General features: G+C 71.9%; 52 protein-coding genes (2 of these 52 running past the window's edge). 10 read left to right on the forward strand and 42 right to left on the reverse strand.

Going from position 1 to position 57,671, the window contains the following annotated elements; genetic code table 11:
* Positions 1 to 500 carry the 3' portion of a thioredoxin domain-containing protein gene (locus CG740_RS09455; protein WP_100574557.1) on the forward strand. Its footprint begins 310 nt before the window's first position, so 500 of the gene's 810 nt are visible here — the last part of the coding sequence; its start codon lies off the left edge, out of view; it ends in the stop codon at positions 498 to 500.
* 74 nt (positions 501 to 574) lie between these two features.
* Here CG740_RS09455 and CG740_RS09460 read toward each other — a convergent pair whose 3' ends face one another.
* The 17 genes from CG740_RS09460 to CG740_RS09530 form a co-directional block, all read right to left on the reverse strand.
* On the reverse strand, positions 575 to 1,738 hold the full coding sequence (locus CG740_RS09460; RefSeq protein WP_100574558.1) for a sensor histidine kinase: 1,164 nt from the start codon (positions 1,736 to 1,738) through the stop codon (positions 575 to 577).
* On the reverse strand, positions 1,735 to 2,421 hold the full coding sequence (locus CG740_RS09465; protein WP_267895396.1) for a response regulator: 687 nt from the start codon (positions 2,419 to 2,421) through the stop codon (positions 1,735 to 1,737). The genes CG740_RS09460 and CG740_RS09465 overlap by 4 nt, the downstream gene beginning before the upstream one ends.
* A gap of 91 nt (positions 2,422 to 2,512) precedes the next feature.
* Positions 2,513 to 3,484 carry a dTDP-glucose 4,6-dehydratase gene (gene rfbB / locus CG740_RS09470; protein WP_100574560.1) on the reverse strand — a complete coding sequence of 324 codons (972 nt, stop codon included), beginning with the start codon at positions 3,482 to 3,484 and terminating at the stop codon, positions 2,513 to 2,515.
* Positions 3,485 to 3,524: 40 nt separating this feature from the next.
* Positions 3,525 to 4,592 carry a glucose-1-phosphate thymidylyltransferase gene (locus CG740_RS09475; protein ID WP_100574561.1) on the reverse strand — a complete coding sequence of 356 codons (1,068 nt, stop codon included), beginning with the start codon at positions 4,590 to 4,592 and terminating at the stop codon, positions 3,525 to 3,527.
* The gene (locus CG740_RS09480) at positions 4,589 to 5,680 is read right to left on the reverse strand and encodes a glycosyltransferase (RefSeq protein WP_100574562.1); all 1,092 of its coding nucleotides are present in this window, start codon (positions 5,678 to 5,680) and stop codon (positions 4,589 to 4,591) included. Before CG740_RS09480 ends, CG740_RS09475 begins: the two co-directional genes overlap by 4 nt.
* Positions 5,664 to 8,240 (reverse strand): class III lanthionine synthetase LanKC, encoded by a 2,577-nt coding sequence (gene lanKC, locus CG740_RS09485; protein ID WP_100574563.1) that lies wholly within the window; start codon positions 8,238 to 8,240, stop codon positions 5,664 to 5,666. The genes CG740_RS09480 and lanKC overlap by 17 nt, the downstream gene beginning before the upstream one ends.
* A gap of 47 nt (positions 8,241 to 8,287) precedes the next feature.
* Positions 8,288 to 9,928 (reverse strand): daptide biosynthesis intramembrane metalloprotease, encoded by a 1,641-nt coding sequence (mpaP, locus tag CG740_RS09490; protein WP_100574564.1) that lies wholly within the window; start codon positions 9,926 to 9,928, stop codon positions 8,288 to 8,290.
* Between the two features lie 9 nt (positions 9,929 to 9,937).
* Positions 9,938 to 10,684, reverse strand: a complete 747-nt coding sequence (locus CG740_RS09495; protein ID WP_100574565.1) for an ABC transporter permease — start codon at positions 10,682 to 10,684, stop codon at positions 9,938 to 9,940.
* On the reverse strand, positions 10,677 to 11,411 hold the full coding sequence (locus CG740_RS09500) for an ABC transporter ATP-binding protein (protein ID WP_100574566.1): 735 nt from the start codon (positions 11,409 to 11,411) through the stop codon (positions 10,677 to 10,679). Before CG740_RS09500 ends, CG740_RS09495 begins: the two co-directional genes overlap by 8 nt.
* Positions 11,408 to 11,602: a hypothetical protein gene (locus CG740_RS09505; RefSeq protein WP_100574567.1), complete on the reverse strand. Its 195-nt coding sequence runs from the start codon at positions 11,600 to 11,602 to the stop codon at positions 11,408 to 11,410. The genes CG740_RS09500 and CG740_RS09505 overlap by 4 nt, the downstream gene beginning before the upstream one ends.
* Positions 11,603 to 11,745: 143 nt before the next feature.
* Complete coding sequence (locus CG740_RS40285; RefSeq protein WP_199846385.1) at positions 11,746 to 11,922, reverse strand: daptide-type RiPP; 177 nt, start codon at positions 11,920 to 11,922, stop codon at positions 11,746 to 11,748.
* A 64-nt stretch (positions 11,923 to 11,986) separates the two neighbouring features.
* Entirely contained in the window at positions 11,987 to 12,160 is a 174-nt protein-coding gene (locus CG740_RS40290; protein WP_199846386.1) for a daptide-type RiPP, read from the reverse strand.
* 33 nt (positions 12,161 to 12,193) lie between these two features.
* Positions 12,194 to 13,438, reverse strand: a complete 1,245-nt coding sequence (mpaC, locus tag CG740_RS09510) for a daptide-type RiPP biosynthesis dehydogenase (RefSeq protein ID WP_100574568.1) — start codon at positions 13,436 to 13,438, stop codon at positions 12,194 to 12,196.
* Positions 13,435 to 14,718, reverse strand: a complete 1,284-nt coding sequence (gene mpaD, locus CG740_RS09515) for a daptide-type RiPP biosynthesis aminotransferase (protein ID WP_100574569.1) — start codon at positions 14,716 to 14,718, stop codon at positions 13,435 to 13,437. The genes mpaC and mpaD overlap by 4 nt, the downstream gene beginning before the upstream one ends.
* Positions 14,715 to 15,536, reverse strand: a complete 822-nt coding sequence (gene mpaM, locus CG740_RS09520; RefSeq protein ID WP_100574570.1) for a daptide-type RiPP biosynthesis methyltransferase — start codon at positions 15,534 to 15,536, stop codon at positions 14,715 to 14,717. The genes mpaD and mpaM overlap by 4 nt, the downstream gene beginning before the upstream one ends.
* Positions 15,533 to 16,615 (reverse strand): daptide biosynthesis RiPP recognition protein, encoded by a 1,083-nt coding sequence (gene mpaB, locus CG740_RS09525; protein ID WP_199846387.1) that lies wholly within the window; start codon positions 16,613 to 16,615, stop codon positions 15,533 to 15,535. The genes mpaM and mpaB overlap by 4 nt, the downstream gene beginning before the upstream one ends.
* Positions 16,616 to 16,775: 160 nt before the next feature.
* A complete protein-coding gene (locus tag CG740_RS09530; RefSeq protein WP_100574571.1) occupies positions 16,776 to 17,735 on the reverse strand; it encodes an LLM class flavin-dependent oxidoreductase in 960 nt (319 codons plus the stop codon).
* Between the two features lie 281 nt (positions 17,736 to 18,016).
* Between CG740_RS09530 and CG740_RS09535 the strand changes: the two genes are divergently transcribed.
* Positions 18,017 to 18,700 carry a LuxR C-terminal-related transcriptional regulator gene (locus tag CG740_RS09535; protein ID WP_267895397.1) on the forward strand — a complete coding sequence of 228 codons (684 nt, stop codon included), beginning with the start codon at positions 18,017 to 18,019 and terminating at the stop codon, positions 18,698 to 18,700.
* A 31-nt stretch (positions 18,701 to 18,731) separates the two neighbouring features.
* On the opposite strand, the gene CG740_RS09540 is transcribed toward CG740_RS09535, so the two are convergent.
* Positions 18,732 to 19,307: a dienelactone hydrolase family protein gene (locus CG740_RS09540; RefSeq protein ID WP_100574573.1), complete on the reverse strand. Its 576-nt coding sequence runs from the start codon at positions 19,305 to 19,307 to the stop codon at positions 18,732 to 18,734.
* A gap of 30 nt (positions 19,308 to 19,337) precedes the next feature.
* On the opposite strand from CG740_RS09540, the gene CG740_RS09545 reads away from it, so the two are divergent.
* A complete protein-coding gene (locus tag CG740_RS09545; RefSeq protein ID WP_100574574.1) occupies positions 19,338 to 20,435 on the forward strand; it encodes a mechanosensitive ion channel family protein in 1,098 nt (365 codons plus the stop codon).
* Positions 20,436 to 20,474: 39 nt separating this feature from the next.
* Here the strand turns inward: CG740_RS09545 and CG740_RS09550 are convergent, their stop codons facing one another.
* From CG740_RS09550 to CG740_RS09570, 5 genes are all read right to left on the reverse strand, one after another.
* Positions 20,475 to 22,061: a Na+/H+ antiporter gene (locus tag CG740_RS09550; RefSeq protein ID WP_100574575.1), complete on the reverse strand. Its 1,587-nt coding sequence runs from the start codon at positions 22,059 to 22,061 to the stop codon at positions 20,475 to 20,477.
* Positions 22,062 to 22,162: 101 nt separating this feature from the next.
* Positions 22,163 to 22,660: a GNAT family N-acetyltransferase gene (locus CG740_RS09555; protein ID WP_100574576.1), complete on the reverse strand. Its 498-nt coding sequence runs from the start codon at positions 22,658 to 22,660 to the stop codon at positions 22,163 to 22,165.
* Positions 22,657 to 23,598, reverse strand: a complete 942-nt coding sequence (locus CG740_RS09560) for an RluA family pseudouridine synthase (RefSeq protein ID WP_100574577.1) — start codon at positions 23,596 to 23,598, stop codon at positions 22,657 to 22,659. Before CG740_RS09560 ends, CG740_RS09555 begins: the two co-directional genes overlap by 4 nt.
* A gap of 101 nt (positions 23,599 to 23,699) precedes the next feature.
* Entirely contained in the window at positions 23,700 to 24,266 is a 567-nt protein-coding gene (gene lspA / locus CG740_RS09565; RefSeq protein ID WP_100574578.1) for a signal peptidase II, read from the reverse strand.
* Between the two features lie 62 nt (positions 24,267 to 24,328).
* Positions 24,329 to 25,342, reverse strand: a complete 1,014-nt coding sequence (locus tag CG740_RS09570; RefSeq protein ID WP_100574579.1) for a TraR/DksA family transcriptional regulator — start codon at positions 25,340 to 25,342, stop codon at positions 24,329 to 24,331.
* A 566-nt stretch (positions 25,343 to 25,908) separates the two neighbouring features.
* Between CG740_RS09570 and ileS the strand changes: the two genes are divergently transcribed.
* Positions 25,909 to 29,082, forward strand: a complete 3,174-nt coding sequence (ileS, locus tag CG740_RS09575) for an isoleucine--tRNA ligase (RefSeq protein ID WP_100574580.1) — start codon at positions 25,909 to 25,911, stop codon at positions 29,080 to 29,082.
* 416 nt (positions 29,083 to 29,498) lie between these two features.
* Here the strand turns inward: ileS and CG740_RS09580 are convergent, their stop codons facing one another.
* The 16 genes from CG740_RS09580 to rsmH form a co-directional block, all read right to left on the reverse strand.
* Entirely contained in the window at positions 29,499 to 30,674 is a 1,176-nt protein-coding gene (locus tag CG740_RS09580) for a DivIVA domain-containing protein (RefSeq protein ID WP_100574581.1), read from the reverse strand.
* Between the two features lie 49 nt (positions 30,675 to 30,723).
* Complete coding sequence (locus tag CG740_RS09585) at positions 30,724 to 31,008, reverse strand: YggT family protein (RefSeq protein ID WP_053727781.1); 285 nt, start codon at positions 31,006 to 31,008, stop codon at positions 30,724 to 30,726.
* A 72-nt stretch (positions 31,009 to 31,080) separates the two neighbouring features.
* Complete coding sequence (locus tag CG740_RS09590; RefSeq protein ID WP_100574582.1) at positions 31,081 to 31,698, reverse strand: cell division protein SepF; 618 nt, start codon at positions 31,696 to 31,698, stop codon at positions 31,081 to 31,083.
* Between the two features lie 140 nt (positions 31,699 to 31,838).
* The gene (locus CG740_RS09595) at positions 31,839 to 32,558 is read right to left on the reverse strand and encodes a YggS family pyridoxal phosphate-dependent enzyme (RefSeq protein ID WP_100574583.1); all 720 of its coding nucleotides are present in this window, start codon (positions 32,556 to 32,558) and stop codon (positions 31,839 to 31,841) included.
* Between the two features lie 6 nt (positions 32,559 to 32,564).
* Positions 32,565 to 33,272, reverse strand: a complete 708-nt coding sequence (gene pgeF, locus CG740_RS09600; RefSeq protein ID WP_100574584.1) for a peptidoglycan editing factor PgeF — start codon at positions 33,270 to 33,272, stop codon at positions 32,565 to 32,567.
* Positions 33,273 to 33,321: 49 nt separating this feature from the next.
* Positions 33,322 to 34,533, reverse strand: coding sequence for a cell division protein FtsZ (ftsZ, locus tag CG740_RS09605; protein WP_100574585.1), 1,212 nt, complete (start codon positions 34,531 to 34,533; stop codon positions 33,322 to 33,324).
* A 277-nt stretch (positions 34,534 to 34,810) separates the two neighbouring features.
* The gene (locus CG740_RS09610; protein WP_100574586.1) at positions 34,811 to 35,617 is read right to left on the reverse strand and encodes a cell division protein FtsQ/DivIB; all 807 of its coding nucleotides are present in this window, start codon (positions 35,615 to 35,617) and stop codon (positions 34,811 to 34,813) included.
* A gap of 23 nt (positions 35,618 to 35,640) precedes the next feature.
* Positions 35,641 to 36,726 (reverse strand): undecaprenyldiphospho-muramoylpentapeptide beta-N-acetylglucosaminyltransferase, encoded by a 1,086-nt coding sequence (gene murG / locus CG740_RS09615; protein WP_100574587.1) that lies wholly within the window; start codon positions 36,724 to 36,726, stop codon positions 35,641 to 35,643.
* Positions 36,727 to 36,732: 6 nt separating this feature from the next.
* A complete protein-coding gene (ftsW, locus tag CG740_RS09620; protein WP_100574588.1) occupies positions 36,733 to 38,115 on the reverse strand; it encodes a putative lipid II flippase FtsW in 1,383 nt (460 codons plus the stop codon).
* A gap of 59 nt (positions 38,116 to 38,174) precedes the next feature.
* On the reverse strand, positions 38,175 to 39,614 hold the full coding sequence (gene murD, locus CG740_RS09625; RefSeq protein WP_100574589.1) for a UDP-N-acetylmuramoyl-L-alanine--D-glutamate ligase: 1,440 nt from the start codon (positions 39,612 to 39,614) through the stop codon (positions 38,175 to 38,177).
* Positions 39,596 to 40,666, reverse strand: coding sequence for a phospho-N-acetylmuramoyl-pentapeptide-transferase (mraY, locus tag CG740_RS09630; RefSeq protein ID WP_100574590.1), 1,071 nt, complete (start codon positions 40,664 to 40,666; stop codon positions 39,596 to 39,598). Before mraY ends, murD begins: the two co-directional genes overlap by 19 nt.
* Positions 40,663 to 42,084: a UDP-N-acetylmuramoyl-tripeptide--D-alanyl-D-alanine ligase gene (locus CG740_RS09635; RefSeq protein WP_100574591.1), complete on the reverse strand. Its 1,422-nt coding sequence runs from the start codon at positions 42,082 to 42,084 to the stop codon at positions 40,663 to 40,665. The genes mraY and CG740_RS09635 overlap by 4 nt, the downstream gene beginning before the upstream one ends.
* A gap of 4 nt (positions 42,085 to 42,088) precedes the next feature.
* Entirely contained in the window at positions 42,089 to 43,756 is a 1,668-nt protein-coding gene (locus CG740_RS09640; protein ID WP_100574592.1) for a UDP-N-acetylmuramoyl-L-alanyl-D-glutamate--2,6-diaminopimelate ligase, read from the reverse strand.
* Positions 43,757 to 43,770: 14 nt separating this feature from the next.
* The gene (locus tag CG740_RS09645) at positions 43,771 to 45,690 is read right to left on the reverse strand and encodes a peptidoglycan D,D-transpeptidase FtsI family protein (protein WP_100574593.1); all 1,920 of its coding nucleotides are present in this window, start codon (positions 45,688 to 45,690) and stop codon (positions 43,771 to 43,773) included.
* A gap of 4 nt (positions 45,691 to 45,694) precedes the next feature.
* Entirely contained in the window at positions 45,695 to 46,210 is a 516-nt protein-coding gene (locus tag CG740_RS09650) for a septum formation initiator (protein ID WP_234376161.1), read from the reverse strand.
* Positions 46,207 to 47,157 (reverse strand): 16S rRNA (cytosine(1402)-N(4))-methyltransferase RsmH, encoded by a 951-nt coding sequence (gene rsmH / locus CG740_RS09655; protein WP_100574594.1) that lies wholly within the window; start codon positions 47,155 to 47,157, stop codon positions 46,207 to 46,209. The genes CG740_RS09650 and rsmH overlap by 4 nt, the downstream gene beginning before the upstream one ends.
* 419 nt (positions 47,158 to 47,576) lie before the next feature.
* On the opposite strand from rsmH, the gene CG740_RS09660 reads away from it, so the two are divergent.
* From CG740_RS09660 to CG740_RS09675, 4 genes are all read left to right on the forward strand, one after another.
* Positions 47,577 to 48,143: a beta-class carbonic anhydrase gene (locus CG740_RS09660; protein WP_100574595.1), complete on the forward strand. Its 567-nt coding sequence runs from the start codon at positions 47,577 to 47,579 to the stop codon at positions 48,141 to 48,143.
* Between the two features lie 199 nt (positions 48,144 to 48,342).
* Positions 48,343 to 49,353 (forward strand): AAA family ATPase, encoded by a 1,011-nt coding sequence (locus CG740_RS09665; protein ID WP_100574596.1) that lies wholly within the window; start codon positions 48,343 to 48,345, stop codon positions 49,351 to 49,353.
* Complete coding sequence (locus CG740_RS09670; RefSeq protein WP_100574597.1) at positions 49,353 to 50,723, forward strand: DUF58 domain-containing protein; 1,371 nt, start codon at positions 49,353 to 49,355, stop codon at positions 50,721 to 50,723. Before CG740_RS09665 ends, CG740_RS09670 begins: the two co-directional genes overlap by 1 nt.
* Complete coding sequence (locus CG740_RS09675; RefSeq protein ID WP_100574706.1) at positions 50,720 to 53,152, forward strand: transglutaminaseTgpA domain-containing protein; 2,433 nt, start codon at positions 50,720 to 50,722, stop codon at positions 53,150 to 53,152. The genes CG740_RS09670 and CG740_RS09675 overlap by 4 nt, the downstream gene beginning before the upstream one ends.
* A 391-nt stretch (positions 53,153 to 53,543) precedes the next feature.
* On the opposite strand, the gene CG740_RS09680 is transcribed toward CG740_RS09675, so the two are convergent.
* The 3 genes from CG740_RS09680 to CG740_RS09690 all read right to left on the reverse strand — a co-directional run bounded on the left by CG740_RS09680 (position 53,544) and on the right by CG740_RS09690 (position 55,670).
* Positions 53,544 to 53,930: a DUF3040 domain-containing protein gene (locus CG740_RS09680; RefSeq protein WP_100574598.1), complete on the reverse strand. Its 387-nt coding sequence runs from the start codon at positions 53,928 to 53,930 to the stop codon at positions 53,544 to 53,546.
* Between the two features lie 276 nt (positions 53,931 to 54,206).
* Positions 54,207 to 54,965, reverse strand: coding sequence for a class I SAM-dependent methyltransferase (locus tag CG740_RS09685; protein WP_100574599.1), 759 nt, complete (start codon positions 54,963 to 54,965; stop codon positions 54,207 to 54,209).
* A gap of 141 nt (positions 54,966 to 55,106) precedes the next feature.
* Positions 55,107 to 55,670: an SAV_6107 family HEPN domain-containing protein gene (locus CG740_RS09690; protein ID WP_100574600.1), complete on the reverse strand. Its 564-nt coding sequence runs from the start codon at positions 55,668 to 55,670 to the stop codon at positions 55,107 to 55,109.
* 214 nt (positions 55,671 to 55,884) lie between these two features.
* On the opposite strand from CG740_RS09690, the gene CG740_RS09695 reads away from it, so the two are divergent.
* Positions 55,885 to 56,661: an ATP-binding cassette domain-containing protein gene (locus tag CG740_RS09695; protein ID WP_100574601.1), complete on the forward strand. Its 777-nt coding sequence runs from the start codon at positions 55,885 to 55,887 to the stop codon at positions 56,659 to 56,661.
* On the forward strand, positions 56,633 to 57,671 hold the beginning of the coding sequence (locus CG740_RS09700) for a YhgE/Pip domain-containing protein (RefSeq protein ID WP_100574602.1). The gene runs 1,046 nt beyond the window's last position; only the first 1,039 of its 2,085 coding nucleotides appear in the window; its start codon is at positions 56,633 to 56,635; its stop codon lies beyond the right edge, outside the window. Before CG740_RS09695 ends, CG740_RS09700 begins: the two co-directional genes overlap by 29 nt.

Genomic DNA, 57,671 nt, shown 5'->3' on the forward strand with positions numbered 1-57,671 from the left:
CGATCTGCTCGCAGTTCGAGCAGGCCGTCGGCCCGACGATCAAGAAGGACATCGACGCGGGCAAGTACAAGATCCAGTTCATCGGCGCCACGTTCATCGACAAGGGCAGCCCGGGCACCGGCTCCAAGACCGCCCTGAGCGCGCTCGGCGCGGCCCTGAACGTCAGCCCCGAGGCCTTCCTTGAGTACAAGTCGGCGCTCTACTCGGCGAAGTACCACCCCGAGGAGACCACCGACAAGTTCAAGGACCGCGACTACCTGATCACGATCGCGGACACCGTTCCCGCGCTCAAGGGCAACGCGGCCTTCGACAAGGCGGTCAAGGACGGCACCTACGACAAGTGGGCGCTCGTCATGTCGGACAAGTTCGACAAGAGCGGGGTCCAGGGCACGCCCACCCTGAAGATGGACGGCAAGAAGATCACCGCGGAGGGCTCGGACAACGCTCCCTCGGACCCGGCCTCCTTCACCGCCGCGATCGACAAGGCGCTCAAGGGCTGATCCCTCGGCGGGCTGATCCCCCACGCCTGTGAACGGGCGGTCCGAACCTCCGGGTCCGGACCGCCCGTTCGGCGTCAGGGCCGGTGTGTGTACCGCGGGGGATAGACGCCGTGCAGGAGGTAGCCGCCGTCGTCCGTGCGGCCGGCCCACACCTTGCCGCCCGCCAGCTGGGCACGTTCGCGCAGTCCGGTCAGGCCGAACCCGCTCGTGGGCAGGCCCAGGGGCAAAGTGCCGGAAGGGGGCGGGGCGTTACGGATCCGTACGTGCAGGTGCTGGTCCGTCTCGCACAGATGGATGTCGATGGCCGCGCCCGGCGCGTGCTTGGAGGCGTTCGTCAAACCCTCCTGGACGGTACGGAACGCGGCCCGCTGCACCGTCTCCGACCAGGCCGCGGCGCCCGTCCCGACCAGCGCGACCTCGGCACGGAACGCGGCGTCCAGGCCGCTGTCGGCGATGAGCTGGGGCAGATCGGCGAGGCGCGGCTGCGGGGCACGGACGTCGACGGTGCCCCCGGACGCGCGCAGGACTCCGAGCATCTGGCGCAGCTCGCCCAGGGTGGTGGCGGCCAGCGTCCTGACCGTACGCGCGCTCTCGTGGACCCGCGGATCGGTGGTGGAGACCTGGAGGGCCGCGGACTGCACGCTGATCAGGCTGACCTTGTGGGCGATCACGTCGTGCATCTCCCGGGCCAGGCGGGCCCGTTCCCCTGCCAGCACCTGCTGGGTGAGCAGGTCGTTCTCGCGCACCCGTGACACTTCGAGTTCCGCCAGCCGGGCGGCCAGCTCGCCCCGGGTGCGGGTCAGCATCCCGAGAACGGCGGGTGCGATGCAGATCATCGCGTATGCGGTCGTGCGGGCGATGTCGTCGAGGGAGGCGACGCTCATCCGCGGGTACGCGGCGGTGTGCTGCTCGCAGTACGCGAAGACCATGGCACAGCCGACGGGGACCCAGCGGCGGCGGCTGTGCAGCGCCACCATGTAGAGGGCGGACAGCGGCGGGACGTCGGCTCCCGCGTACAGGGAGGGCAGGACGGCGAAGAAGACCGCCAGGGGGAAGCGGTCGGCCGCGAACAGGAGCAGCGGCGTGATGAGCAGGAGGAACGTCTTCAGCCCCGCGTGCGCGTCGGTGGCGGAGAGGTCCGCCGTCATGAGCGCGCATTCGACGGCGGGACCACCGATGCCGAGGAGGATCCAGGACCGCCGCGCGCGCAGCCAGGACCGCAGCCGGCCGGCGCTCATGCCCGGTCTCGGGGCCGGTCCAGCAGACCCGCGCGTTCGGCGATCACCGCGGCCTGCACCCGGTTGTCGCACCCGAGTTTGGTCATCAGGGCGCTGAGGTGGTCCTTGACCGTGCTGGGGGAGAGCTGGAGGCGCTCGGCTATCTGCGTGTTCGTCAGGCCGTGCCCGAGCAGCGTCAGCGCCCGTTGCTCCCTGGGGCTGAGCGCGTCGACGGCGTGGGCCGCGCCTTTCGTGCCGGTGCTGTGCGCGAGGTATCCGTCGATGATCGACGGTGCGACGCTGGAGGACAGCGGCCGGCCGCCGGAGGCGAGCGCCCTTACCTCCCACAGGAGTTGCTCGGGATCGGTGTCCTTCAACAGATAACCCGCCGCGCCCTGGTGCAGTGCCGTGTGGACGAAGTCGTCCGAGGCGAACGCCGTGAGCATGGCGACGACGGGCGGAGGCGTCAGGGCGCGCAGCTGGGCCAGGACGGCGAGGCCGTCGATGCCCGGCATCTGGATGTCGAGCAGCACCACGTCCGGTTGGTGCCGGGTGACTGTAGCGCGGGCGTCGGGCCCGTCGCACGTCGCGACGACGTCGATGTCGGGCGCGCTGCCGAGGATGATCTGCAGCCCGGAGCGCATGAGCTCTTCGTCGTCGACCACCACGACCCGGAGCACGGGCACTCCGTCCGAGCTGTGCACGCGCCCCACCCCTGCCGCCCCTGTACCGACTATCGGACTTCACTGTACGCACACCGGTCGCGTGCGACGCACGGTGGTCTGCGGGGATCGGCTACGCGGCCGTCGCGGAGACCGGCCGCCACCAGCCGCGATTGCGCCGGTACCAGGCGACCGTCTCCGCAAGGCCCTCGTCGAAGGAGCGCTCGGGCCGGTATCCCAGCTCGTCCCGTATCTTCGCCGAGTCGACCGAGTAGCGCAGATCGTGGCCCTTGCGGTCCGGCACGTGCTCGACGCTGTCCCAGTCGGCTCCGCACGCCTGGAGCAGCCGTGCCGTGAGCTCCCTGTTCGTCAGTTCCGTGCCGCCGCCGACGTTGTAGACCTCGCCGGGGCGGCCTCCTTCGAGGACCAGGCGGATGGCGCGGCAGTGGTCCTCGACGTGCAGCCAGTCCCGGATCTGGCGGCCGTCGCCGTAGAGCGGGACCCGGCCGCCCGCCAGGAGCCGGGTGATGAAGAGCGGGATCACCTTCTCGGGGAACTGGTGGGTGCCGTAGTTGTTGGAACAGCGCGTGATGCGGACGTCGAGCCCGTGGGTGCGGTGGTAGGCGAGGGCCAGCAGATCGGAACCCGCTTTGGCCGCCGCATAGGGCGAGTTGGGGGCGAGCGGCTGCTCCTCCGTCCAGGAGCCGGCGGCGATCGAGCCGTACACCTCGTCGGTGGAGACATGGACGAAGGTGCCCGTCCCCACCCGGGCCGCCGCCTCCAGCAGGGTCTGGGTGCCGACCACGTTGGTGGAGGCGAAGGAACGCCCGTCGGCGATGGAGCGGTCGACGTGCGATTCGGCGGCGAGGTGCACCACCGCGTCGTGCTCGGCGAGCAGCCGGTCCACGCGGTCCCGGTCCAGGATGTCGCCCCGGACGAAGCTCAGCCGGGGGTCCTCCTGCACGTCGCGGAGGTTGGCGGGGTTCCCCGCGTACGTCAGGGCGTCCAGGACGGTGACCGCCCGGTCCGTCGTGTCGTCGGCCAGGAGGGAACGGACCAGATGGGAGCCGATGAAGCCGGCTCCCCCGGTGACGAGGATCTTCATGACGGATGCTGTCCTTCGCTGTGGGTGCGGGGCGGGCGGGTCAGGAGGCGAGCTGGATGCGACTGTGGTCTCCCAGGACGAGGCGGTGGGCGCGCGGTGCCAGGGCCGCGCCCGTCACCCGTACCGAACGGCCGATGAGCGAGCCCTCGATCCGACCGGCCTGCTCGATCCGGGCGTCCCGCAGGATGAGGGAGTACTCCACGTCGCTCCCGGTGATCGCACAGCCCTCGGCGATCGAGGTGGCCGGCCCGATCCGGGAGTCCTGGACGAGGCTGCCCGCCCCGACGACGGCCGGACCCACGACCGTCGAGCGGACGATCCGGGCACCCGCCTCGATGCGGACCGGGCCGACCAGGACGCTGGTCGCGTCGACGTCGCCCAGGACGGCGCCCTCGATGTCGGCCAGGACCCGCCGGTTGACTTCGAGCATGTCGGTGACGTCGCCGGTGTCCTTCCAGTAGCCGTCGATGGCTCCGGCCCGGACGTCGTGCCCCGAGTCGACGAGCCACTGAAGGGCGTCGGTGATCTCCAGTTCCCCGCGCGCCGAGGGTTCGATGGCCTCGATCGCCCGGTGCACGGCGCTCGTGAAGAAGTAGACGCCGACGACCGCGAGGTCGCTGCGGGGCTCACGCGGTTTCTCCTGGAGCCGGATCACCCGTCCGTCCGGGCCGAGTTCGGCCACCCCGAACCGGGTGGGATCCGGTACGCGCGTGACGAGGATGCGGGCGTCGGGCGCGGTGGCCCGGAAATCCTCGGCCGGACCCTTGATGCCACCGATCACGAAGTTGTCCCCGAGGTACATCACGAAGTCGTCCTCGCCGAGCCAGCCGCGCGCCAGGCGGACGGCATGGGCCAGCCCCAGGGGGCGCGGCTGATGGACGTACGTGATCCGGGCGCCGAACCGTGACCCGTCGCCGAGGGCCGCACGGATCTCCGGCGCGGTGTCCCCGACCACCACGCCGATCTCGACGACTCCCGCCTCGACGATCGACTCGATGCCGTAGAAGAGGACGGGCTTGTTGGCGACGGGCACCAGTTGTTTGGCGGCGGTGTGCGTGATGGGCCGCAGCCTGCTGCCGGTGCCTCCGGCCAGAACGAGTGCCTTCACGGCCGGCCGCCCCCGAACCCGTACTCCCCGGCGTCCTGCGCCGGCACGCCGCCGTGCCGGGCGACCACCTCGTCGATCAGCGCGAACTGGGCGGGCCGGGTGCGCCGGACCAGTGCCTGGACACGCAGGGCGTGCTCCGCCGTGACGCACGCCAGCGGCAGGGCCACGAGGTAGCGGCCGCGCTCCGGTACCAGGAGCAGGTCGGCCCCTGTCCCCCCGAGCCCCTCGGTCCCTTCCGCCAGTTCCGCCTCCGGGTCGCCGGACCAGCCGGCCGGCCGGACGAACTCCGCGGAGGCGGCCATCCGCCGGAGCCAGGCCCGGGTGTCCGCGGCGCACGCGCGGCGGAAGGCGGCCTCGTGGCGGTGCTCGCCCAGTTCGCACAGGGCCGCGTGCGCCCGCGCGGCATCCTCGAACACGGCGACGGGCAGGCGTCGGCGCGGGGTGATGCCGTGCCTGCGGGTGCCGGTGTCGGCCAGGAGCCGGACCGTGCGGTCGAGGACGGTCGAGAAGCGCGTGCGCGCGTCGGCGAGCCGCAGCCACAGGTCCCAGTCCTCCGCGCCGGAACCGGCGCGCCAGCCGCCCACCGCTTCCGCGAGCCCGCGCCGGTGGGCCACCCGGGACGGTTCGAAGACGGGCCCCAGGGTCTGGACTTCGGGATGCCAGCACAGGTCCAGCGCCCGGGAGACCGAAGTCACCCGGCCGTGCCGGTCGGCGATCTCGAAGCCGGTCGCCACGAAGCCGGCGCCGGCGGCGAAGGCGTCCAGCAGAGCGCGCAGATGGCCCGGATACCAGAGGTCGTCGTGGTCCAGGTAGGCCACGTACGCGCCGCGGGCCTCGGCGAGGCCGCGGTTGCGCGGCCCGCTGGGGTGCCCGTGGCGTTCGGCGCGGATCAGCCGGATGCGCGGATCGGTACGGGCCCGGTCGCGGACCCAGTCGTCCGTGTCATCGGTGCTGCCGTCGGAGACGACCAGCATCTCCCAGTCCGTGACGGACTGGGCGCTGACGGAATCGAGGGTGTCGGTGATCGGCCGGGACCGGTTGAAGGTCGGGCAGATCACCGAAACCCGGGGCTCATGCGGCGTGGTCATCCGGTCCTCCGGTACGGCCCGGCAGGAACGGCAGCCCGGAACCGGAGGTGCCGAGGACGGAGTCGAGAGCCAGGAGCACCCCCGCCGAGCCGGTGGCGAGATCCGTGGACAGCCGCAGGTTGTGGTCGCCGAGGAAGAGCGGTCCGCCCTCGCGCGGAACGGCGTGCCACCCCAGACCGGCGAGGTGCTCCCGGAGGGCGTCCGCGGTGGTCTCGGTGCCGTCCCGCAGGTGCCCCAGGGCCAGGGTGACTCCGGCGCGGCCGTGGTAGAGGCCGCTGTGCAGCATGAACCGCTGCCGGGTGGCAGCGCGGAACGCGTCCAGCGCGGCGGTCAGTCCGGGATCGTCCCGGTGGCGCAGGAGTTCGCGCAGCACCATGCCCAGGCCGCCGCTGCCGAAGGCGATCAGCGGTGTCCGCCAGGGGGCCTGGTCCGACCGGTCACCGCCGGGCGGCCAGCCGAGGTCGGCCAGGTCGGTGCGTACCGCCTCGACCGCCTGATGCAGGAACGTGGGGTCGGACGTCTCCTCGTGCAGGCGCACCAGGAAGAGCGCGGCGCCCGCGCCGCCGTGCAGCAGGCCGGGGCGCGCCGCGGTGTCCCGCTTCCCGGCCCGGGAACGGCCGGTGAGCGTGTCGGCCAGCTCCAGGCACTGGTCGAGCAGCGCGGCGTCCGCCGTGGTGCGGGCGAAGTGCAGCAGGACGAGGCCGAGCCCGGCCAGTCCGCCGGAGAGCCCTTCGCCCATGCCGTCCCGGGGCAGGCGGAGGGCGCGTTCCAGTAGTTCACGGCCCTGGCCGGGACGGCCGAGCCGGTCCAGGGCGAAGGCGATGCCGCCGAGCCCGTCGTAGAGGCCCGCCCGGGGATCGGGCAGCCGGCCGGCGGCCCGGATCAGCCAGTCGATGTGCTCGGGCGGTGCCTGCGTACCCGTCTCGGCCAGTGCCCAGAGGACCCCGGCCGCGCCGGTGGCGAGGTTCACGCCGCCACCGGGAGTGCGGAACTGCTCGATGTCGCCGGGGAAGAGCCGGTCGTCGCGGTCCGGGGTGGCGGTGGACAGGATGCCGTCGGCGAGGTCCGCGCGCAGCACGGGCCAGTCACGGGCCGTGGACAGCGGCCATACGGGGCTGCCGGGGCCGGTCGGCGCGCCGGCCCGGGCGGGCCCGGGCGCTTGGAGGTCGCGGCGCACCCGGTCCTCGAAGTCGGCGGGGACCGGAAATCTCCCGGTGACCAGCTGGATGAGCTGGTCGAGCTTGGCGGGCGACCACGTCATGACGACGGTCAGCGGGAGGAAGACCGCCAGGCGCAGGCAGCCGAGGGCGTAGCGGTCGACGGCGGTCCCGGTGCAGTGCTCCGGGGCCCGGAATCCCGGGGCGGCGATGACCTGCCCGCACTCGTCCTCGGCCGCGCTGCTCGCCTCGAAGTCGATGAAGCGGATCGTGCCGTCGGCGCTGACCAGGATGTTGTTCGGATGCAGGTCGCCGAAGACGACGCCCCGCCCGTGCATCGCCTCGACGGCCTGTTCCACCTGGTCCAGGAGGCCGGTCGCCCACGCGGCGTAGGCGGTGTACTCCGTCTCCGGCAGGTCGGCGTTGACCAGGGGGTTGCGCCGGTGGACCTCCTGGATGAGGGCCGGTCCGTCCACGAACTCCCGGGCCAGGAAGTAGTGCTCGCGCCCGACCCGGTAGTCGTACAGGGCGGGTACGCAGTTCAGACCCGCGAGCCGGTCCAGTGCCCAGCGCTCGCGTTCCAGGCGGGTGACGGCGTCCGCGTCGGCGTCGTCGAGTCCGGCCAGCGGCCGGGCCTCCTTGAGGAGCACGACGCCGCCGTCGCGGGTGTCGGTGGCCTTGTACACCCCGCCGCCGTTGGAGAAGTGGAGGGCCTTGGTGGCACGGAAGGGGAAGTCGTCGAGCGTGCCCGCGTTGCGGGCGGCGAGCGACTCGGCCAGGCAGTCGGGGATCTCCACCCACTCCGGCGGCCGGAAACCCGGTCCGCGGACATCGGGCACCAGCCTGCCCTCGGGGTCCTCGATGCAGAAGACCTCACGGCCGGATGCGTCCAGGACCGTGCGCAGGGCGAATCCGCCGTAGCGCACGAAGAGGGGGCCGGACCGCCAGCGCAGGTCGCTGAGGATGTAGGGGCCCCGCTCGCCGTCGAGCAGTGCGCCCAGTTCGGTCAGTACCGTGGCCAACTGCTCCTCGCCGGTGGGGTACAGGGCGATGAACTTGCCGCTCGCGCTGCGGTCCCCGTACTTGCCGTTGCGCCGGCGCAGGATCTGGGGGCCGCGGATGAACTTGAAGGCGATGTCGCGCGGCTCGCAGTACTGCCGGACGACATCGAGTACGCGTCCGGCGTTGTCGAGCGTGGCCGAGACATGGATCTTCCAGCCCTGCGCGGGAAGCGTCACCCGGTCCGGGACGAGCGAGACCCAGTGGGAGTTGATGGTCCGCGTCCACCCCGGCGCGAGGTCGGCGCGCGCGGCCGGGAAGTCGTCCGCGTCCGACGGGGCGGTGGCGGGGACGTCGTAGAAGGGGACGCCGGGCGGGCAGTATTCCAGGTATCGGATGTCCACTGAGTCGTTTCTCGTCGGTCTTCGGGTCGTCGGGCCGTGGGGCGCTGTCACCAGCGGACGGCCGGGGCGACGTACTTGACATACAGCCACTCCCCCAACGGCCGCTTTCCGGCGTCCAGTTGGGCGGTGCCGGTGCGGTCCTGCGGGGTGGCGGCCACGGCCAGGGGGTAGCTGATGACGGGCATGGGCAGCGCTCTGGTGCGTACGGGCAGGAGCATCGACAGGGGGGCGGTGGCCGCGGTGGCCTTCGCTCCGGCGACGGTGGCGGCGCCGGTCTGCTGCTGCACGGTCACGCCCGAGCGCAGCAGCCGTACGGTGGCCCCCTCGCGCACGAGGGAGCGGTCCGCGGAGGTCGGCAGCAGGAGTTCGGTCCGGCCGTCGTCCCGCACGGTGTAGCCGCCGGTCAGCGTGTAGGGCAGGTGGATCAGCATGGCGCAGGCCGTGGCCAGGACCGCGGCCCCGAGGCCGACCGCGGCGATCCGCCGGGTCCGGGCTCCGGCCTCGCGGGCCTCGCGGACCAGGCTCTTCGTGCCGCGCCCGAGGTGGTGGGCGAGGAATCCCAGGCCGCACAGCAGCAGGGCGGCGCCCGCGGCTCCCATGCTGAGGAACGCCGAGCCCCACAGGTTCGCGGCCATGAAGACGAGGTAGAGCGGGAAGGCGAGGCAGATCAGCCCGTACGGAACCGCCCAGGGAAGCTCCGGGAGTTCGCGCTCGTAGCGTCCGCCGAACAGCGTCCGGCCCAGGGCGCGCCGGGCGTCGGTCATGGCGCGGTCGCGCAGGTGCGGGATGTCCAGGTGGCTCATCAGGGCGAGGTAGCCGTCGAGCTTCACGAAGGGCAGCAGATTGAGCAGGCCCGACACATAGGTGACGACCGCGAAGACGATCAGGCCCTCGCGCAGGCCGGGCCCGGTGAGCGGGGTGGTCAGAGCCGCGGCTCCGGCGATCACCCACTGGGTGACGACGCCGGCCAGCGCCACCCGCACCCGCTGCTCCTTGCGCGGCAGGCGCCAGCCGTCCGAGACGTCGCAGAAGAAGGCGGGCGAGAGGTAGAAGAGCATGACGCCCATCCGGGTCGGCCGCCCGCCGTAGTAGGTGAGGACCGCCCCGTGGCCCATCTCGTGCACGACGGTCGTGGCGAGGACGCCGAGGACCACGCCCGCGTACGTGGACGGCGGGAGCGGACTGCCCAGCGCCTGCCGCACCGAGGGCGCCTGCGCCACCAGGGCCAGCAGACCGCCGAGCGCGCACAGCAGGGCCGCGGCGGATCCCGACCGGCCGGCCAGCGGCCGCAGTGCGGGCAGCACCAGCCGCAGCAGCCGTTCCGGCCGCAGCAGGGTGAACTGGACGGTCAGCGGCGGTATGAAGCGGACCCGCCGGTGGCGCCGCCGGGGCTTCGTCCCGTCGTCCAGCATCTGGTGGTCGGCGAGCTTGCGGACCGCCATGTCCACGTCGTGCGCGGTCCACGGGGAGCCGAGGACCGCGGCGAGCTGCTCGTGGTCCCTGGTGCCGTCCAGGATCCGGGTGAACCGGGCCAGGTCGGCCTGGACCCGGAAGTACCGGCTGCCGCCGCGGTGGAGCACCCAGGGGCCGCCCGCCTCCATCGGCTCCTGTACCGCCACGCCCTCGGCGATGCGCGGCCGGGCGAGCCGCTCGGGGTCCAGCTCGGCGGATGCTGTCTTGGTGAACATGGATGCGCCTTACACGACGTCGCGGGAGGTGAGGAGTTTGCGGGCCAGGAACGCGGCCGCGGCCAGCCATCCGGCGATCACCAGCAGGGCGAGCGGCTCGGACAGCAGCTCGGGCTTGCCGTCGCGGTAGACGGAACTCATCGCGATCGTCATCAGGTACTTGGCACCCTGCGGGAAGAGCGCTTGCAGCCCCGGGTCGAGGAGAAGCGTGAAACCCATGAGGGTGCCGACCGCGGCGATCTGGTTGCGGACGATCCACCCGATGAACAGGCCCCAGGGCGCGGACAGGGTGGTGCACACGAAGACGCCGAGCAGGATGAGCCAGGTCTCCCGCGTCCACACCGGCCGGTGGCCGGCGCCGGCCGCCATGAGACCCCAGCCGGAGGCGACCGCGAGGCCGACGGCCAGCACGCCGTACAGGGCGCCCATGGCCGTGGTCACGATCAGCTTGGCGGAGAACAGCCGCGTTCTGCTGCCGCTGAGCAGCACCGAGCGCGCGATGGTACCGGTGGCGTACTCGCGGGCGACGGACACCGCGCCGTACAGCGAGGCGAAGAGCAGCATCATCATCCAGGCCTGGACGACGTCGTCGGTGACGGCCCCGGCGTCGGTCCGGCTCTGGGCGATGCTCTCGCGGCCCTGGGTGGCGTAGCCGAGGCTCGCCATGAAGGACATCAGGATGCCGAAGGCGGCGGGCAGCCACCAGGCCTTGCCGGACCATGCCTTGGCCCACTCGCCGGCCATCACGTCACGCATCGGGGCCTCCGCCCTTGCCCGCTCCGGCCAGTGCGAAGAAGCGGTCTTCGAGTCGGTCCGTCCCGTCCGAGGTGAGTTCGGACAGGGGCCCCGCGTAGCGCAGGGTCTGCTGCATGATCACCACGTCGTCCACGGTCTGTTCGACCTCGGCGAGGAGATGGCTGGAGACGAGGACCGTACGGCCCTCGTCCGCGAAGGACCGCAGCAGGTGCCGCAACCAGCGGATGCCGTCCGGGTCCAGGCCGTTGGCCGGTTCGTCGAGGACGAGCAGTTCGGGGTCCGTGAGCAGGGCGACGGCCAGCGACAGGCGTTGGCGCATCCCGGTGGAGTAGCCCTTGACCGGCCGGTCGGCCGACTCGGCCAGACCGACGCGTTCGAGCACCTCGTCCACCCGGGCTGCGGGCAGGCCGAGCGTCTTGGCCCAGATCGCGACGCCGCGTCGGCCGGACGTGCCGGGCACGGGGGCCATGCCGTCCATGCCGACCCCGATCCGGTGCCTGGCCCCGGGGAGTTCCGCGTAACGGTGCCCGAACACGGTCGCGGCACCCGCCGTGGGGGCGGCAAGACCGAGCAGGATGCGCAGGGACGTGGTCTTGCCCGCTCCGTTGCGTCCGAGCAGTCCCACGACACGGCCGGGCCGGACGTCGAAGGAGAGGTCGTCCACGGCGGTGGACGAACCGAAGCGTTTGGTCACGCCGCGGAAGCTGACCACGGCGTTCTCACTCACTTGCGGCTCCGGGCGATTCCCTTGCAGACGAGTACGGCACACACCAGCACGGCAGCCAGCAGAACCGCCATGAGTGCCGCCTGCGCAGGGCCCGACATGGTCAGGTTGACGATCGCGAGCAGGACGATGACCGGTACGGAAATGAAGACTGGTATCAGAATCGCGTTGTTGTTCTGGCGTCCGCTGGACATGAGAATTCCTTTGCTGATCGTGGCGCGAGGCCCGGATACGGAGTCCCCGGTGGTGGCATGCTTCAGCCACCGGGGACCCCGCTGTCAGAGTTCACTCAACCATCGGCCGAAGTGTCGTGAACTCCGTTGCCCACCAGGGGAAATCAGGTGACGATGCTGGCCGCGACGGTCAGACCGCTGTACGCGATCGACGACGCGACGCTGGCGGCGCTGATCGTCACGCCCGTCTTGAAGCCCGACCAGAAGCTGGGCGCCTCCATGGCCTCAAGTTCCTGCATGCCAAGCTCCAGCGACGACTCGAAGCCCTTGTTCAGCTCCATGTCGCACCTCCTGTTTCGTGATGTGTGAATGAGTGGTTTCGCTACCGGTGTCGCGGTGGGGATATCAGGTCGCGATGGAGACGGAAGCGACCCAGGCGGCGCTGTAGGCGACACCGCTGACCACGCTCATACCGGCGCTGACGCCGGCCGCGGTCGACCAGAACCCGGGCGCCTCCATGGCTTCGAGTTCCTGCATTCCCAGCTCCAGAACGGAGTTGGAATCGGTCTTCTGCTGCATAAGAAGATCCCCCTTGTTGTCCGTGTTTTTCATTCATCCGTCCCCGGCCGCGGTGGGCCGGGACGGAAGTCTCCAAGTGGCCGCTGCCGGCGGCGGGACGGCAGGCGCGTCGGCGGCCTCCGCCAGCAGGGCGCGTACGTCGCCGCGCTCCAGGGAGCCGAGCATCGGCAGCCCGGCGCCCCAGGCGCGTACGGTGGCCCGCGCGATGTCGTCCAGTTGCCGCGCCGAGCCGGTGAGGCGCCGGCCGATGCCCCAGCCGTCGATGAGGCTCGCGATCCCCCGCGCCGGATCGGCGGGAAGGCCGGCCGGGCCCGCGGCCCGCAGACAACGCCAGACGCGCAGCAGCCTGCGGGCCGAGCCGAGCCGCTCGTCGCCGTCGGCGACGGCTCGCCACAGGGGCGGGAGCAGCGCCGCCACCGCCGTCATCTTCCGTACGCCCAGCGCCGAGGACAGCTCGTTGGCGAGGAGCCAGCCCTTGACCGCGTACGGCTCGCGGCCCTGGTGCATCCACTCCGCGTGGGTGTGGCCGCTGAGCCTGGCGATGTCCGCGCGCAGCCGGCCGTCGGGGCGGTGGCCCGCCCGTGTCGCCCGGGCCACCTCGTGACCGAGCCGGGTCAGCCGCACGACGGCCGCCTCGACCAGGGCGTCCTCGGTCGGCAGATCCCTCAGGTCGCCGACGTACGGGCCGGTGGCCCTGAACAGAGCCTCCAGCACGCCTTCGGCCAGCAGGTCGAGGGGCAGGGTCGCCGTCGCCAGCGGGTCCAGTACGGCGGCCTGTGGCCGCAGCCCCGCGCCCAGGACCAACCGCTTGCCCCGCGGCGACGCGAGGCAGACGACGCCGCTCACTTCGGACCCCGTACCCAGGGTGGTGGGCACGGCGACCAGCGGAACCGTGCGGGCGCGGGCGGGCGGCAGCAGGACGAGGCCGCCGCGCTGCGCCACGGTGAGCCGGGCCCGCACGTCCGGGCCGGTGCGCATCAGCGTCGCCAGCTTGGCCCGGTCCAGGAGCGAGCCGCCGCCGACGCCCACGACCAGGTCGGCGCCGGCGAGTTCGCCGGCCAGGGTGTCGAGGGCCCCGAGATCCCCGGCTCCCGTCAGCACGGTGCGGGAGCAGCCCGCACCGGCCCGCGTGAGGACGGAGCCGATCCGCGCGTCGAGCTCGCCGCCGGCGACACCCGAGTCGATCAGAACGGCCGTCCTGCGCCGCCCTGTTGCCAGTTCCGCGATCCGTTCCAGGCCGAGCAGCACCGGGGTGGGGCCCTGGGGCCACGTGCTCATGCGTGCCCGCCGTCGTGCCGACCGGCCGCTGCCGCCCAGGCGTCGAGGCCGGCCCGCACACAGGCGATCAGTTCGGTGACCTCGGCGTCGGTGTAGACGAGGGCGGGAAAGAGCTGGACGCCGTTCAGGCCGGGGTGCACGATCGCACCGGCCGCGCGGACGGCGGCGACGAGCGCGGAGACCTGTTCCTGGGGGAAGGGCGTGCCGTCCTCCAGGCACATCCGGACGGAACGGAAGCAGCCCGTCCCCGTCGTCCCCGTCACCAGCGGGTGTTCGGCCGTCAGCCGGGCGAACTCCTCGTCCAGCCGGGCCGCCACCAGCCGCCCGCGGCCCACGGCGTCCAGCCTGCGCAGCTCGGAGAGCGTGGCCACGATCGCCGCACAGGTGACGGGGGTGCCCGCCTGGGTCTCTCCGTGGCTGAGGACCGCGCCCGCCCGGTCGTAGGCCTCGGCGACCTGCCGGGAGGCGAGCACCACGGCCGCGGCGCTGGTGCCGTTGGTCAGCCCCTTCGAGGAGACCAGGAGGTCGGGGCGGGCGGGCCAGCGGTCGGAGGCGAACAGCGTGCCCGTACGGCCGAAGCCGGTGGCCACCTCGTCGGCCACGAGAAGGAATCCGTGGACATCGCGCAGCCTCAGGAGTTCGGCGACGAACTCCTCGGTGAGGGGTATCGCGCCGCTGCCCAGGACGGGTTCCACGACCACGGCGGCGACCTGGCCGCCCTGGCGTTCCAGCAACGCGGCGAGTTCCTCGGGCCGGTTGGGGGCGACGTGCCGCACCAGGCGCTGGTCGACACCGTAGACCTGCTGCCCGAGGTCCTCTCCCGTCAGGGCGAACCCCCCGAAGGTCAGCCCGTGGTAGCTGCCGCGCAGCCCCACCACGACCTTGCGGCGCGGCTCGCCGCGCAGGGCGTGGTAGTGCCGCGCGACCTTCATCACCAAGTCGTTGGCCGCGCCGCCGGAGGTGGAGAACAGCACCCGTCCGTAGTGTTCGGGCCCGCACGCCTCGATGAGCGCCTCGGCCGCCCGGCGGGCGTAGGAGTTCTCGTAGCGGAAGACGCTGAGGTAGGAGGCGTTGAGCAGGGCTTCGGAGGCGGCCCGGGCGATGACCGGGTTGCCGTAGCCGAGGTTGGTGTTCCACAACCCGCTCGATCCGTCGAGCAGTTGGGAGCCGTCGGCGAAACGGACCCGCACGCCTTCGGCGGACACGGCGCACAGGCTGTCCCTGCCGTGCTGGTCAGGTGGCAGCAGCGAAGGCCACAGGGCCTTGGGGCCGGCGGTCATGCCCGGGCCCCCGTCTCCAGCAGTACGTCGCCCAGCCGGCGGCTGACCGAGGGCAGCACCGTCCGGCCGTGGACCGCGAACCCGGCGGCCGTCAGTTCGGCCTCCAGCCGGTCCGCGGGCAGGACGCCCACGCTCGTGGTGCAGACCTCGACGGGGCCGGCCGGTCCCGGCTCGGCGGGGAAGATCGTGACGGTACGAGCGGCGTCACCCGTGACCCAGTGCTCGAAAATACGGAAGGCCCGGCCGCCCGCGGTCGTGTACTCCTCCTCCACTTCGGCGGGTCCCGCATAGCCGGGGTCCACGGCCACGGTGGTGAGCAGGAAGCGCCCTTCAGGTTCCAGGTGGGCGCGCACCGCCTCGTAGAGGCCGCTCCGGCCCGCCTCGTCCAGCAGCGAGATCGAGGTCGTGCCCAGCACGATCACCGGGTAGCGGCGGCCCAGCGCGAAGGCGCTCATGTCGCCGCGCACCACGGTGCACCGTTCGCGCAGCGCGGGGGCCGCGTCGAGCCGGGCACGCAGCAGGGCCAGCATGTGCTCGGACAGGTCGAGCGCGGTCACCTCACGCCCCAGTGCCAGCAGCGGCATGGTCAGCCGGCCCGAGCCGGCCGCGAGGTCGAGGACCGGCCCGGGTGTGGCACGCACCAGGCCGAGGAGTTCCCGCACCTCCTGCGGGTCGCGTCCGGCGATGTCGTGGTAGACCCCGGAGCCGATCTCGTCGTACAGATCGCACAGCACCGCCCGGTCTCCCAGGGAGGCCAGCAGCTCTCCGGCCCGGCCGGGAATCGTCGCTCCGGCACGGCCAGGAATGGTCGGGGTCACAGTCCTCTGCTCCCCACCGTGACGCGTACGGGCCGTACGGGCCGCACGAGTTGGACGCCGGCCGCCGCGAAGCGTGCCACGGTCCCCTCCAGCGCCTCCTTGTCGGCGAAGGCGGCCGCCGCGTCCGGGGAACCGCAGACCGTCAGCGCCTCGACGACCCGGGCGGTCAAGTGGTCCACCTGGAACGTCCGGCCGCCGGTCGCGATGTGCACGTACGCGGTCTCGTCGGTCCACAGGACCAGCGGCGCTCCGGTGCCGGTCTCGTCGGCGGCCGCCGTCCCCTCCGGCAGCCCGGCCGTCAGGCGGTGCCCGAAGCCCGACACCCGCGGGACGGCCGAGCCGTCGAAGCGGAGCCGCCGGATCGCCTCGACCGCCGCGAGGTAGCGGCCGAGCCAGAGCCGCTCGGCGAGTGCCGCCGCCCGCTCCCGCTCGGGCAGCACCGCACCCAGGGCCACGGCGCACGGGTGTGTGCTCGCCGCGTTGATCCGGGCCCACTCGGCTTCGAGCCCCGCCATGCCGTCGCCCACGGCACCGAGTCGGCGCCCGCCGGGCGCGGTGGACAGCTCCCCCGCACGGTTCGCGTACAGCCGCAGGCCGGGGCCGTCGGCCGAGGCGTCCGCGCCGAGTGCCGCGAGGTCGCCGAGCTGGATGACCGGGTGGGTGAGGAAGTCCGCGAAGACGCCCTCCTGGCGCGCCCGGTCGGCATCGGCGAGGTAGGCGCCGAAGTCCGCCGGATCGGCGACGCGGACCAGGGTGGGGCCGACGACGGACATGTACTCGCTGATGCCGTAGCTCTGCAACTGCAGAAAGAAGTCACCGGCGTCGGAGACGAGCGAGAACTCGGCACCGGACTCGCTCGGCGAACCCTCGTACCCCACCACGACGGGACCGGAAGCGCCGCCCGCCTCACCCGGGACGAAGACGGTGGTGCCCGGACCGACCAGGTCCGACCGGAGCACCCGCTCCAGGTGTTCGGCGCTCTCCAGGACGAGCACACCCGTCCCGGAGGCGTTCCTGAGGGAGACGGCCGGGTCCTGGCCCGCCGCCCATGCCGTCAAGCGCCCTTTGATCCCGCTCATCGTTTCCCCGTCTCCCCGTTTCCCCGTTTTGCCGTCTTGTCGTCTTGCCGTCTTGCCGTTGCCGTGGTCTTCACCCGAAGCGCCGACGCCCGGCCGCGATCCGCCCGCGGCGCGTTTCCCCCGGTGACGCGCGCTGGTCCGCGCGTGGCGCGGTCTTGCGTCAGGTCAGTGCGCCCAGGAGCTTCTTCAGTTCCTCCATGGCCACCTGCGGCCCATAGGCGTTGCACACGCCCGTGACGTTCAGGACGATCTCGTCCACACCCGCCGCCTCGTACGCGGCGAGCTTGGCCGCGAGCTCGTCCATGTCCCCGCTCAGGAAGGCGTCGCCCTCGACCAGGGCCCGCGCCTTGGCCAGGGGGTCGCCGTCCGCGACGTCGACCCCTGACCTGCGCAGCATGTCGATGTAGTGCGGTCCTTGCAGGTGCGCGGCGTTGCTGGCGAGGGCCAGCTCCGCCGCCGGGCGGTCGGACCGACTCAGTGCCAGCGGAACCATCGCCGTCAGGCGCGGTACCGGCCGGCCGGCCGCGGCGGCGCCCTCCCGCAGCGCGGGGACCACGGTGTCCCGGAGGTACGCCGCCGGGGTCAGCCATGTGATGGCCCGGTCGGCGACCTCGCCGGCCAGCCGCGCCATCCCCGGCCGCAGGACCCCGAGCCCCACCTCCACCGGCGGTGCCGGGAACGCGGAGAGAGCGGCCTCGCAGGTGACGTAGTCGCCCTTGATGTCGACGGCGTCGCCGTCCAACAGCCCCCGTACCGCCGTCAGATACTCACGCGCCGCCGTGAGGGGGCTCGCGTACGGCGTGCCCCGCAGGCTCTGTTGCAGCTGCCTGCCGCCCGGCCCGAACCCGGCGATGACCGGCTGTCCCGTCGTCATGGCCAGCGACCGGGCCTGGAGGGCGGCTTCGTAGGGATGGCGCAAGGGCATCAGGGTCACCCCGAGCCCCACCGGGACACGGAAGCCGGCGCCCGCCGCGTAGACGAACCCCTGATGCGGTTCGATCATCAGAGCCTGTCCCTGCCACAGCCGCCGCGCCTCGGTCCAGTGCACCAACGCGACGTACGGCAGGACCTGTTCGGGGCGTCGTGGCAGAAAGGGAATGAGGACCGAATACGCAGTCAAGGTGTTTCTCCAGCATCAGTGAACTCCCCCACGACGGACGGCTGCCGCATGCGGCGCCCGGTCCTCCGCGGTTCGGGGTGATCCCAGGATGCTGTGTGAAGGGCATCGCCAACCATCCCCGAAGTGGGGGGAAAATTCATCTGCCGTCCACCCGACAGGGGGTGCGGGATCCGCTGTTCCCCCTGGCCGGGGGCCTGTGGACGCTCGGGTACGCTCTCCATGGATTGCGACGAAAGCACCATGCGTAGTACTGCTCGGGGGAGAGAACACACGTGATTTCGGTGGCAGTTGTAGAGGACAGAGCTCTCGTTCGAGCCTCTTTGCGCGCGCTGGTCGAGGCGGACCGCGGTCTGCATGTCGAGTGGGACAACAGCAGCGACCGCGCCCTGGGGGCCATTCGCTCGAAGCCGCCCCGCGTGGTGCTGCTCAGCACCCAGGCGCCGACCGGCGACACGCTCGACATCGTGCGCAGGACGCGCCAGCTGCCCAAGGCCCCCGAGGTTCTGGTGCTCGCCGGCCCCGGCACCGACGCACACGTCAAGAGCGCGCTGGCGGCGGGGGCCGGCGGCTATCTGCCGCGCGACAGCACCCCCGGGCATCTGTCCCAGGCGATCCATGCCGTGGCCCGCCACGGCTGGGCCTTTTCGCCGTCGATGGCGAGGACCGTCATCGACGGCTACCTGCGGGTCTCGACCGCACCGGAGGAGGGCTCACCGGAGGGCTGCTCGCAGGAGAACCGGGAGCGCCTCGGCACCCTGACCGCGCGCGAGCGCCGCGTCCTCGCGCTCGTCGGTGACGGTCTGACCAACCGCGAGATCGCCGACCGTCTCGGGAACAGTCCCGAGACGGTGAAGGACCACGTCCGCTCGATCCTGGTCAAACTGGACACGGACAACCGGATACGCGCCGCCGCGATCGCCTGGCGGGCCGGCCTGCGCAGTCAGCCGGGGCAGGAGTCCGCCTGACCGGCCGGGACGCCCCGGCGCAGGTCCGCGCCTAGGCGTCGAGCCCTTCGAGGAAGCCGAGGGCGGTGCGCCAGGTCAGTTCCGCCGCCGCCTCGTCGTAGTCCGGCAGGCCCGGGTCGGTGTAGAGGTGACCGGCGCCCGGGTAGCGGTAGATCTCCACGTCCGCGCCGGCCCGCTGCATCCGCAGGTACCAGGAGTTGAGCCAGTCCGCCGTCTCGAACGGGTCCGGGTCGGCGATGTGCAGCTGGACCGGGAGCTCGTCCACGGAGCTGTGCTCCGCCATGTCCGAGGTGCCGTGGAGCAGCAGCAGGCCGCGGGCCTTGCTGTCGCCGAGCGCGAGGTTCTGCGCGATGGAGCCGCCGAGCGAGAACCCGGCGTAGACGAGACCGCTCTCCGAGTACGGCGCGGCGGCGAGGACGGCCCGTTTCAGGAGCTCGTCGGCGCCGATCTCGTCCTTGATGTCGCTGCCCTCCTCGACGGTCTCCGCGGTGCGGCCCTCGTACAGGTCGGGGACGTGCACCTGGTGTCCTGCGGCCCGCAGCCGCTCGGCCGCCTCCTGTACGGCGGGACGCAGACCGTAGACCGAATGGAAAAGCATGATGTTCATGGGGCCATCGTGCCAGTTACGGTCGAGGGCATGGAGAACGTACTGCGTCCGTTGATCGTCATCGGCGGCTCGGTCGTGCTCACACTGGTTGTGGGGTGGCTGGCCGACCGACTGCTGCTCAGGGAGGACTCGCGCCATCGCGAGACGCCACTGTGGGGACTGCTGCGCCGGTGCCGCGTTCCGCTGAACCTCGTCCTGCTCACCGCGATACTGCGCGGCTCGTTCAACAGCATCAAATGGAAGCCGGTCCAGGAGCACCACGCGGGCCTGGCCCAGGTCCTGACGCTGGTCCTGATCGGTGCGAGCTCCTGGCTGGTGGTGCGGATCGCGACAGCCGTCGTGGAGTCCTCGTACACCCGCTATGCCACCTCGACGCGCGATCCCGCCCGGGTCCGCCGGGTCCGCACCCAGGTCACGCTCATCCAGCGGGTGGTGAGCGCGATCGTCATCGTGGTGGCGGTCGCCGCGATGCTGCTCACCTTCCCGGCGATGCAGGCGGCCGGCGCCTCCCTGCTGGCCTCGGCGGGCATCGTGGGCGTCGTCGCCGGTGTGGCGGCCCAGTCCACCCTCGGGAATCTGTTCGCCGGGCTCCAGATCGCCTTCGGCGACATGGTGCGGATCGGTGACACCGTGGTGGTGGACGGGGAGTGGGGCGTCGTCGAGGAGATCACGCTCACCTTCCTCGCGGTCCGCACCTGGGACGAGCGCCGGCTGACCATGCCGGTGTCGTACTTCACCAGCAAGCCGTTCCAGAACTGGTCGCGCGGCGGCGCCCAGATGACCGGCACGGTCTTCTTCCACCTGGACCACTCGGCGCCGCTCCCGCTGATGCGCGAACGGCTCGCCATGATCCTCAAGGAGTGCCCGGCCTGGGACGGCCGCGACTTCTCGCTCGCGGTCACCGACACGACCCCGTCGACGATCCAGGTGCGGGCGGTCGTCACGGCCAAGGACGCGGACGACATCTGGACGGTCCGGGTGACGGTACGCGAACAGATGGTGGCCTGGCTGTACACGGAGCATCCCTACGCCCTGCCGAGGATCGTCACCGACGCGATCCAGCCGCCAACTCCCGCTGCGGGCAAAGCACTTGAGGGCGAGCACCGCACCGGGGACGAGCGCCGCTGAACCAGCCCGGGCCGGGGAGCACGGGGCCGGGGTGCGCGGTCAGCGCAGGCTGCGGACGTCCAGCTGGCGCAGCACCCGGTCCACGATCTCGGGGTCGGCCCCGGGCTCGCTGCGCGCCGAGAGCACCTCGTGCCGGGCGGCCGACATCATCTCCCGCTGGATGCGCTGCACCGCCCTGATCCGCTCCACCCGCTTCGCGTAGGACTCCCGGCGCTCCTCGTCGACCATGTCGGGGCTGATCCGCGCGCCCACGTCGTAGGCCCGGCGGTGCAGCTGCTCCATGACCTCCTCGGGCAGCTCCTCGACGTCCTCGATCTCCTTCAGACGCCGCTTGGCGGCCTTGGCGGCCCGGATCGCGAGGTCCCGCTCCAGGGTGCGCTCGGCGTCCGTGTCGGCCCGTACGCCCAGCTTCCTGACCAGCCAGGGCAGGGTGAGCCCCTGGAAGACCAGGGTGGTCATGATCACGGCGAAGGCGATGAAGATGACCTCGTCACGGCCGGGGAAGGGCGCCCCGTCCTCCGTCTTGAGCGGGATGGCGAGGGCGAGGGCCACCGAGGCCACGCCGCGCATCCCGGCCCACCACATGACGATGGTCTCGCGCCACGTGGTCGGGATCTCCTCGTCGTAGTCGCGCAGGGTGTGCAGCCTCTTGGCGAGCCAGGTCGCCGGGAGCAGCCACAGCAGCCGCACGCCCACGACGACGCCCACCACGGCCGCCGCCCAGCCGAACATGTGCAGTTCGCGGCCGGTCGCGGTGCCGAAGACATTGTGGAGTTCGAGCCCGATGAGGCCGAACGCGACCCCGGTGACCAGGGTGTCCACGATCTGCCAGAACGTGGCCCCCGCCAGTCGCCCCTGGACGTCGTCGGCGTCCATCGTGTGCTCGGCGAGGAACAGCGCCACGGTCAGTACGGCGAGGACGCCCGAGCCGTGGAACTCCTCGGCCAGGACGTAGCCCACGAACGGCACGAGGAGGGTGAGGCCGATCTGGAGGGTGGGGTCGCCGAGCAGGCTCATCAGCTTGTTCGCGGCCCAGCCCAGCGCGAGGCCGACCGCGACGGCGACCACGGCCGAGAGCACCAGCTGGCCTGCCGCCTCGGCCCAGGAGAAGCTGCCGCTCACGGCCGCGGCGATCGCCACGTGGTAGAGCACGATCGCGGTGACGTCGTTGAACAGGCCCTCGCCCTCCAGGATCGACACCAGGCGGCGCGGAAGGCCGAGCGAGCCGGCCACGGCGGTGGCCGCGACCGGGTCGGGCGGGGCGACGAGCGCGCCGAGCGCGACGGCGGCGGCGATCGGCAGGCCCGGCACGAGGGAGTTGGCCACGGCCGCGACGGCGGCCGTGGTCACGAAGACGAGCGCGACCGCGAGCAGGAAGATCGGCCGCACATTGGCCGTGAACTGCCGCCAGGAGGTGCGCTGTACGGAGGCGTAGAGCAGCGGGGGCAGGACCAGCGGCAGGATGAGCTCCGGCTCGATGTCCACGTTGGGCACGAACGGCAGCAGCGCCATCACGATCCCGCCGAGCGTCATGAGCACCGGCGCGGGAAGCCCGAGCCGCTCCCCCAACGGGACCGTCACCACCGCCCCGAGCAGGAGTACGAGCAACAGGGCGAGCTGGTCCACGGGATGCCCTCCGGGCGGTGCGGGCCTGGACGGCCTTGAGGATCAAGACCTCAAGCGTGCCACGCAACCCGCACCAACCGCCCATCGGGGGGCAAAAGGGTTCAGTTCGAACTTCCGGGGTACCCGGCTACGGAACTGCGCCCCAGGGCCCGCCGCATCGCCCGGTGCGGGATCCCCGCGTCCGGGAACTCCGGCCCGTACGCCTCGTATCCGAGCCGCTCGTAGAAGCCCAGCGCATGCGTCTGCGCGTGCAGGTCGACCGCGCTGAGGCCGCGGGCACGGGCGGCGCCCTCGATCGCGCGCACCAGGGCGGCGCCGACGCCGAGCCCGCGGGCCGCCGCGGTGACCGCGAGCCGGCCGAGCGAGCCGATGTCCTCGCCGCCGGTCCTGGCCAGCGCCCCGGGGCCGTACAGGAGCCGCCCGGTGCCGAGCGGGCCGCCGGCGCCGACGGCCAGCACATGCAGCGCGCCGGCGTCGTACGCGTCGTACTCGATCTCCTCGGGCACCCGCTGCTCGACCACGAACACCTGCTTGCGCACGGCGAAGCAGGCCTCCAGGTCGGCCTCGCCCTCGGCGACCCGGACCTGGAAGGCGGTCATTCGCTCTCGGCCCGGATGACGTCGAGGGCGTGCTGGAGATCGGCCGGGTAGGTGCTCTCGAACTCGACCCACTGGCCGTCCGAGGGGTGCTCGAAGCCGAGCTTCACCGCGTGCAGCCACTGGCGTGTCAGGCCCAGGCGCTTGGCGATGGTGGGGTCGGCGCCGTAGGTGATGTCGCCGACGCAGGGGTGGCGGTGGGCCGACATGTGGACGCGGATCTGGTGGGTGCGCCCGGTCTCCAGCTTGATGTCGAGCAGCGAGGCGGCGCGGAACGCCTCGATCAGGTCGTAGTGCGTGACCGACGGCTTGCCCTCGGCGGTCACGGCCCACTTGTAGTCGTGGTTGGGGTGGCGCCCGATCGGGGCGTCGATGGTGCCGCTCATCGGGTCCGGGTGGCCCTGGACCAGGGCGTGGTAGCGCTTGTCGACGACGCGCTCGCGGAACTGCTGCTTGAGCGAGGTGTAGGCCCGCTCGGACTTGGCGACGACCATCAGGCCCGAGGTGCCGACGTCGAGGCGGTGCACGATGCCCTGGCGCTCGGCGGCGCCCGAGGTGGAGATGCGGTACCCGGCCGCGGCGAGGCCGCCGATGACGGTGGTGCCGGTCCAGCCGGGGCTCGGGTGGGCGGCGACACCCACCGGCTTCATGATCACGACGATGTCGTCGTCGTCGTGCACGATCTCCATGCCGTCGACGGGCTCGGCCACGATCTGCACCGGGGCCGGCGCCTGGGGCATCTCGACCTCCAGCCAGGCCCCGCCGTGCACCCGCTCGGACTTGCCGACCACGGCGCCGTCGACCTGGACCTTCCCCGCCGCGGCGAGCTCGGCCGCCTTGGTACGGGAAAACCCGAACATGCGGGAGATGGCGGCGTCGACGCGCTCGCCTTCGAGGCCGTCGGGAACGGGCAGGGTGCGGATCTCGGGAATCGTGCTCACCCGTCGAGTATGCCTTGCCCCACCGACATCGCCCGCCGCGCGTCCGGCGGGCGGACCCCGGCGGACCCCGTGGCGGGCTCGGCCCCTCGGCGACGGCGGGCTCAGTCCTTGTGGACGCTGCCGTCCGGGTCGAGGCCGCGGAAGGACAGGATCACGATCAGGATGCCGCCGCAGACGATCGCCGAGTCCGCGAGGTTGAAGACCGCGAAGTCCTTGGGGGCGATGAAGTCGACGACCGCGCCCTCGAAGATCCCGGGCGAGCGGAAGATCCGGTCGGTCAGATTGCCGAGCGCGCCCCCCAGCAGCAGGCCGAGCGCGATGGCCCACGGCAGGCTGTAGAGCTTGCGCGCGAGCCGCGCGATCACCACGATCACGGTCGCCGCGATGATCGTGAAGATCACCGTGAAGGCCTCGCCGATCCCGAAGGCGGCGCCCGCGTTGCGGATCGCGTTCAACTGGAGCAGGTCACCGATGACCGCGATCGGCTCGTGGTGCTCCAGCCTGGCCACCACGAGCATCTTGCTGCCGAGGTCGAGAAGGTAGGCGACGACCGCCACCGTGAACAGCACGGCGATCTTCCGCTTGCCCTTCGGCTGCTCGGCAGGGGCCGCCTGCTCGTCGGCCCCTTCCACATCCGGCGTACCGATGACGCTCTCCGCCTCTGCCACGTGAGTCCCTCGACCGTCTAGGTTCCTGACTGAGCACGAGAGTACGGCACACCTGTGCGGACTCAGCCCCGCCGTTCCTGCTTCTGCTTGTCCTCCACGCAGAGGGTGGCGCGCGGGAACGCCTGCATCCGGGCCTTGCCGATCGGGTTGCCGCAGATCTCGCAGTACCCGTACGTCCCGGCGTCGAGCCGCTCCAGGGCGTGCTCGGTCTGCTCCAGGGTCTCGCGGGCGTTGGCGGCCAGCGACATCTCGTGCTCGCGGGTGATGTTCTTGGTGCCGGTGTCGGCGTCGTCGTCGCCCGCGCCGTCGCCCGAGTCGCGCATCAGGCCGGTCAGCGCCGCCTCCGATGCCTCGATCTCGCTGCGTAGCCGCAGCACCTCGCTGGACAGCTCGTTGCGGGCCTCGGCGACCTCCTCCGGGGTCCAGGGGTCCTCGCCCGGACGGACCGGAAGCTCGCCCGGGGCGGTCGTGGCGACGGCACGGGCCGCCGGCACCGCCGACGCGGCGGCGGTCCTGGCCGCCGTCGCCCTTGCCGCGGTCTTCTTCGCAACCACCTTGTTGGCTCCCGTCTCTTCCGCGGCCGTAGCCGCCCCCTGGGCCGCGGTCGCGGCCTTCTTGGCGCGCGCCCCGGCGGAAGTCGCCGAAGCCGTCGTGCCGGTCGCCCTGTCCTTGCCGGTCGCCTTGTCGGACGCGGCCCGCGCCGCCCCGGTTGCCTTCCCGGACGCGGTCTTCTTGGCGGCGGTCTTCTTCGCGACAGCCTTCTTGGCCGCGGTCTTGGCCGCGGACTGGGCCGCGGTGGCCTTCTTGGCGGGAGCCGCCTTCTTGGCGCGTGCGGTCTTCCCGGCGGCCCCGACCTGCTCGGCCGACGCCTTTTCGGCTCCTCCCACCTGGGCCGAAGCGGTCCTCGCGGCGGGCCCGGCGGAGGCCGCCTTCCCGGCCGCGGCGTCGGCCGCAGCCTTCTTCGTACCGGTCGTCGCCTGGTCCGCAGAGCCCGTGTCGGCACCCGCGGCGGCACTCGTGGCATCGGCTCTCGCGGACGCCGTTGTGGTCTCTACGGCGGTCTTCTTCGCCACCATGGCCGCGGCCCCTTCACATATTGTGATCTTGCTCGCGAATCGTGCTGGGACGATAAATCGACCCCAGGCCCGCGGCAACGGGGCACGCCGCCGATTCGCCCCGCCCCGGCCCGGCGGCACGGCGAACCTGCATCGGTTGTGCCCAGCTCCCGCCCCGGTGAATCCGCCGGACGGGCGGCGCCGGAGCCCGCCGGGGTCGGTGTGGCCATTCGGGTCACGGAAACGCCCTCGTGCGGGGCCGCCGCAAACCGGTCGGCCGCGCTTCCCCGGGCCCCGTACACTGGCCGCAGCGAGAGGCGTGGACGGGACGAGTAGCGGCGTACGCGGCCAAGAGCGATCCGGGGACGGTGTGAGCCCGGAGGCGAGCGCGCGGTGAAGATCACCCCCGAGCCGCCGGAAGAAAGACCCCGGGTTCCCGGGGTCCGGTAGAACCGGCTTCGCGACCCCAATGAGGGGGCGGTGTTCCGCACACCGCCAAGGAGGGTGGTACCGCGGGAAGCGCCCCACGAGGGCCGCCTCTCGTCCCTCCGACGGAACCGCACGACGATCCGCCGGAGGATGACCGGATGTCGCAGTACCGCCAGGTGCCCGCCCAGGTAGACCTGCCCGCCCTTGAGCACGCCGTGCTCGACTTCTGGGAGCAGTCCAAGGTCTTCGCCAAGAGCCTCGAACAGTCCGAGGGCCGCCCGGAGTGGGTCTTCTACGAGGGCCCGCCCACCGCCAACGGCATGCCGGGCGCCCACCACATCGAGGCCCGCGTCTTCAAGGACGTCTTCCCCCGCTTCCGCACGATGCAGGGCTACCACGTGGCCCGCAAGGCCGGCTGGGACTGCCACGGCCTGCCCGTCGAGCTCGCGGTCGAGAAGGAGCTGGGCTTCAACGGCAAGAAGGACATCGAGGCGTACGGCATCGCCGAGTTCAACGCCAAGTGCCGCGAGTCCGTGACCCGGCACACCGACGCCTTCGCAGACCTCACGACCCGCATGGGCTACTGGGTCGACCTGGACGACGCCTACCGCACCATGGACCCGCAGTACGTCGAGTCCGTGTGGTGGTCCCTGAAGGAGATCTTCAACAAGGGCCTGCTCACCCAGGACCACCGTGTCGCCCCCTGGTGCCCGCGCTGCGGCACCGGCCTCTCGGACCACGAGCTGGCGCAGGGCTACGAGACGGTCGTCGACCCCTCGGTCTTCGTCCGCTTCCCGCTCACCGGCGGCCCGCTCGCGGGCGAGGCGGCCCTCCTGGTGTGGACGACGACCCCCTGGACCCTGGTGTCCAACACGGCGGTCGCGGCCCACCCCGAGGTCACCTACGTCGTGGCGACGAACGGCGAGGAGAAGCTCGTCGTCGCCGAGCCGCTCCTGGAGAAGGCCCTCGGCGAGGGCTGGGAGGCCACCGGCCAGTCGTTCACCGGCGCCGAGATGGAGCGCTGGACCTACCAGCGCCCGTTCGAGCTGGTGGAGTTCCCGAGCGCAGGCGAGGGAACCGAGGGACACAGCCCCGAGTCCGCGCACTACGTGGTGAACGCCGAGTACGTCACGACCGAGGACGGTACGGGTCTGGTCCACCAGGCCCCCGCCTTCGGCGCCGACGACCTCCTGGTCTGCAAGGCGTACGGGCTTCCGGTCGTGAACCCGGTCCGCCCCGACGGCACCTTCGAGGAGGACGTCCCGCTGGTCGGCGGCGTCTTCTTCAAGAAGGCCGACGAAAAGCTCACCGAGGACCTCAAGGAGCGCGGCCTCCTCTTCCGCCACGTCCCCTACGAGCACAGCTACCCGCACTGCTGGCGCTGCCACACCGCGCTGCTCTACTACGCGCAGCCGTCCTGGTACATCCGCACCACCGCCGTCAAGGACGCGATGCTGCGGGAGAACGAGAAGACCAACTGGTTCCCGGAGTCGGTCAAGGAGGGCCGGTTCGGCGACTGGCTGAAGAACAACATCGACTGGGCGCTGTCCCGCAACCGCTACTGGGGCACCCCGCTGCCCATCTGGCGCTGCGAGGAGGGCCATCTGACCTGCGTGGGCTCGCGCGCCGAGCTGACCGAGCTGACCGGCACCGACCAGTCGGCCCTCGACCCGCACCGGCCGTTCATCGACGAGGTGACCTTCACCTGCACCGCCGAGGGCTGCTCGCTCGAAGCGGTGCGCGTGCCCGAGGTCATCGACGCCTGGTACGACTCGGGCTCGATGCCGTTCGCGCAGTACGGCTACCCGCACCAGAACAAGGAGCTGTTCGAGAGCCGCTACCCGGCGCAGTTCATCTCCGAGGCCATCGACCAGACCCGCGGCTGGTTCTACACGCTGATGGCGGTAGGCACCCTGGTCTTCGACAAGTCCAGTTACGAGAACGTGGTCTGCCTCGGCCACATCCTCGCCGAGGACGGCCGCAAGATGTCCAAGCACCTGGGCAACACCCTGGACCCGATCCCGCTGATGGACCAGCACGGCGCCGACGCGGTGCGCTGGTTCATGGCGGCCGGCGGCTCACCGTGGGCGGCCCGCCGGGTCGGCCACGGCACCATCCAGGAAGTGGTGCGCAAGACCCTGCTCACCTACTGGAACACGGTCGCCTTCCAGGCCCTGTACGCGCGTACGTCCGACTGGGCGCCGAGCGCGGCGGACCCGGCCCCGGCCGACCGCACGGTCCTGGACCGCTGGCTGCTCAGCGAGCTCAACTCCCTTGTGGGACAGGTGACTTCGGCCCTGGAGTCGTACGACACCCAGCGGGCCGGCAAGGCGCTGTCCTCCTTCGTGGACGACCTCTCCAACTGGTACGTGCGCCGCTCGCGCCGCCGCTTCTGGCAGGGCGACAAGGCGGCCCTGCGCACCCTGCACGACGTGGTCGAGACGATCACGCGCCTGATGGCCCCGCTGACGCCGTTCATCGCCGAGCGGGTCTGGCAGGACATGGTCGTGCCGGTGACCCCGGACGCCCCGGAGTCGGTGCACCTCTCCACCTGGCCGACGGCGGACGCCTCCGCGATCGACCCGGCGCTCTCGCAGCAGATGGCGTTGGTACGCCGTCTGGTGGAGCTGGGCCGGGCGACCCGGGCGGAGTCGGGCGTCAAGACTCGTCAGCCGCTGTCCCGGGCGCTGGTCGCGGTGGCGGGCTTCGAGGCCCTCTCTCCCGAGCTGCACGCGCAGATCACGGAGGAGCTGAACGTGTCGTCGCTCGCCTCGCTCTCCGAGGTGGGCGGCTCGCTGGTCGACACCACCGCGAAGGCGAACTTCCGGGCGCTCGGCAAGCGGTTCGGCAAGGGCGTCCAGGACGTGGCCAAGGCCGTGGCCGCGGCGGACGCGGCGGCCCTTTCGGCCTCGCTGCGGGACACCGGCGCGGCGGCGGTGGAGGTGAACGGCGAGCAGGTCTCGCTGGCTCCCGACGAGGTCATCATCACCGAGACCCCGCGCGAGGGCTGGTCGGTGGCCTCCGACTCCGGTGCGACGGTCGCCCTCGACCTGGAGATCACTCCGGAGCTGCGGCTCGCGGGCCTGGCCCGGGACGCGATCCGGCTGATCCAGGAGGCGCGCAAGAACAGCGGGCTCGATGTGGCGGACCGGATCGCGGTGCGCTGGGAGTCCGCCGACCCGGAGGTCTCCTCGGCCCTGTCGGCCCACGCGGCCCTGATCGCGGACGAGGTCCTGGCCACGGATTACGCCCCCGGCGCGGCGGACGCCTCCTACGGCTCGCCCTTCACGGACGAGCCCCTGTCCCTGACGTTCCGCCTCCGCAAGGTGTAGCCCCGGCCGACGGTTGCGACGGCCCGCCCCCACGACCGTGGGGGCGGGCCGTTGCTTTACCCCACCCCGCCCCTTCCCGAGACCCTCCGGGGGAATAGTGCGTCGACTGCGGACCGTACGTGGCTGGTCGCGCAGTTCCCCGCGCCCCTAAAGGCCTTGGCGCGGGCCCGCGTCGGGCATTTCAGCCCGTCCGGCGTTTGAGGACGAGCGCCGTTCAGGCGCGAACGGGGGTCTGGGGGCGGAGCCCCCAGGGGCACTTCACCCCCGGAGGGTCTCGGGAAGGGGCGGGGTGGGGGATTCCGCCCGCCGCAGGCGACCCGCGCGCCGGGTACGGCGAAGGGCCGGCACCGGGGGAACCCGGTACCGGCCCTTGCAGCCTGCCGACGGCTACGCGCGGGGCACGCGCGTAGAGCCCGTCAGTTGTCGTCCTCGTCGATCAGGAACCCGCGCATCGGCGAAGGCGCCTGCTGCATGGGCGAGGGCCCCTGCGGCCGCACCGGCGCCATCGGCTGGGTCATGGCCGGCGACATCTGCTGCTGGCCGCCGTAGGACGGCGCGCTCGGCATGGACGGCTGCCCGCCCATGGACGGCTGGCCACCCATCGGGTGCCCCATCGCACCGGCACCGGCCGAGGCCATGGAACCGCTCATCTGGGGAGCCGGCGGCAGCGACGCGGTCGCCGGGGTGCGCGGCGGCGCGAGCGAGTCGTCGGCCTGGGTCTCCAGCTGGCGCAGCTGGGACTCCAGGTAGGACTTCAGACGCGTACGGTACTCGCGCTCGAAGCCCCGCAGGTCCTCGACCTTGCGCTCAAGGGTGGCGCGGGCGGACTCCAGGGAGCCCATCGCGACACGGTGCTTTTCCTGCGCGTCCCGCTCCAGGGCGTCCGCCTTGGCACGGGCGTCGCGCTCCAGGCCCTCGGCGCGGGACCTGGCCTCGCCGACGATCTTGTTGGCCTCGGAACGGGCCTCCGCGATCGCCTGGTCGGCGGTCTGCTGCGCGAGGGAGAGCACACGGGCGGCGCTGTCGCCACCGGGCGCCTGGGCCGGCTGCCCCATCTGCGGACCGTGGCCGCCCATGGGGCCGCCCATCTGCTGGCCCATGGGGCCCTGGCCGAGCTGGTTCTGGCCCATGGGGCCCTGACCCAGCTGGTTCTGGGGGTGGTTCTGCTGGCCCATCGGACCCTGGCCCATGGGGCCCTGGCCCATCGGACCCTGGCCGTGCTGGCCCTGCGGGCCGTGGCCGCCGGGTCCCGCGGGCAGCTGCGGCGCGCCGCTGGGCAGCTGGGGCGGGCCCATCTGCGGCTGCTGCTGCTGGACCTGCGGCGGACCGGATATGGCGGCGGGCACGGGCGCGCCCGGGCCTCGGCCGTCCTGCGGCTCCTGCTTGCGCATGCCCTGCTGCTGCTGGTTCTGCGCGGCGGCACGGGTCGCGGCGGCCAGCTTGGCGCGCAGATCCTCGTTCTCGCGCAGCAGTCGCGTCAGCTCCGACTCGACCTCGTCGAGGAAGGCATCGACCTCGTCCTCGTCATAGCCTTCTCGGAGGCGGACGGTCGTGAACTGCTTGTTCCGCACGTCCTCGGGAGTCAGCGGCATCTCTTCTTCACCTCTACGTAGTCGTCGGCAGTCGGCAGGACCGAATCGTTCACAACCTGACCACGATGCTGATCAGGATGTAGACGATGATCATCAGAACGAAGAAGGACAGGTCGAGTGCCACGCCCCCGAGACGCAGCGGCGGAATGAACCGCCGCAGAAGCTTGAGCGGTGGATCGGTGACAGTGTAGGTGGCCTCAAGAATGACCACCATCGCCTTGCCGGGTTGCCATGAACGGGCGAACTGGAAGACGTAGTCCATGACGAGCCGGAAGATCAGCACGATGAGGAAGCACATCAGCGCGATGTAGACCACCTGTAGTGCGACGCCCATCTCGCGCTTCCCTCTCCCCTTGCATCAAAGCTCCGGCCTGTTGTCGGCCGGTTCGTTCCCGGTGTCGTGTTCTCAGCTCTGGTTGAAGAATCCGCCCTCTGCGATGCGGGCCTTGTCCTCCGCCGTGACATCGACGTTAGCAGGAGACAGCAGGAACACCTTCTGCGTCACCCGTTCAATGCTGCCGTGCAGGCCGAAGACCAGACCGGCGGCAAAGTCGACAAGTCGCTTCGCGTCGGTGTCGTCCATCTCGGTGAGATTCATGATCACCGGAGTGCCCTCGCGGAAGTGTTCCCCGATGGTACGGGCCTCGTTGTAGGTCCGCGGGTGCAGCGTGGTGATGCGGTACGGCTCCCGCTCGGACACAACCTTGGGCATGATCACCGGTGCGTTCTTCTCCAGGCTCGGACGTTCAGGTGTGATGGACGCCACGGGTGCAATTCGTGCTGGACGTCCGCTTTCTACCGATAGCTGAACCGGTTCTCTCGGCGCTGGAGGCTGAGTTACTCGTACCGGTTCGTCCCGTTCGTCCTGGAGCGAGGACTGGTGCGGGGGCTGGTGCCGCCGACGGTCGCGCTCCGGTTCGGGCTCGGGTTCGAAATCGTCGTCGGGGTCGAATCCCCGGCCGTCGTACCCATCGTCCTCCACGAGGCCGAGGTAGACCGCCATCTTGCGCATCGCGCCGGCCATGCTCAGATTCCTCCGCTCTGTGGTGGATCGCTCCGGTCGCCAACTGGCAGCGTCACCAAGGGCCCACGATCCACGCGGTCTGCCCACCGAAGAGTGGGAATGACCATATTTTCTGCTGTGGTCCGACTTGCTTCGCGACGTTACCCGAGCCGGGGTCGGTCTCCGAGCACCGCCGTTCCGACGCGTACATGTGTCGCTCCGGCCGCGACGGCCTCTTCGAGGTCCGCACTCATCCCTGCTGACACCATGTTCGCAGCCGGATGGTCCGCGCGCAGGCGGGATGAGAATTCCAGCAGCCGCTCGAAAGCCGCCCGTTGCCGGCCGGCGAATTCACCGGCCAGCGGTGCCACGGTCATCAGACCGTCGAGCCGCAGCCCCGGCGCCCCGGCGACCAGGTCCGCCAACTCCCCGATCCCGTCCGGGGCGACGCCTCCGCGTTCGCCCCGCTCGCCGGACTCCGCGTCGAGGGCGACCTGGATCAGACAGCCCAGTTCACGCTCGGCCCGGACGGCAGCGGTGGAGAGCGAGGCGATGAGCCGGGCCCGGTCGACCGACTGCACGGTGTCGGCGTAACCGGCCACCGAGCGCACCTTGTTCGTCTGGAGCTGGCCCACGAAGTGCCAGGTCAGATCGAGGTCGGCGCAGGCGGCGGCCTTGGGGGCGGCGTCCTGGTCGCGGTTCTCCGCGACCTCGCGCACGCCCAGTTCGTGCAGCAGCCGCACATCGCTCGCGGGATAGGTCTTGGTGACCACGATGAGGGTCACATCCGCCCGCGCGCGCCCGGCCGCGGCACACGCGGAGGCGATTCGCTCCTCCACCCGGGCCAGGTTCTTGGCGAGTTCGGTCTTGCGATCCGTCATGAGTCGTCAGTCCAGCCAGACATATCCGGCGAGCCGCCCAGTGGTGCGGTCGCGGCGGTACGAGAAGTGGTCGAGCGATTCGAGCGTGCAGACCGGCGAGGCCTCGATGTCGGTGACGCCGAGGGCGGCGAGTTGTGCGCGCACCCCCGCGGTCACGTCCACGGCGGGCGTTCCCCAACTGGTCTCGGACCAGGCGGCGGGCTCGGCCGCGGCGACCTCGGCCCGCATGGCCTCGGGCACTTCGTAGCAGCGGCCGCAGACGGCGGGTCCGGTGCGGGCGACGATCCGGGCCGGGTCCGCGCCGAGCGAGACCATCGCCCCGACCGCGGCGGGCACCACGCCCGCCACCATTCCGGGCCGGCCCGCATGGGCCGCGCCCGCGACCCCCGCCACCGGGTCGGCGAGCAGCACCGGGGTGCAGTCGGCGGTGAGGACGGCGAGTGCGGTTCCCCGGCGGTCCGTCACCACCGCGTCCACCGCGGCCGGGTCGCCCGGCGCGAACGGGCCGTCGACGACGGCCACATCGCGCCCGTGCACCTGGTTCATCCAGACCACCCGGGCCGGGTCGAGCCCGAGCTTCCCGGCGGCGAGCTCGCGGTTGGCCCGTACCGAGGCGGGGTCGTCGCCGACCGCACCGCCGAGGTTGAGCTCCTCGTACGGAACGGCGCTCACCCCACCCCACCGGTCGGTGAAGGCGAAGTGCGCGCCGCTCACATTGCCCTGCTCTCGTATCACTTCAAGAGACCGCTTCGAAACGCTTCGCTCACTTGAGGAAGTCCGGCACGTCCAGCTCCTCGGCCTGGCTGTCCGGGTAGGGACGGGCCGTCGGAACGTGCGGCGGAGCCGCGGGGGCCTCGTTGACCGGGGCGGGCTCGACCGGAGCCGGCGCCGGGGCCGGGGTCTCCTCGCGGCTGCCGACGGTGCCGAGTCCGCCGAGCGGGCGGGACGCCTCGGACGGGCGCGAAGGGGCGGGCTCCTCGCGCTTGTTGGAGGCGCTGCCGAGCACGGTGTCCCGGCGGGCCGGCGGCTGGCCGCCGTCGAAGCCGGCCGCGATGACGGTGACGCGCACCTCGTCGCCGAGGGCGTCGTCGATGACCGCGCCGAAGATGATGTTCGCCTCGGGGTGGGCGGCCTCGCTGACCAGCTGGGCGGCCTCGTTGATCTCGAACAGGCCGAGGTCCGAGCCGCCGGAGATGGAGAGCAGCACACCGCGGGCGCCGTCGATGGACGCCTCAAGGAGCGGCGAGGAGATCGCCATCTCGGCGGCGGCCACCGCGCGGTCGTCGCCGCGGGCCGAGCCGATGCCCATGAGGGCCGAACCGGCTTCCGACATGACCGACTTGACGTCGGCGAAGTCGAGGTTGATGAGACCCGGCGTGGTGATCAGGTCCGTGATGCCCTGGACACCGCTGAGCAGCACCTGGTCCGCGGACTTGAACGCGTCCAGGACGCTGACCTGGCGGTCGGAGATGGACAGCAGCCGGTCGTTGGGGATGACGATGAGGGTGTCGACCTCTTCGCGGAGTTCGGCGATGCCGTCCTCCGCCTGGTTGGCGCGGCGCCGGCCCTCGAAGGTGAACGGGCGGGTGACCACGCCGATCGTCAGGGCGCCGAGCGAACGCGCGATGTTGGCCACGACGGGGGCGCCACCGGTGCCGGTGCCGCCACCTTCGCCTGCGGTGACGAAGACCATGTCGGCCCCCTTGAGGACCTCCTCGATCTCCTCACGGTGGTCTTCTGCCGCCTTGCGTCCGACTGCCGGGTTGGCTCCGGCCCCGAGGCCGCGGGTGAGTTCACGGCCGACGTCGAGCTTGACGTCGGCGTCGCTCATCAACAGTGCTTGTGCGTCAGTGTTGATCGCGATGAACTCGACGCCCTTGAGACCGACCTCGATCATTCGGTTGATGGCATTGACACCACCGCCGCCGACACCGATGACCTTGATGACTGCGAGGTAGTTCTGCGGTGCTGCCACGTCGAAGGCCTCTCGCCTCGAGTTACGGGTCGTCACTTCGCGGTTGCCGCAAGGTGACGACGAATGCCGATTGGGACGGTCCGTATCGCCGACCCGAACCCTAACGTTGAAGTTTAGGGTTACCAGTGTGTCTGTTCGCTGGACTCTTCCGAACAGGACACTAAGTCGACAAGTGGCGCGCGTTCAACGAACACGCCGAACCTCCCGTTTTTCTTTTCACCCTATGTGATCACCCGTGTCGCTGACCAACCAGGGTGCTGGCCAGCGCAGATGTCCGTCAACTACCCGATACCGCAGGGGCGGTGGGGGCACTCACATCGAAGCGGACCGACTTCGGCCGCGCTTTCATCAGTGCACCGAGGGTACGTCCCTTCAGCTCACCCTCCTCGTCGCTTCCCCATCGAACGCTGCGGCCGCCGGTCAGCTCAAGGGTGACGGAGTCGTACGAGGAAATCTTGACCGACCGCGTCTCCTTGGCCACGGCGGACGGGAGTTCGCCCGTGATGCGCACCGCTTCGAGGACCAGCCGGTCGGCGCCGAAGCGGCGCAGACTCGGGGACTGGGAGACCGTCAATTCCAGCTGGGGGATGCCCTTCTGAGGCTGTGCGACCGTGGCGAAACGCACACCCTTCGCGTCCACTTCGTCGAACTTCGCACCGTTCTTCATGACCAGGACCGGCTTGCGTTCGGTCACTTTCAGACCGATCCCGTGCGGCCATGAACGAACCACTTCGACCGAGTCGATGCGCGGCAGCTTCTGTCGCAATCGCTCGCCGATCGCGTCCGTGTCGACGGAAATCAAGGGTGATCCGATCGGCACCGCGGCGACCGCCTCGACCTCACCGGTCGTCAGAACCCGTGTCCCCGTGGTCTTCACATGCTCCACGCGCAGCCAGGTCGAGCCGTACAACAGCCAGATGACGCCCGATCCGAGCAGTACGGCGGCGACGGCGAGCACGAGGAGGCCGCGCCTGCGGGGCAGCCGGAAGCGGCGCCCGCGGGCGGGACGGGGGCCGGGCCGGCCGGACTTCGCGGACTTGTCGGTCCCTTTGCCACCGCGCTGGGCGGTCGCCTGTCCGGCCACGGTCCCTGCCTTCCGTCAGTTGATCAGCGTCCTGCGATGGCCTCGTACACCATCTGTACGAGGAGTTGGTCGGCATCGCGCCGGCCGAACTCGGCGGCGGAGCGCGACATCTCGTACAGCCGGTGCGGGTCGGCCAGTACCGGGAGGACGTTGCCCTGCACCCATTCCGGGGTGAGTTCGGCGTCGTCGACGAGGAGGCCGCCGCCGGCCTTGACCACCGGCTGGGCGTTCAGCCGCTGTTCGCCGTTGCCGATCGGCAGCGGTACGTAGGCGGCGGGCAGCCCGACGGCGGAGAGTTCGGCGACGGTCATGGCGCCCGCGCGGCAGAGCATCATGTCGGCCGCGGCGTACGCCAGATCCATCCGGTCCACGTACGGTACCGGGACGTACGGCGGCATCCCGGGCATGTTGTCGACACGCGGCAATTCGTTCTTCGGACCGACCGCGTGCAGGATCTGGATGCCGGAGCGCTGGAGCACCGGGGCGACCTGCTGGATCACCTCGTTGAGGCGGCGGGCGCCCTGCGAGCCGCCGGAGACGAGCAGCGTCGGCAGGCCCGGGTCGAGCCCGAACGCGGCGCGTGCCTCGGGGCGGACCCGGGCCCGGTCGAGGGTCGCGATCGAGTAGCGCAGCGGGATGCCGATGTAGCGGGAGTTGCGCAGCTTGCTGTCCGGGGTGGCGACGGCCACGCCGGCCGCGTACCGCGAACCGATCTTGTTGGCCAGGCCCGGCCGGGCGTTGGCCTCGTGGACCACGATCGGCACCCCGAGCCGCTTGGCGGCCAGGTAGCCGGGCAGCGCCACATAGCCGCCGAAGCCGACGACGCAGTCGGCCTTGGTGCGCTCCAGGATCTGCTCGGCGGCCTTGATGGTGCCGCGCAGCCGCCCGGGGACGGTGATCAGTTCGGGGGTGGGCCTGCGGGGCAGCGGGACGGCCGGGATGAGCGCGAGCTCATAGCCGCGCTCGGGCACGAGCCGGGTCTCCAGACCCTTCTCCGTGCCCAGTGCCGTGATCCCCACGGTGGGGTCCTGCCTGCGCAGGGCGTCCGCGAGGGCGAGCGCGGGCTCGATGTGGCCGGCGGTCCCCCCACCGGCGAGTACGACATGCACCGAAATTCACCGCTCTCCGGACGGACGCTTCTTGACGCGCCGTCTCATCGACTTCCAACTCACCCGAGGCTGCCGCATGGCAAGGGCCGCCCGCGCAGCGGGGTCGTCCCGCGCGAACGCGATCAGGAGCCCCACGGCGAACATGGTCGGCAGCAGCGCGGACCCTCCGTAGGAGAACAGCGGGAGCGGGACACCGGCGATCGGCAGCAGGCCGAGCACCGCACCGATGTTGATCACGGCCTGCGCCACGATCCAGGTGGTCACACCTCCCGCGGCGTACCTCACGAAGGGGTCCTCCGTGCGTCCGGCCACGCGGATACCCGCATAGCCTAGAGCCGCGAAGAGGGCGACGACCGACAGCGTCCCCGCCAGACCCAGTTCCTCGCCGGTCACGGCGAAGATGAAGTCCGTGTGGGGCTCGGGGAGTTGACCCCATTTCTCCACACTCGCACCCAGGCCGGATCCGAACCAGCCGCCCGAGGCCAGCGCGTAGATTCCGTGCACGGCCTGCCAGCACTGGTCCTGCGGGCCGGGGTCGGTGGCGCCGATGCAGTTGAGCCGGCCCATCCGGTGCGGGCTGATCTTGATGAAGAGCGCGGCGAGCGTGCCCGCGACGGCGAGCACCCCCGCGAACAGCCGGGTCGGGGCGCCGGCCAGCCAGAGCAGGCCGAACAGGATGGCGGTCAGGATGATCGTCGTGCCCATGTCGCCGCCGAGCATGATGAGCCCGAGCAGCACGAAGGCGACCGGCACGAGCGGCACCAGCATGTGCTTCCACTCGCTCAGGAGCCGCTTGTCCTGCTTGCGCGCGAGCAGGTCGGCGCCCCACAGGAGCAGCGCCAGCTTGGCGAACTCGCTGGGCTGGAGCTGGAAGGGGCCGCCGAGGTAGATCCAGTTCTGGTTGCCGTTGACGGATTTCCCTATCCCGGGGACCTGCACCAGGATCAGCAGGAAGACCGTGCCGGCCAGTATCGGGTAGGCGAGCGCCCGGTGGAGCTTGGCCGGCATCCGGGCGGCGGCGATCATCAGGCCGCCGCCGATGAGGGCCGCGAGGAACTGCTTGCGGAAGAAGTACGAGCCCGGCAGCGACAGTTCGAGCGCCTTGATCATCGAGGCGGAGTAGACCATCACGAGGCCGAGCACGGTGATGAGCAGGGCACTGCCGAGGATCAGGTAGTACGCCGTCAGCGGCCTGTCCCAGGCCCTCCTGGCCTGCTCCAGCAGGCGTCTGGGGCCGCCCGGGCCGGGCCGCCGGGGCGATCCGGTGCCGCCACCGCGGACGGCCGGGCCGCGCACGGGTCCCGCGGTGCGGCTGCGCAGGAGGAGACCGGCGAGTGCGGGCACCCCGCGCGGGCCGTCCCCGGAGCCGCCAAGAACATCGGCCGCCATGTGTGCTGTCCCCTCCAGTCGTGCCCGGCGCCGGCCGGTCCGTGGAACGGGTGGTCCGGCTAGGCGCGCCCTGCGGCGAGTTCGCGGACCGCTTCCGCGAAGGCCTCGCCGCGCTTGTTGTAGTTCGCGAACATGTCCATCGAGGCGCAGGCCGGGGCCAACAGGACGGTGTCCCCCGGCCGGGCGAGCCCCGCCGCCTCGCGGACCGCCGCCGACATCGCCCCAGTGTCGGTCCGGTCGACGTCCACCACCGGGACCTCGGGGGCGTGTCGCGCCAGGGCTTCGGCGATGAGGTGGCGCTCGGCGCCGATCAGGACGACCCCGCGCAGCCGCTTGGCCGAGCGCTGGACCAGCTCGTCGAAGGAGGCGCCCTTGGCCAGTCCCCCGGCGATCCAGACGATCGGGTCGTACGCCGCCAAGGAGGCCTCGGTGGCATGGGTGTTGGTGGCCTTGGAGTCGTCCACGTAGGCGACCTCGGCGACGTCCGCCACGTGCTCGATGCGGTGCGCGTCGGGCCGGAAGGCGCGCAGTCCGTCGCGTACCGCCTTGGGCTCGACGCCGAAGGCGCGGGCGAGGGCGGCGGCGGCGAGGGCGTTGGCGATGTTGTGCGGGGCCGGCGGGTCGACGTCGGCGACCTCGGCGAGCTCCTGGGCGTTCTTCTGCCGGTTCTGCACGAAGGCCCGGTCGACGAGGATGCCGTCGACCACGCCGAGCTGGGAGGGGCCCGGGGTGGCGAGGGTGAAGCCGATCGCCCGGCAGCCCTCCTCCACGTCGGCCTCGCGCACCAGGTCCTCGGTGGCCTTGTCCTGCGCGTTGTAGACGCAGGCGATGTGGTTGCCCTCGTAGACGCGGCCCTTGTCGGCGGCGTACGCCTCCATGGTGCCGTGCCAGTCGAGGTGGTCCGGCGCCAGGTTGAGCACGGCCGCCGAGTGGGCGCGCAGCGAGGGCGCCCAGTGCAGCTGGTAGCTGGAGAGCTCGACGGCCAGGACGTCGTACTCCGTCTCGCCGAGGACGACGTCGAGCAGCGAGACGCCGATGTTGCCGACGGCGGCGGTGCGCAGGCCCGCCGCCTCCAGGATCGAGGCGAGCATCCGGGTGGTGGTGGTCTTGCCGTTGGTGCCGGTGATCGCGAGCCAGGGGGCCGGCTTGCGGCCGTCCAGCTCGCGCAGCCGCCAGGCCAGCTCGACGTCTCCCCACACCGGTACGCCCGCCTCGGCGGCGGCCGCGAACAGCGGCTTGTCGGGCCGCCAGCCGGGCGTGGTGACGATGAGTTCGGTGCCCTCCGGCAGGGTGGCGCCGTCGCCGAGGCGCACGGTGATGCCCTGCGCCTCCAGCTCCGCGGCCTGGGCGCGCGAGCGCTCGTCGGCGCCCTCGCTGACGGCCGTGACGACGGCGCCGAGTCCGTTCAGGACCCGGGCCACCGGCATGCCGGAGACGCCGAGACCGGCCACCGTCACGCGCTTGCCCTGCCAGGTGGTGCTCACTTGTCGGCTGCCCATCCCGCGTAGAAGAGTCCGAGTCCCACGATCACGCACATGCCCTGGATGATCCAGAACCGGACCACCACAAGGACTTCGGACCACCCCTTGAGTTCGAAGTGGTGCTGGAGTGGCGCCATCCGGAAGACCCGCTTGCCGGTCATCTTGAACGAGCCGACCTGGATGACCACGGACATCGTGATCAGCACGAACAGGCCGCCGAGCAGGGCGATCAGGAACTCCGTGCGGGAGCAGATCGCCAGGCCGGCCAGCGCGCCGCCGAGGGCGAGCGAGCCGGTGTCGCCCATGAAGATCTTGGCGGGCGACGTGTTCCACCACAGGAAGCCGAAGCAGGAGCCCATCAGGGCCGAGGCGACGACCGCGAGGTCGAGCGGATCGCGCACCTCGAAGCAGGCGTTGGGGTTGGTCAGGGTCTGCGCGTTGGCGCAGGACTCCTGGAACTGCCACAGGCCGATGAAGGTGTACGCGCCGAAGACCATCACCGAGGCGCCGGTGGCCAGGCCGTCCAGACCGTCCGTCAGGTTCACGCCGTTCGACATGGCGAGGATCATGAACAGCGCCCAGACCACGAAGATGACCGGCCCGACGGACCAGCCGAAGTCGTTGATGAACGACAGCTTGGTGGAGGCGGGGGTGTTGCCCCGGGCGTCGGCGAACTGGAGGGCGAGCACCGCGAAGGCGATGCCGACGATCAGCTGACCGGCCATCTTCGCCTTGGCGCGCAGGCCCAGCGAACGCTGCTTGACGATCTTGATGTAGTCGTCGAGGAAGCCGACCATGCCCATGCCGGCCGTCAGGAAGAGCACCAGCAGGCCCGAGAACGTCGGGTCCTCGCTGGTGATCACCTTGGTCAGCGCGTACGCGATCAGCGTGGCCAGGATGAAGGCGATGCCACCCATGGTGGGTGTGCCCTTCTTCCCGGCGTGGCCGCGCGGGCCGTCGTCACGGATGAACTGGCCGTAGCCCTTGCGGGCGAGCAGCTTGATGAGCAGCGGGGTACCGACCAGGGTCAGGAAGAGACCGATGGCTCCCGCGAAGAGGATCTGCCTCATCGGGCGGCGACCTCACCCTCGGCAGCGCCTTCGAGCAGCGCCAGTGCCACCCGCTCCAGGCCGATCGACCTGGACGCCTTCACCAGCACGACGTCTCCCGGCCGCAGTTCACTGCGTAGCAGGTCGACGGCCGCCTGTGCGTCGGACACGTGCACCGACTCCTCACCCCACGAACCCTCGTTATATGCGCCCAGTTGCAGCCAGGACGCCTCCCGGCCCCCGACTGCCACGAGCTTGCTGACGTTGAGCCGGACGGCGAGCCGTCCGACCGCGTCGTGCTCGGCCAGCGCGTCGTCGCCGAGCTCGGCCATCGGACCGAGCACCGCCCACGTACGTCCCCCCCGTGCCCGTGAGGCCTGGCCCATTGCCACGAGGGCGCGGAGAGCGGCTCGCATGGATTCGGGGTTCGCGTTGTAGGCGTCGTTGACGACGGTCACACCGTCCGGACGCTCGGTGACCTCCATACGCCAGCGGGAGAGGGAGCCCGCCTCGGAGAGCGCGCGGGCGATCTCGTCTGCGGACATGCCCAGCTCATGGGCGACGGCGGCCGCGGCGAGCGCGTTCGACACGTGGTGCTCACCGTACAGGCGCAAGGTCACATCACCGCACCCGGAGGGTGTGTGAAGGCTGAAGGAGGGCTGTCCGGCGGCTGTGAGCCGGACGTTCTCGGCCCGTACGTCCGCGTCCGCGGCTTCTCCGAAGAGCAGCACGGGCGCCTTGGTGCGGGACGCCATGGCCCGTACCAGCGGGTCGTCCGCGTTCAGCACCGCGCAGCCCGACTCCGGCAGCGACTCCACCAACTCGCCCTTCGCCAGGGCGATTTGCTCCTTGCCGCCGAACTCGCCGATGTGCGCGGACCCGACGTTCAGGACGAGGCCGATCGTGGGCGGGGTCAGTCCGGTGAGGTACCGGATGTGGCCGACGCCGCGCGCGCCCATCTCCAGGACCAGGTGTCTGGTCTCCGCGGTCGCGGTGAGCGCGGTCAGCGGCAGGCCGATCTCGTTGTTGAGGGAGCCCGGCGTGAACACCGTCGGCGCGTGGCGCTGGAGCACCTGCGCGATCAGGTCCTTGGTGGACGTCTTGCCGGACGAGCCGGTCAGGGCGACGACTTCGGTGCCGAGCCGGTCCACGACGTCACGGGCGAGCGCCCCGAGGGCGGCCTGCACGTCGTCCACGACGATCGCGGGCACGCCGACCGGGCGGGCCGCCAGGACCGCCACCGCGCCCGCCTCGAAGGCGCGTTGCGCGTAGTCGTGGCCGTCGACGTTCTCGCCGGCGAAGGCCACGAACAGCGAACCGGCCGCCACCTGGCGGGAGTCGATGACGACGGGGCCGCTGACCTGGACGGACGGATCCGGTATGTCGTGCGGCTGCCCGCCGACGATTTCGGCGATCTCGGCGAGGGAGAGGGCGATCACTACTTCATCCCTGACTTTTCTGGATGGCGGCGCGGAGGACCAGGCGGTCGTCGAAGGGACGGACCACTCCGTGGATGTCCTGGCCCTGTTCATGACCCTTGCCCGCGACGAGCACGGTGTCGCCGGGCTCCGCGAGGGCGACGGCCGACGCGATGGCGGCGGCACGGTCCTCGAAGACCTGGACCTGACCGCGCTCGTGGGCCGGCACCTCGGCGGCGCCCGCCAGCATCGCGGCGAGGATCCCGAGCGGGTCCTCGGAACGGGGGTTGTCGGAGGTCAGTACGGCGGTGTCGGCGAGCCGGGCCGCCGCGGCGCCCATCGGGCCCCGCTTGGTCTTGTCGCGGTCGCCGCCGCAGCCGAGCACGATGTGCAGCTTGCCCTCGGTGACCTTGCGCAGCGAGCGCAGGACCGATTCGACGGCGTCCGTCTTGTGGGCGTAGTCGACGACGGCCAGATAGGGCTGGCCGGCGTCCACCCGCTCCAGGCGGCCGGGCACGCCGGGCACGGCGGCCACTCCGTCGGCCGCGGTCTGCGGGTCGATCCCCGCGACGGCGAGCGTGACGATGGCGGCGAGGGTGTTCGCCACGTTGAACGGGCCGGGCAGCGGGGCGGTGGCGGAGATCCGCTCGCCGCCCGGGGCGACCACGGTGAAGGTGCTGCTGTCCTGGCGCACCTGGACGTCCTCGGCCCGCCAGTCGGCCTCGGGGTGGCCCTCGGCCGAGAAGGTGGTGATCTCGATGCCGGCCTCCTTCACGAGGCGGCGGCCGTACTCGTCGTCGAAGTTCACCACGCCGCGCTTGGCGCGCCGCGGGGTGAACAGCTGCGCCTTGGCCTGGAAGTAGTCCTCCATGCCGGAGTGGAACTCCATGTGCTCCGGGCTGAGGTTGTTGAAGACGGCGACGTCGAAGACGCAGCCGTCGACCCGGCCGAGCACCAGGGCGTGGCTGGAGACCTCCATGGCGACCGAGTCGACCCCGCGCTCGCGCATGACCGCGAACAGGGCCTGGAGGTCGGTGGCTTCGGGGGTGGTGCGCTCGGACTTGATGCGCTCGTCGCCGATGCGCATCTCGACCGTACCGATCAGGCCGGTCGCGTGTCCGGCGCCGCGCAGGCCGCCCTCGACGAGGTAGGCGGTCGTGGTCTTGCCGGAGGTCCCGGTGATGCCGAGCTGGAGCAGATCGCGGCCGGGGTGGCCGTAGATCTCGGCGGCGAGCTCGCCCATCCGGCCCCGCGGGTCCCCGGCGACCAGGACCGGCAGGCCGGTCGCGGCGGCCCGCTCGCGGCCCGCCGGGTCGGTGAGGACGGCGACCGCGCCGAGGCTGGCGGCCTGGGCGGCGAAGTCGGCGCCGTGCGTGTTGGCGCCCGGCAGCGCGGCGTACAGGTCTCCGGGGCGCACCGCCCGGGAGTCGTGCGTGATGCCGGTGACCTCTCCCGGTCCTGGGCTGTTCGTCCCCAGTCGCGCGGCCAGTTCGCCGAGCGGGGTCGGACGGGCCTGTTCCGGTCGGGGCGCCCCCGGCTGTTTCGCGGGGGCGTCCTGCTGGGCGGTTCGGTACTGATCAGCGTGTGGCACGGCGGTGAGCGTACCGGGCGCACCGGCCGGGTCGCCAAAAGAGGGGGGCACGTCGTCCTGGGTCCCGTCCTGGTTCCCAGGACCCTGGGTGATGGTTGTCACTGAGGCTTCCGGATTCAGTCGTTGCCGCCGAAGGTGACGGGCAGGTTGGGCGGCTGGGCTCCGCTCGGCGGGATCTGGAGGGTCTTGAGGGCGAACTCCATGACCTGCTTGTAGATGGGTCCGCAGATCTGGCCGCCGAAATAGCTGCCCTTGGTCGGGTTCTGGATGGCGCAGTAGACGGTGATCTTGGGGTTGTCGGCGGGGGCGAACCCGGCGAAGGAGGCGGTGTAGCCCTTGTAGGTGCCGGTCTTGGGGTCGACCCGGTTGGCGGTGCCGGTCTTGCCCGCGACGCGGTAGCCGGGAATGGCGGCCTTGGTTCCGGTGCCCTCGGCGTCGCCGACGACCGATTCGAGCATCTGGGCCAGCGTCTTGGCGGTCTTCTCGCTGACCACCCGGGTCTGCTGGGGCGCGGGCGCCGGGGTGAAGCGCCCGTCCGGGCCCTTGGTGCCGCGCACCAGGGTCGGCTGGACGCGGACGCCGCCGTTGGCGATCGTCGAGTACACCGAGGCGGCCTGCATGGCGTTGAGCGAGAGGCCCTGGCCGAACCGGACGGTGTACTGCTGCGAGGTGGACCACTTGTTCGCGGGGGCGAGGATGCCCGGCGTCTCACCGGGGAAGCCGAGCCCGCTGGGCTTGCCGATGCCGAACTTGCGCAGGTAGGAGTACAGGACGTTGTCGGCCTGGGCGTCGGTCTTGCCGAGCTGCTCGACGGCGAGGATGGTGCCGATGTTGCTGGACTTGGCGAGCACGCCGTTGAGCGTCAGGTTCCAGGTCGCGTGGTCGACGTCGTCCTTGAAGAGCCGGTCGCCGCGCTGGAGCCGGTTGGGCACCACCACATGGGTGTCGGGCGTGGCGACGCCCTCCTCCAACACCGCGGCCATGGACATGACCTTGGCGGTGGAACCGGGCTCGAAGGCGTCCTGGAGCGCCGCGTTGCCCATGGCGGCCGAGTTGGCCTGGGCGATGTTGTTGGGGTCGAAGCCGGGCGCGTTGGCCATGGCCAGGACCTCGCCGGTGTCGGACCGCTGCACTATGACGTACCCGCGGTCGGCGTGGGACTCGGCGACCTGGTCCGAGATCGCCTTCTGGGCCATCCACTGGATGTCCCGGTCGATGGTCAGCTCGACGTCGGAGCCGGGCACGGCCGGGGTCTCGTGGGTGCCGGCCGTGGGGACCCGGCGGCCGCCGGACTGGGCGTAGGAGATCTTGCCGTCGGTGCCGGCCAACTCCTTGTTCAGGGAGGACTCCAGGCCGCCGCCGCCCTTGCCCTCGGCGTTGACGTAGCCCAGTATCCCGGCGGCGAGGTCGCCGTTGGGGTACACCCGCTTGGTGCTGGACTCGTTGAGGACGCCGGCCAGCACATTGGCGCCGGGGCCGCCCTTGGCCTTGTCGGCGGACGCCTTCTCGCCGAGGACCTTCTTGAGGTCCTTGATCTGGTTCCAGACCTGCGGGGTCTGCCGGCGGGCGAGCACCACATAGCGGGTCTTGGGCGTCTTGAGCTTCTTGGTGAGCTCCGCCTGGTCCTTGCCGATGAGCGGCGCGAGCAGCGCGGCCGCCTGCTCCGCGGCATCGGGGATCTTGGTGGACTCGGGGGTGAACAGCGTCGGGTCGGCGGTGATGTCGTACGCGTCGACGCTGGTGGCGAGCGCGATGCCGGCCCGGTCGGTGATCCGGCCGCGCTCGGCGGGCAGCGCGTAGCTGGCGTACCGGTTCTTGTCGGCCTTGGCGGCGTACGCGCTGGCGTCGACCGCCTGCACCTGGAGCAGCCGTACGACGAAGGCCAGCATGACCAGCGTGAGTCCGAGGCTGACCAGGCGCAGCCGGGGCCGGTGGCTGCCGAGCTTGAGCTTCTTGGCGGCCGCGGGGCGGCGGGCCGGTGGCCGGGAGCGCGCGGGCGGGGGCACCCGGCGGCGCGGGGGTTCCTTGGGGCTCACTGCGTCACCTGCCGGGGTTCGGGGAGGTCTTCGCGGGCGGGCGGGGCTGCTTGGGGGCCGCGGTGTGGTGCTGCTTGGGGTGCGGCGCGGGGGCCTGGCTCTGCGCCGCGGGCAGCGGCGAGGGCTCGGCGGCCTCGGCGGGCGAGGGGTCGCCCGCGGTGGCGGGGACGCCCTTGACCGTGCCGTCGGGGCCGAGGAAGACGGGGTTGCCGCCGGGGACCATGCCGAGGTCGCCGGCCCGGCGGGACAGCGCGTCGGGGGCGGACAGATCGTCCACGTCGCGTTGCAGCGCCTGCTGTTCATCGGTGAGTTCGGTGGTCTGTCTGCGGTACTCGCTGAGCTTGAACGAGCCCGCGTTGAGCGCCGAGTTGAGCACCAGGAGCGCGATGAGCCCCCCGCCGAGGAGGGCCACGACGAGGAGCACGAACGGGGTGCGGGCGGCACTGTTGGCCCCCTGCGAAGGCATCAGCCTGCCGAGCCGTGCGGCCGTGCCGCGCAGCTGCCTGGCCGGTTTGCTCACACGTCCTCCCTGATCCGCTGGGCCCCCCGGAGCCGGGCGGGGGCCGCGCGCCGGTTCTCGGCGACCTCCTCCTCCGTGGGGAGTTCGGCACCGCGGGTGAGGAGCTTGAGCCGCGGCTGGTAGCGCTCGGGCACCACGGGGAGCCCGGGCGGCGCGGTGTTGGCGGCGCCGGCCGCGAACACCTGCTTGACGATGCGGTCCTCAAGGGACTGGTAGGAGAGCACCGCGACCCGGCCGCCGACCGCGATGGCCTCGACGGCGGCCGGGATCGCCCGCTCCACGCTGGCGAGTTCGCCGTTGACCTCGATGCGCAGGGCCTGGAAGGTGCGCTTGGACGGGTTGCCGCCGGTGCGCTTGGCGGCCTGCGGCAGCGAGTCGCGGATCAGCTCGACGAGGCGGGCGCTGTTGGTGAAGGGCTCCTTCTCGCGCTCGCGCACGATCGCCGAGACGATCCGCTTGGCCTGCTTCTCCTCGCCGTACGCCCGCAGGATCCGCACGAGTTCGCCGGGCGGGTAGGTGTTGAGCACCTCGGCGGCGCTCATCCCGGTCGACTGGTCCATGCGCATGTCCAGGGGCGCGTCCTGGGCGTAGGCGAAGCCGCGGTCGGCCTCGTCGAGCTGCATGGAGGAGACTCCGAGGTCGAACAGGACGCCCTGGACGCGGGGGGTGCCGAGCCGGGCGAGGACCTCGGGGAGCTCGTCGTAGACGGCGTGCACCAGGGTGGCGCGCTCCCCGAAGGGGGCGAGGCGCTCGCCGGACAGGCGCAGCGCCTCCTTGTCGCGGTCGAGGGCGATCAGGCGCGCTTCGGGGAACTGGGTGAGCAGGGCCTCGCTGTGGCCGCCGAGGCCGAGGGTGCAGTCGACGACGACCGCTCCGGGCTCGGTCAGGGCCGGGGCCAACATGTCCAAGCATCGCTGGAGCATCACCGGGACGTGTCGCTGGCTCAAAGCCGCCCTCTCAAGGATCCGGCGCACCGCCGCGCATACGTACCCGGTCCCCGCTCCCCCTGGAGCGGGGGGCGAACGGCTGGCGCCGGGGAAGGGGCGTCAGCCGACCGGAGGGCGGGAGGAGGCCGAGCCGTACGTGCGCCGCGCACGCGGGTAAACGTAGGTCCGGGAGGTCGCACTTCCCGGAAGCTGGAGTTCCGTCAAGGGGGAGACCCTGTGTCACGCCTCCCGCTTCGCGCCACTTTAGTCCACTCGCCCTTCGGGTCAATCAACCCTCCAGCGCGCCGCCGGGCACTTTTCTCACCCGTTCGGGTGAGACCGCGTGAGGCCTGTGGGTTAGCTCACAGGCGCCCGAGTTGACGGTCTTTTTCCACCCGCACGACGCGACCGGACGATCAGCGGCGGCTACCGTCGTATACATGTCGACTCCTGCGCACATACCCGCAGAGCCCCCCGCCTCCCGTCCGCACCTGACCGTGAGGAGCGGCGGCACGGTGACCGACCGCCTGGTGGAGGCGAACCACCGGTACGCCGACGCCTTCCGCGACCCCGGCATGGATGCCCGGCCGGTGCTGCACGTGGCCGTGGTGGCCTGCATGGACGCCCGGCTCGACCTGCACGCGGCGCTCGGCCTCGAACTGGGCGACTGCCACACCATCCGCAACGCGGGCGGCGTGGTCACCGACGACGTGATCCGCTCGCTCACCATCAGCCAGCGCGCGCTCGGCACCACCAGCGTCATGCTGGTGCACCACACGGGCTGCGGCATGGAGACGCTCACCGAGGACTTCCGGCACACCCTGGAGGACGAGGTGGGCCAGCGCCCGGCCTGGGCCGTGGAGGCGTTCCGGGACGCCGACCAGGACGTACGGCAGTCGATGCAGCGGGTGCGGACCTCGCCGTTCCTGCTGCACACCGAGGACGTCCGCGGCTTCGTCTTCGACGTCACGACGGGTCTGCTGCGGGAGATCGATCCGGCCGGCTGACCGCGACGGGAACGGAAATAGGGGGACAACTCACAATGAATCCCCCTCAGTTGTCCACAGGCGAGTGACACGACCTGGCAACGGCAACAAGAATGCGGATGTGACACCGGGTCGAACCGTTCGGCCGCGCTGTCCGTATTCCGGGGTGGGCCGGGCCGCGCAGTGCATCGGCCCGTATGAAAGGGCCGAGGAGGGCCGGGTGACGACCTATGACGATCGAGCGAGCCTCAGCGATCTGACCGCCACAGCGGAGCGAGTCCGCGGGTCGGTGGAAAGCGTGATCGAGGGCAAGCCCGAGGTCGTACGGCTTTCGCTGACCGTACTGCTCGCCGAAGGGCACCTTCTGATCGAGGACGTGCCGGGCGTGGGCAAGACCATGCTGGCCAAGACCCTGGCCAGGTCCATCGACTGTTCGGTGCGGCGCATCCAGTTCACGCCGGACCTGCTGCCCTCGGACATCACCGGGGTGTCGATCTACGACCAGCAGCGGCGGGACTTCGAGTTCAAGCCCGGCGCGATCTTCGCCCAGATCGTGATCGGCGACGAGATCAACCGCGCCTCGCCCAAGACCCAGTCCGCGCTCCTGGAGTCCATGGAGGAGCGGCAGGTCACCATCGACGGGCAGACCTACGAACTGCCCAGCCCCTTCATGGTCGTCGCCACCCAGAACCCGGTGGAGATGGAGGGCACCTACCCGCTGCCCGAGGCCCAGCGCGACCGCTTCATGGCCCGGGTGTCGATGGGCTACCCCACGCCCGAGGCCGAGCTCCAGATGCTCGACGTGCACGGCGCGGTCTCCCCGCTCGACGACCTCCAGCCGGTGGCGCACGCCCACGACATCGTCAAGCTGATCGACGCGGTCCGCGGGGTGCACGTCGCCGACGCGGTACGGCGCTACGCGGTGCAGCTGGTCGGCGCCACGCGCAACCACCCGGACCTCAGACTCGGCGCCTCGCCGCGCGCCACGCTCCATCTGCTGCGCGCGGCGAAGGCGTCCGCGGCCCTCAGCGGCCGGGACTACGCACTGCCCGACGACGTGCAGGCGCTGGCCGTCGCGGTCCTCGCCCACCGGCTGCTGCCCACCGCGCAGGCCCAGCTCAACCGGCGCACCGCCGAGCAGGTCGTCCTGGAGATCCTCCAGCGCACCCCCGTTCCGCAGGCCGGGAACCCGCTGTACGGCCAGCAGCCGCCCGGCGCCCGGCGGCTGTGATGGCGGCGGCCGGGGGGCTCCCCGCCGAATCCGCCGACGAGCAGGGCCGGGGCGGCCTCTGGGCCGCCCTGGCCGGCCTGACCACCCGAGGCAGGTCCTTCCTCGCGGCCGGCGTCGCCGCCGCGATCTGCGCCTTCGTCCTCGGCCAGGAGGACCTCCTGCGGGTCGGGCTGCTCCTCGCCGTGCTGCCGCTGGTCTGCACGGTGGTGCTCTACCGCACCCGCTACCGCGTCGCCGGCAGCCGCCGCCTTGAGCCGGGCCGGGTCCCGGCCGGCTCCGAGGCCCGGGTCCACCTGCGGATCGACAACGTCTCGCGGCTGCACACCGGTCTGCTCATGCTCCAGGACCGGGTGCCGTACGTGCTCGGCCCGCGCCCCCGCTTCGTCCTCGACCGGGTCGAGGCGGGCGGCAAGCGCGAGGTGTCCTACCGGGTCCGCTCCGATCTGCGCGGGCGCTATCCGCTCGGCCCGCTCCAGCTGCGCCTCAGCGACCCGTTCGGCATGTGCGAGCTGACCCGGGCCTTCAGCGCGTACGACACCCTGACCGTCATCCCGAGGACCGAGCCGCTGCCGCCGGTGCGGCTCTCCGGCGAGGCCGCCGGATACGGCGACGGGCGGCACCGCTCGCTCGCCCTGGCCGGTGAGGACGACGTCATCCCGCGCGGCTACCGGCACGGCGACGACCTGCGCCGGGTGCACTGGCGCTCCACCGCCCGCTACGGCGAGCTGATGGTGCGCCGCGAGGAGCAGCCGCAGCGGGCCAGGTGCACGGTCCTCCTGGACACCCGGGACCTCGCGTACGCCGGCGCGGGCCCCGACTCGGCCTTCGAGTGGGCGGTGTCGGGGGCCGCCTCCGCCCTGACGCACATGCTGGAACGGGGCTTCTCCGTAAGCCTGTTGACCGACACCGGCAGCTCGGTGCCCGGCGAGGGCGCGGGCGGGTTCGCCGGCACCACCCAGGACTCCTCGGACTCGGCGGGCCTGATGATGGACACCCTCGCGGTCGTCGACCACTCCGACGGCGGCGGCCTCTCACGCGCCCACGACGTGCTGCGCGGCGGCAACGAGGGGCTGCTCATCGGGTTCTTCGGCGACCTCGACGAGGAACAGGCCGCGGTCGCGGCGAAGATGCGGCGGCGCAGCGGGGCCGCGGTGGCCTTCGTGCTGGACAGCGTGCTGTGGACGCAGGGCGGCCTTGAGCGCGGCCCGGTCGAGGAGCGGCTGCGGCTGCTGCGCGAGACGGGCTGGACGGCGCTCGCGGTGCGGCCCGGCGACGCGCTGCCCGAGCTGTGGCGCCGGGCGGGCCGGGAACGTACGAACGCGGGGGCGGCGTCCGGTGGCGCGGCCGGCACGGCAGGGGGATGGTCATGAGCGGGCGCGGACGGCTGGCGCTGTGCGCCTATCTGGCCACGGTGATGGCGGCGTGCTCGATGCTGCCGCTGGTCGCCCCGGCGATCTGGCTCCTCCAGGCCGCCTTCCTGCTCGCGATCCTGACCGGGGTCGGCGCGCTGGCCCGGCGGGTGCCGCTGGCCCGGCCGTTGACCGTGCTCGCCCAGGCCGTGGTGGCCCTGCTGCTGCTGACCCTGGTCTTCGCACGCCACCAGGCGCTCGGCGGGGTGCTGCCCGGGCCCGACGCCTTCGTCCAGCTCAACTCGCTGCTCCAGCAGGGCGCGACGGACGTCGGGCAGTACGCGATACCGGCGCCCGCGACCTCGGGCATCCGGCTGATGATGGTCGGCGGGGTGCTGGTCATCGGCCTCGCGGTGGACGCGCTCGCGGTGACGTTCCGCAGCGCGGCCCCGGCGGGACTGCCGCTGCTCGCGCTGTACTCGGTGGCCGCCGGGCTCTCCTCGGGCGGCGCGAGCTGGCTGTGGTTCGTGCTCGCCGCGGCCGGCTATCTGCTGCTCCTGCTCGCCGAGGGCCGCGACCGGCTCTCGCAGTGGGGGCGGGTCTTCGGCGGCTCGGCGCGGGCGCCCGGGCGGGCCCAGCAGGGCGTGTTCGAGCACGCGGCGCCGCTCGCGCCGGTGCGGACCGGACGGCGGATCGGGGCACTGGCGCTCGGCATCGCGCTGGTGATCCCGGCGATGCTGCCGGCCCTGGACAGCGGGCTGCTCGGCAACGCCGGTACCGGCGGGGGCGGTGACGGCACGGGCGGGACCATCTCGGCGGTCAACCCCCTGGTGTCGCTCCAGAACAGCCTGAACCAGCCCGAGGACCGCGAGGTGATGCGGTACAACACCAACACCCAGGACACCAAGGAGATGTATCTGCGGATCGTCGCGCTCGACGAGTTCGACGGGGCGTCGTGGAAGTCCTCGGAGCGGCACATCAAGGACGTGCCCGATCCGCTGCCGCGGCCCGACGGGCTGAGCCCCGCGGTCGCCACCACCGATGTGCAGACCAGCGTCTCGGCGGCCGGCTGGTACGCGCAGAGCTGGCTGCCGATGCCGTTCCCCGCGACCCGGGTGAACATCAAGGGCGACTGGCGGTTCGAGCCGGTCGGACGGACCCTGGTCGGCGACCGCAAGCAGACGACCCGGGGCGCGCAGTACACCGTCTCCAGCCTCCAGGTGCGGCCGACGGCGGCCCAGTTGGCGGACGCGCCGGCCCCGCCGGCCGCGCTCCTGAAGGAGTACACGCGCGTTCCCGACTCGCTCCCCTCCGTGGTCAGCGCCACCGCGCGGCAGGTCACCAGCGGCGCCGCGAACGGCTACGAGAAGGCCGTCAAGCTCCAGGACTGGTTCTCCACCAGCGGCGGCTTCAGCTACAACACCCATGTCCAGTCGGGCAGCGGCACCGAGGCGATCGCCAACTTCCTCAAGGAGAAGGAGGGCTTCTGCGTCCACTTCTCCTTCTCGATGGCCGCGATGGCCCGCACCCTCGGCATCCCCGCCCGGGTCGCGGTGGGCTTCACCCCCGGCACCCCTCGGCCGGACGGCACGATGTCGGTCGGCCTGCGCGACGCGCACGCCTGGCCCGAGCTGTACTTCGAGGGCGTGGGCTGGACGCGCTTCGAGCCGACGCCGACGCGGGGTTCGGCCCCCGACTACACCCGGCAGCAGGCTCCGGTGGGCAGCCCGAGCAGCCCGGCCGAACCGTCGAAGCGCGCCTCGGCCGAGCCGTCGGCGCAGCCCTCCGCGAGCGACTCCTGCCCGCCCGCCGACCGGCGTCTGGGCGACTGCGGCCCCTCGGCCGCGGCGGGTGTCGCGGGGCCGACGGACCGCGGCCCCTCGGCCCCGGCCCTGATCGGTACGGTCCTGGGGGTGGCGGCGCTGCTCGTGCTGCCGCTGCTTCCGCTGCTGTGGCGCAGGCGGGTCCGGGCCCGGCGGCTCGGCTCCGGCGGGCGCACCCCGGCGGACGCGGTGGCCCGTACGCTCGCCGCCTGGCAGGAGATCACCGACACCGCCTGGGACCACGGCATCCCGCCGGACGACTCGCAGACGCCCCGCAAGGCGGCGGCGCGGGTGGTGGCGCTGGGACGCCTCGACGGACCGGCGGCGGAGTCCGTCCACCGCGCGGCGAGCGCGGTGGAGCAGGTCCTGTACGCCCCCGTACCCCGGCCGGCCCCCGGTCTGGTGGACGATGTGGCCCGTGTGACGGCCGGCCTGCGTGCCGGGGCGGGCCGCCGCCAGGCCTGGCGGGCGATTTTCGCGCCCCGCTCAGCTGTCCGGGTGATCTGGGCCCTCTCCCTGCGCTGGGAACGTGCCGGGGCGGCGGTGACGGGCCGCATGCGCGGCTTGGCCGAGCGTCTGCGGCCCCGCCCCCGCAAGGCCCCGCCGGAATCAGCCCCGGGCAGGTAACCCTGGGGCTCCGCCCCAGACCCCGATCGCGCCTGAACGGCGCTCGTCCTCAAACGCCGGACGGGCTGGGGGTGCCTGCACTGGACCGCACCGAAGCATTCGGGGCCACCTACAGGGACGCGGGGCTGTGCCCTTTACGCGGCTCCGCCGCGGTGGGCGCGACCGGGGGTCCTGCTCCACCTACAGGGGCGCGGGGAACTGCGCGAATGGCCCCGCACGGTGGACGGACGACAACGGGTTCAGGGGCGCGGGGAACTGCGCGAACGGCCCCCACCGGGCCGCAGACAAAGTGGAGGTCGGGGGCGAAGCCCCAGGGGGTCGGGTACGCCGCAGGGGCGGCCACCTCGTGAAAGGTGACCGCCCCTGTGGTTCAGGTCAGAACGGGGCGGGGCTAGCGCCCCTCGTCGCGGCGACGCTGCCACCGCTGCTCGATCCGGTCCATCATCGAGCGCCGCTGACGAGCCTGCCGCGGCGCGGCGGAACCACCGGAACGCACCTCACCGGGACGCGGCGCCTTGCGCCACCCGGTGACCGCGAGCACCGCACATCCGAGCATGACGAGGAATCCCACCACACTGATCCAGATCTGCTGCGCGACCATTCCTGCCATGAGGAGCGCGATACCCACCAGGAAGCCGGCGACCGCCTGGTAGACCCGTCGCCGGGTGTACGTACGCAGCCCGCTTCCCTCAAGCGCTGTCGCGAACTTGGGATCTTCGGCGTACAGCGCTCGCTCCATCTGCTCGAGCATGCGCTGCTCGTGCTCCGAGAGCGGCACGGAGTCCTCCTACTCGTCGGTCGCGGGGGGCGACCGGATGCGGCCCCTTCAGGATAGGCAGGGAATCGCCCCCGTGAAACCCGCCCTCTACGCCAAATCGCCAGCCGGGCCGCCACGGCGGCTCGGCTGTGGAGATTCAATTCCCCAAGAGCCGATCCGTCATGCCGGACGGTGTCCCCCGATCATACGGGGCGAAGCCGCCGATCGGGGGGCCTGTGGCGTACTCCATGCGGCACAGCGTCGCTGATCAGCCCGTCGGGGGCCACCGGAGCGGAGTCAGCCGCGCTTCTCGCCCAGTACGTGCAGCTGGGTGGCGACGGCGTGGAAGGCGGGCAGCTCGGCCGCCGCGGCCTCCAGCTTGAGGAGTGCGTCCAGGGCGCCCGGCTCGGTGTCCACCAGGACACCGGGCACCAGGTCCGCGAAGACCCGGACGCCGTGCACCGCACCGGCGGCGGCCCCGGCGGCGCCGACGAGCTCGATGAGCTGCTCGGCGGTGAACCGGTGCGGCACCGGGTCGCCGTCGCCCCAGCGGCCCGCCGGGTCGGAGAGCGCGTGCCGGGCCTCGGTGAAGTGCCCGGCGAGCGCGCGGGAGAGCACCGCGCCGCCGAGACCCGCCGCGAGCAGGCTGAGCGCGCCTTCGGGCCGCAGCGCGTCCACCGCGTTGCGCACGCCCTCCGCCGGGTCCTCGACGTACTCCAGGACGCCGTGGCACAGCACCGCGTCGTAGCCGCCGCGCTCGACCACGTCGAAGAGGCCGAGCACATCGCCCTGGACGCCCTGCACCCGCTCGGCCGCCCCGGCCTCGGCGGCCCTGCGCTCCAGCGCGAACAGCGCGTTGGGGCTGGGGTCGACCACGGTGACCCGGTGGCCGAGCGCGGCCAGCGGGACCGCGAAGTTGCCGGAGCCGCCGCCGGTGTCCAGGACGTCCAGGGCCTCGCGACCGGTCACCTTGACCCGGCGGTCGAGCGCTTCCTTGAGAACCTCCCAGACCACGGCGGTACGAAGGGAGGCGCGGGGGCGCATGGGGTCCGACACGGCAGTTGACTCCTCGGCGCGGTGCCGCCGCGGACGCGGCGTGTGAAGGGTGAAGACCCGTCCACCCTATTGCCTCCCCGGCCCGCACCGGATCAGCCGCGGGCCGCCGTGCCCGGCGGTGTCCAGGGGCTCCGCCGCCGGTCAGCCCACCCCCCGCTCCTCGGCCCGCGCCGCCTCCGGCTCGCGCGGCCTCGGCTGGGGCAGTACCGGCTGGAGGACGAGCAGTCGCTCGACCAGGCGCAGGAACATCGCCGCGTCGCGGAGCAGATCGTCCGCGTCCCGGGTGGAGGCCGCTCCCCGGATGCCGGCCTCGGCGCGGGCCCGCCGGTCCGCCCCCGAGGCGAACAGGGCGCTCCACTCCGTCAGTTCGGGCGCTATCTCCGGCAGCACCTCCCAGGCGCTGCGGATGCGGTGGCGGCGGCGCGGGCCGGTCTCGGGCCGGCCACGGGCGGCGAGGACGGCTGCCGCGGTGCGCAGCGCGGCCAGATGGGCCGTCGCGTACCGCTCGTTGGGGGCGTCGAGGGCGGCCGCCTCGTCCAGGCCGCCGCGGGCCTGGGCGAGCAGGTCGAGGGCGGCGGGCGGTGCGCCCTCGCGGCGCAGCACCGGATGGACGTCGTTCGCGGGGCCTCCCGCCGGACCGTTCAGTGAGGGTGCAGGGCTGCTTGCGCGGCGCCGGGGTACAGCTGCTGCGTGGGAGCTGGCCATGACGAACCTCCTGTCGTCGTGTGACGGCACTGTGGCCGTATGTGTCCATCGTGAGGGTGGCCACTGACAATCGACTCGGATCACGCTCTGACCTGCTCCTTTGCCTCGTATGCAGGTTCGGGCTATCTTTTGTACTGACCAGTCAGTTCAAAGATGTGGCAGTTCGGCGAGGGGCCGGGGTTCCGGTCCGGGGACGCGCAGAGCAGGGGGGAATGTGGACAGCCCGCACGCGGAAGTGACCGGCGCGGCGATCCGTGCCGAGGGCTTCGGGCTCAAGGGGCCGCGCGGCTGGGCCTTCCGGGGGGTGTCCCTGGACGCCGCCCCCGGCTCGCTCATCGCGGTCGCGGGCCCCTCCGGTTCCGGCCGTACCTGCCTGCTGCTCGCCCTCACCGGCCGCATGAAGCCCGCCGAGGGCTGGGCGCGGGTGGCCGACCATCAGCTGCCCCGCAAGATGGCCGCCGTGCGGCGGATCAGCGCGCTCGGCCAGGTGCCCGGGGTGAGCGAGCTCGACCCGGCCTTCACCGTGGCCGAGCACCTGCGCGAGCGGGTGATGCTGCGGCGCCGCTACGACGGCTCGCTCCGCGCGCTGCTGCGCTCCCCCGCCCGGCGGCGGGCCGAGTCCCGCGGCCTCATCGACGAGGCGCTGGCCGGGGCGGGCCTCGACCTCGGCTCGCTGCCCAAGGGCGACCGCACCTCCGTACGCGATCTCGAACGCCTGGAGGCGCTGCGCCTGAGCGTGGCCCTCGCGCTGATCCAGCGGCCACGGCTGCTGGCGGTCGACGACACCGACATGAAGCTGTCGGACGGCGAACGCGGGGCCGCCTGGGCGCTGCTGCGCTCGCTCGCGGACGCGGGCACCACGGTCCTCGCGGTGTGCAGCGAGGCACCCGCCGAGGCCGACATCACCGTGACGACGGAACCCGGCGCCGAGGACGGGGCCACGAACGAGGAGGGGGCGGCGGATGCGTTCGCCACGACTGGCAGCGCTTGAGCTGAAGCGGTTCGGCAGGGGGAAGCTGCCGAGGGCGGCCCTGGTCGCGCTGCTTCTGCTGCCGCTGCTGTACGGCGCGCTCTACCTGTGCTCGTTCTGGGACCCCTACAGCCGTCTCGACCGCATACCCGTGGCGCTCGTCAACGACGACCAGGGGGCCGAGGCGGCCGGACAGAAGCTCAAGGTCGGCGACGAGCTCAGCAAGAAGCTGCTCGACAGCAAGACCTTCGAATGGCACGAGGTCAGTGACGCCGAGGCGCGCAAGGGCCTCGAAAAGGGCACGTACTACCTGTCGTTGACGATGCCCGCCGACTTCAGCAGGAGGATCGCGTCCAGCTCCGGCCAGGCCCCCGAGACGGGCGCGCTCCAGGTGCACACCAACGACGCGAACAACTACATCGTGGGGTCGATCTCGCGGACGGTGTTCGCCGAGGTGCGCGCCGCCGCCTCCACCAAGGCGTCCCGGTCGTTCCTCGACAAGATCTTCATCTCGTTCGCCGACCTCCACGACCAGACCGCGAAGGCCGCCAAGGGCGCGGGCGACCTCAAGGACGGACTCGGCAAGGCCAAGGACGGCGCCAAGGAACTGGCCGATCGCCTCCAGGACGCCAAGGACGGCAGCAGCAAGCTGGCCGACGGCATCGCCAAGCTCGACTCCGGCGCGGGCACCCTGGCCGGCGGCGCCCAGCAGGTCGCCGACGGCACCCAGCAACTCGCGGACAAGGTCAACGCGGCGGCCGGCCAGGCACGTCCGTACCTCAAGGACAACGGCAAGACCGTCGGCGACGCGGCGAAGCTCCTCGCGGACTCGATCCAGCCGGTGCGCGACCAGCTCACGCACATCATCGACCTCGCACCCGGCGCCGCGGCCGGCACCGCCAAGGCGTCCCGGGACCTGGACAACCTCTACCAGCAGCTCTGTGGGGACACGTCCACCGAGGGGCAGGTCTGCCCGAAGCTGAAGGAGGCCAAGAAGGCGATGGCCACCGGCGCGACCCTCACCGCGGACG

This window comes from Streptomyces sp. CB01201 (assembly GCF_002803085.1).
Classification (GTDB): Bacteria; Actinomycetota; Actinomycetes; order Streptomycetales; family Streptomycetaceae; genus Streptomyces; species Streptomyces hundungensis.

Coding starts and splice junctions, on each gene's coding strand:
- CG740_RS09460 (WP_100574558.1), bottom strand. CDS start 1,738: ATGAGCGCCGGCCGGCTGCGGTCCTGGCTGCGCGCGCGGCGGTCCTGG.
- rfbB (WP_100574560.1), bottom strand. CDS start 3,484: ATGAAGATCCTCGTCACCGGGGGAGCCGGCTTCATCGGCTCCCATCTG.
- CG740_RS09480 (WP_100574562.1), bottom strand. CDS start 5,680: ATGACCACGCCGCATGAGCCCCGGGTTTCGGTGATCTGCCCGACCTTC.
- mpaP (WP_100574564.1), bottom strand. CDS start 9,928: ATGTTCACCAAGACAGCATCCGCCGAGCTGGACCCCGAGCGGCTCGCC.
- CG740_RS09495 (WP_100574565.1), bottom strand. CDS start 10,684: ATGCGTGACGTGATGGCCGGCGAGTGGGCCAAGGCATGGTCCGGCAAG.
- CG740_RS09505 (WP_100574567.1), bottom strand. CDS start 11,602: ATGTCCAGCGGACGCCAGAACAACAACGCGATTCTGATACCAGTCTTC.
- CG740_RS40285 (WP_199846385.1), bottom strand. CDS start 11,922: ATGGAGCTGAACAAGGGCTTCGAGTCGTCGCTGGAGCTTGGCATGCAG.
- CG740_RS40290 (WP_199846386.1), bottom strand. CDS start 12,160: ATGCAGCAGAAGACCGATTCCAACTCCGTTCTGGAGCTGGGAATGCAG.
- mpaC (WP_100574568.1), bottom strand. CDS start 13,438: ATGAGCACGTGGCCCCAGGGCCCCACCCCGGTGCTGCTCGGCCTGGAA.
- mpaD (WP_100574569.1), bottom strand. CDS start 14,718: ATGACCGCCGGCCCCAAGGCCCTGTGGCCTTCGCTGCTGCCACCTGAC.
- mpaB (WP_199846387.1), bottom strand. CDS start 16,615: ATGAGCGGGATCAAAGGGCGCTTGACGGCATGGGCGGCGGGCCAGGAC.
- CG740_RS09540 (WP_100574573.1), bottom strand. CDS start 19,307: ATGAACATCATGCTTTTCCATTCGGTCTACGGTCTGCGTCCCGCCGTA.
- CG740_RS09545 (WP_100574574.1), top strand. CDS start 19,338: ATGGAGAACGTACTGCGTCCGTTGATCGTCATCGGCGGCTCGGTCGTG.
- CG740_RS09555 (WP_100574576.1), bottom strand. CDS start 22,660: ATGACCGCCTTCCAGGTCCGGGTCGCCGAGGGCGAGGCCGACCTGGAG.
- CG740_RS09570 (WP_100574579.1), bottom strand. CDS start 25,342: ATGGTGGCGAAGAAGACCGCCGTAGAGACCACAACGGCGTCCGCGAGA.
- ileS (WP_100574580.1), top strand. CDS start 25,909: ATGTCGCAGTACCGCCAGGTGCCCGCCCAGGTAGACCTGCCCGCCCTT.
- CG740_RS09580 (WP_100574581.1), bottom strand. CDS start 30,674: ATGCCGCTGACTCCCGAGGACGTGCGGAACAAGCAGTTCACGACCGTC.
- CG740_RS09585 (WP_053727781.1), bottom strand. CDS start 31,008: ATGGGCGTCGCACTACAGGTGGTCTACATCGCGCTGATGTGCTTCCTC.
- CG740_RS09590 (WP_100574582.1), bottom strand. CDS start 31,698: ATGGCCGGCGCGATGCGCAAGATGGCGGTCTACCTCGGCCTCGTGGAG.
- CG740_RS09595 (WP_100574583.1), bottom strand. CDS start 32,558: ATGACGGATCGCAAGACCGAACTCGCCAAGAACCTGGCCCGGGTGGAG.
- ftsW (WP_100574588.1), bottom strand. CDS start 38,115: ATGGCGGCCGATGTTCTTGGCGGCTCCGGGGACGGCCCGCGCGGGGTG.
- murD (WP_100574589.1), bottom strand. CDS start 39,614: ATGGGCAGCCGACAAGTGAGCACCACCTGGCAGGGCAAGCGCGTGACG.
- mraY (WP_100574590.1), bottom strand. CDS start 40,666: ATGAGGCAGATCCTCTTCGCGGGAGCCATCGGTCTCTTCCTGACCCTG.
- CG740_RS09660 (WP_100574595.1), top strand. CDS start 47,577: ATGTCGACTCCTGCGCACATACCCGCAGAGCCCCCCGCCTCCCGTCCG.
- CG740_RS09670 (WP_100574597.1), top strand. CDS start 49,353: ATGGCGGCGGCCGGGGGGCTCCCCGCCGAATCCGCCGACGAGCAGGGC.
- CG740_RS09675 (WP_100574706.1), top strand. CDS start 50,720: ATGAGCGGGCGCGGACGGCTGGCGCTGTGCGCCTATCTGGCCACGGTG.
- CG740_RS09690 (WP_100574600.1), bottom strand. CDS start 55,670: ATGGCCAGCTCCCACGCAGCAGCTGTACCCCGGCGCCGCGCAAGCAGC.